This is a genomic window from Cellulomonas aerilata (assembly GCF_007991755.1).
GTDB classification, from domain to species: Bacteria; Actinomycetota; Actinomycetes; order Actinomycetales; family Cellulomonadaceae; genus Pengzhenrongella; species Pengzhenrongella aerilata.
Genome location: NZ_BJYY01000013.1, coordinates 171,114 through 228,212, shown reverse-complemented (window position 1 = coordinate 228,212; position 57,099 = coordinate 171,114). Strand labels below are relative to the sequence as shown.

Annotated in this window: 49 protein-coding genes; 28 read left to right on the top strand and 21 right to left on the bottom strand. The window is 74.3% G+C overall.

Features of this window, described 5'->3' with window-relative positions:
- Positions 1–120 precede the first annotated feature (120 nt).
- The 5 genes from CAE01nite_RS09240 to CAE01nite_RS09220 all read left to right on the top strand — a co-directional run bounded on the left by CAE01nite_RS09240 (position 121) and on the right by CAE01nite_RS09220 (position 6,473).
- The gene (locus CAE01nite_RS09240; protein WP_146903141.1) at positions 121–1,833 is read left to right on the top strand and encodes an AMP-binding protein; all 1,713 of its coding nucleotides are present in this window, start codon (positions 121–123) and stop codon (positions 1,831–1,833) included.
- 145 nt (positions 1,834–1,978) lie between these two features.
- Entirely contained in the window at positions 1,979–3,730 is a 1,752-nt protein-coding gene (locus tag CAE01nite_RS09235; RefSeq protein WP_146903138.1) for a bifunctional metallophosphatase/5'-nucleotidase, read from the top strand.
- A 125-nt stretch (positions 3,731–3,855) separates the two neighbouring features.
- Complete coding sequence (locus CAE01nite_RS09230; RefSeq protein WP_146903135.1) at positions 3,856–4,203, top strand: YciI family protein; 348 nt, start codon at positions 3,856–3,858, stop codon at positions 4,201–4,203.
- Positions 4,204–4,248: 45 nt separating this feature from the next.
- A complete protein-coding gene (locus tag CAE01nite_RS09225) occupies positions 4,249–5,493 on the top strand; it encodes an RNA polymerase sigma factor (protein WP_222595868.1) in 1,245 nt (414 codons plus the stop codon).
- Positions 5,494–5,717: 224 nt separating this feature from the next.
- The gene (locus tag CAE01nite_RS09220) at positions 5,718–6,473 is read left to right on the top strand and encodes a hypothetical protein (protein WP_146903132.1); all 756 of its coding nucleotides are present in this window, start codon (positions 5,718–5,720) and stop codon (positions 6,471–6,473) included.
- Between the two features lie 50 nt (positions 6,474–6,523).
- Here the strand turns inward: CAE01nite_RS09220 and CAE01nite_RS09215 are convergent, their stop codons facing one another.
- From CAE01nite_RS09215 to urtA, 6 genes are all read right to left on the bottom strand, one after another.
- Positions 6,524–7,429 carry a dihydrodipicolinate synthase family protein gene (locus CAE01nite_RS09215; protein ID WP_146903129.1) on the bottom strand — a complete coding sequence of 302 codons (906 nt, stop codon included), beginning with the start codon at positions 7,427–7,429 and terminating at the stop codon, positions 6,524–6,526.
- Between the two features lie 26 nt (positions 7,430–7,455).
- Positions 7,456–8,151: an urea ABC transporter ATP-binding subunit UrtE gene (gene urtE, locus CAE01nite_RS09210; RefSeq protein ID WP_146903126.1), complete on the bottom strand. Its 696-nt coding sequence runs from the start codon at positions 8,149–8,151 to the stop codon at positions 7,456–7,458.
- Entirely contained in the window at positions 8,151–9,110 is a 960-nt protein-coding gene (gene urtD / locus CAE01nite_RS09205) for an urea ABC transporter ATP-binding protein UrtD (RefSeq protein WP_246131114.1), read from the bottom strand. The genes urtE and urtD overlap by 1 nt, the downstream gene beginning before the upstream one ends.
- Positions 9,107–10,516: an urea ABC transporter permease subunit UrtC gene (urtC, locus tag CAE01nite_RS09200; protein ID WP_246131113.1), complete on the bottom strand. Its 1,410-nt coding sequence runs from the start codon at positions 10,514–10,516 to the stop codon at positions 9,107–9,109. The genes urtD and urtC overlap by 4 nt, the downstream gene beginning before the upstream one ends.
- The gene (gene urtB, locus CAE01nite_RS09195; RefSeq protein WP_146903123.1) at positions 10,513–11,397 is read right to left on the bottom strand and encodes an urea ABC transporter permease subunit UrtB; all 885 of its coding nucleotides are present in this window, start codon (positions 11,395–11,397) and stop codon (positions 10,513–10,515) included. Before urtB ends, urtC begins: the two co-directional genes overlap by 4 nt.
- Before the next feature lie 76 nt (positions 11,398–11,473).
- Positions 11,474–12,748: an urea ABC transporter substrate-binding protein gene (gene urtA, locus CAE01nite_RS09190; protein ID WP_246131112.1), complete on the bottom strand. Its 1,275-nt coding sequence runs from the start codon at positions 12,746–12,748 to the stop codon at positions 11,474–11,476.
- A gap of 259 nt (positions 12,749–13,007) precedes the next feature.
- On the opposite strand from urtA, the gene CAE01nite_RS09185 reads away from it, so the two are divergent.
- The 6 genes from CAE01nite_RS09185 (at position 13,008) to CAE01nite_RS09160 (ending at position 18,023) form a co-directional block, all read left to right on the top strand.
- Positions 13,008–13,310: an urease subunit gamma gene (locus tag CAE01nite_RS09185; RefSeq protein WP_146903117.1), complete on the top strand. Its 303-nt coding sequence runs from the start codon at positions 13,008–13,010 to the stop codon at positions 13,308–13,310.
- 11 nt (positions 13,311–13,321) lie between these two features.
- Positions 13,322–13,777: an urease subunit beta gene (ureB, locus tag CAE01nite_RS09180; protein ID WP_146903114.1), complete on the top strand. Its 456-nt coding sequence runs from the start codon at positions 13,322–13,324 to the stop codon at positions 13,775–13,777.
- Positions 13,770–15,473 (top strand): urease subunit alpha, encoded by a 1,704-nt coding sequence (locus CAE01nite_RS09175; protein WP_146903111.1) that lies wholly within the window; start codon positions 13,770–13,772, stop codon positions 15,471–15,473. The genes ureB and CAE01nite_RS09175 overlap by 8 nt, the downstream gene beginning before the upstream one ends.
- A gap of 64 nt (positions 15,474–15,537) precedes the next feature.
- Positions 15,538–16,344 (top strand): urease accessory protein UreF, encoded by an 807-nt coding sequence (locus CAE01nite_RS09170; RefSeq protein ID WP_246131111.1) that lies wholly within the window; start codon positions 15,538–15,540, stop codon positions 16,342–16,344.
- Positions 16,337–17,164, top strand: a complete 828-nt coding sequence (gene ureG / locus CAE01nite_RS09165) for an urease accessory protein UreG (protein WP_146903108.1) — start codon at positions 16,337–16,339, stop codon at positions 17,162–17,164. Before CAE01nite_RS09170 ends, ureG begins: the two co-directional genes overlap by 8 nt.
- Before the next feature lie 16 nt (positions 17,165–17,180).
- A complete protein-coding gene (locus CAE01nite_RS09160; RefSeq protein WP_222595867.1) occupies positions 17,181–18,023 on the top strand; it encodes an urease accessory protein UreD in 843 nt (280 codons plus the stop codon).
- Positions 18,024–18,025: 2 nt separating this feature from the next.
- Here the strand turns inward: CAE01nite_RS09160 and CAE01nite_RS09155 are convergent, their stop codons facing one another.
- Complete coding sequence (locus tag CAE01nite_RS09155; RefSeq protein WP_146903105.1) at positions 18,026–19,120, bottom strand: LacI family DNA-binding transcriptional regulator; 1,095 nt, start codon at positions 19,118–19,120, stop codon at positions 18,026–18,028.
- Between the two features lie 399 nt (positions 19,121–19,519).
- Between CAE01nite_RS09155 and speB (CAE01nite_RS09150) the strand changes: the two genes are divergently transcribed.
- The 12 genes from speB (CAE01nite_RS09150) to argJ all read left to right on the top strand — a co-directional run bounded on the left by speB (CAE01nite_RS09150) (position 19,520) and on the right by argJ (position 35,404).
- Positions 19,520–20,851 carry an agmatinase gene (speB, locus tag CAE01nite_RS09150; protein ID WP_146903102.1) on the top strand — a complete coding sequence of 444 codons (1,332 nt, stop codon included), beginning with the start codon at positions 19,520–19,522 and terminating at the stop codon, positions 20,849–20,851.
- 62 nt (positions 20,852–20,913) lie between these two features.
- Positions 20,914–22,551 carry an ABC transporter substrate-binding protein gene (locus tag CAE01nite_RS09145; RefSeq protein WP_146903100.1) on the top strand — a complete coding sequence of 546 codons (1,638 nt, stop codon included), beginning with the start codon at positions 20,914–20,916 and terminating at the stop codon, positions 22,549–22,551.
- Between the two features lie 100 nt (positions 22,552–22,651).
- Positions 22,652–24,127 carry an MDR family MFS transporter gene (locus tag CAE01nite_RS09140; RefSeq protein ID WP_146903097.1) on the top strand — a complete coding sequence of 492 codons (1,476 nt, stop codon included), beginning with the start codon at positions 22,652–22,654 and terminating at the stop codon, positions 24,125–24,127.
- 5 nt (positions 24,128–24,132) lie between these two features.
- On the top strand, positions 24,133–26,031 hold the full coding sequence (locus tag CAE01nite_RS09135) for a dipeptide ABC transporter ATP-binding protein (RefSeq protein WP_246131110.1): 1,899 nt from the start codon (positions 24,133–24,135) through the stop codon (positions 26,029–26,031).
- A gap of 1 nt (position 26,032) precedes the next feature.
- Entirely contained in the window at positions 26,033–26,992 is a 960-nt protein-coding gene (locus CAE01nite_RS09130; RefSeq protein ID WP_246131109.1) for an ABC transporter permease, read from the top strand.
- A gap of 2 nt (positions 26,993–26,994) precedes the next feature.
- Positions 26,995–27,996, top strand: a complete 1,002-nt coding sequence (locus CAE01nite_RS09125; protein ID WP_146903090.1) for an ABC transporter permease — start codon at positions 26,995–26,997, stop codon at positions 27,994–27,996.
- Positions 27,993–29,003: an agmatinase gene (gene speB / locus CAE01nite_RS09120; protein WP_146903087.1), complete on the top strand. Its 1,011-nt coding sequence runs from the start codon at positions 27,993–27,995 to the stop codon at positions 29,001–29,003. The genes CAE01nite_RS09125 and speB (CAE01nite_RS09120) overlap by 4 nt, the downstream gene beginning before the upstream one ends.
- Positions 29,000–30,634: an ABC transporter substrate-binding protein gene (locus CAE01nite_RS09115; RefSeq protein WP_146903084.1), complete on the top strand. Its 1,635-nt coding sequence runs from the start codon at positions 29,000–29,002 to the stop codon at positions 30,632–30,634. Before speB (CAE01nite_RS09120) ends, CAE01nite_RS09115 begins: the two co-directional genes overlap by 4 nt.
- Positions 30,631–31,665, top strand: coding sequence for an ABC transporter permease (locus CAE01nite_RS09110; protein WP_246131108.1), 1,035 nt, complete (start codon positions 30,631–30,633; stop codon positions 31,663–31,665). Before CAE01nite_RS09115 ends, CAE01nite_RS09110 begins: the two co-directional genes overlap by 4 nt.
- Positions 31,655–32,632 carry an ABC transporter permease gene (locus tag CAE01nite_RS09105; RefSeq protein ID WP_146903081.1) on the top strand — a complete coding sequence of 326 codons (978 nt, stop codon included), beginning with the start codon at positions 31,655–31,657 and terminating at the stop codon, positions 32,630–32,632. Before CAE01nite_RS09110 ends, CAE01nite_RS09105 begins: the two co-directional genes overlap by 11 nt.
- Positions 32,625–34,250, top strand: a complete 1,626-nt coding sequence (locus tag CAE01nite_RS09100) for an ABC transporter ATP-binding protein (RefSeq protein WP_246131107.1) — start codon at positions 32,625–32,627, stop codon at positions 34,248–34,250. Before CAE01nite_RS09105 ends, CAE01nite_RS09100 begins: the two co-directional genes overlap by 8 nt.
- 8 nt (positions 34,251–34,258) lie before the next feature.
- Positions 34,259–35,404, top strand: coding sequence for a bifunctional glutamate N-acetyltransferase/amino-acid acetyltransferase ArgJ (gene argJ, locus CAE01nite_RS09095; protein ID WP_146903076.1), 1,146 nt, complete (start codon positions 34,259–34,261; stop codon positions 35,402–35,404).
- 39 nt (positions 35,405–35,443) lie between these two features.
- On the opposite strand, the gene cydC is transcribed toward argJ, so the two are convergent.
- The 7 genes from cydC to CAE01nite_RS09060 all read right to left on the bottom strand — a co-directional run bounded on the left by cydC (position 35,444) and on the right by CAE01nite_RS09060 (position 44,538).
- A complete protein-coding gene (cydC, locus tag CAE01nite_RS09090) occupies positions 35,444–37,171 on the bottom strand; it encodes a thiol reductant ABC exporter subunit CydC (protein WP_146903073.1) in 1,728 nt (575 codons plus the stop codon).
- Positions 37,168–38,838: a thiol reductant ABC exporter subunit CydD gene (gene cydD, locus CAE01nite_RS09085; protein ID WP_146903070.1), complete on the bottom strand. Its 1,671-nt coding sequence runs from the start codon at positions 38,836–38,838 to the stop codon at positions 37,168–37,170. Before cydD ends, cydC begins: the two co-directional genes overlap by 4 nt.
- A complete protein-coding gene (gene cydB, locus CAE01nite_RS09080) occupies positions 38,838–39,872 on the bottom strand; it encodes a cytochrome d ubiquinol oxidase subunit II (RefSeq protein WP_146903068.1) in 1,035 nt (344 codons plus the stop codon). The genes cydD and cydB overlap by 1 nt, the downstream gene beginning before the upstream one ends.
- Before the next feature lie 3 nt (positions 39,873–39,875).
- Positions 39,876–41,300 (bottom strand): cytochrome ubiquinol oxidase subunit I, encoded by a 1,425-nt coding sequence (locus CAE01nite_RS09075; RefSeq protein WP_146903065.1) that lies wholly within the window; start codon positions 41,298–41,300, stop codon positions 39,876–39,878.
- A gap of 126 nt (positions 41,301–41,426) precedes the next feature.
- Positions 41,427–42,311 (bottom strand): carbohydrate ABC transporter permease, encoded by an 885-nt coding sequence (locus tag CAE01nite_RS09070; RefSeq protein WP_246131106.1) that lies wholly within the window; start codon positions 42,309–42,311, stop codon positions 41,427–41,429.
- Positions 42,308–43,246 carry a carbohydrate ABC transporter permease gene (locus tag CAE01nite_RS09065; RefSeq protein WP_246131105.1) on the bottom strand — a complete coding sequence of 313 codons (939 nt, stop codon included), beginning with the start codon at positions 43,244–43,246 and terminating at the stop codon, positions 42,308–42,310. The genes CAE01nite_RS09070 and CAE01nite_RS09065 overlap by 4 nt, the downstream gene beginning before the upstream one ends.
- Positions 43,243–44,538 (bottom strand): ABC transporter substrate-binding protein, encoded by a 1,296-nt coding sequence (locus tag CAE01nite_RS09060; RefSeq protein WP_146903062.1) that lies wholly within the window; start codon positions 44,536–44,538, stop codon positions 43,243–43,245. The genes CAE01nite_RS09065 and CAE01nite_RS09060 overlap by 4 nt, the downstream gene beginning before the upstream one ends.
- 218 nt (positions 44,539–44,756) lie before the next feature.
- Here CAE01nite_RS09060 and CAE01nite_RS09055 point away from each other — a divergent pair, with 218 nt between their 5' ends.
- A complete protein-coding gene (locus CAE01nite_RS09055; RefSeq protein WP_146903060.1) occupies positions 44,757–45,494 on the top strand; it encodes an SRPBCC family protein in 738 nt (245 codons plus the stop codon).
- A gap of 94 nt (positions 45,495–45,588) precedes the next feature.
- Here CAE01nite_RS09055 and CAE01nite_RS09050 read toward each other — a convergent pair whose 3' ends face one another.
- The 3 genes from CAE01nite_RS09050 to CAE01nite_RS09040 are packed head-to-tail and all read right to left on the bottom strand — an operon-like array spanning position 45,589 to position 48,400.
- The gene (locus tag CAE01nite_RS09050) at positions 45,589–46,692 is read right to left on the bottom strand and encodes a Gfo/Idh/MocA family protein (protein WP_146903057.1); all 1,104 of its coding nucleotides are present in this window, start codon (positions 46,690–46,692) and stop codon (positions 45,589–45,591) included.
- The gene (locus CAE01nite_RS09045) at positions 46,689–47,489 is read right to left on the bottom strand and encodes a sugar phosphate isomerase/epimerase family protein (protein ID WP_146903054.1); all 801 of its coding nucleotides are present in this window, start codon (positions 47,487–47,489) and stop codon (positions 46,689–46,691) included. The genes CAE01nite_RS09050 and CAE01nite_RS09045 overlap by 4 nt, the downstream gene beginning before the upstream one ends.
- A gap of 59 nt (positions 47,490–47,548) precedes the next feature.
- Positions 47,549–48,400, bottom strand: a complete 852-nt coding sequence (locus tag CAE01nite_RS09040) for an NAD(P)H-binding protein (RefSeq protein ID WP_146903051.1) — start codon at positions 48,398–48,400, stop codon at positions 47,549–47,551.
- A gap of 283 nt (positions 48,401–48,683) precedes the next feature.
- Between CAE01nite_RS09040 and CAE01nite_RS09035 the strand changes: the two genes are divergently transcribed.
- Positions 48,684–49,208, top strand: coding sequence for a GNAT family N-acetyltransferase (locus tag CAE01nite_RS09035; protein ID WP_222595866.1), 525 nt, complete (start codon positions 48,684–48,686; stop codon positions 49,206–49,208).
- 238 nt (positions 49,209–49,446) lie between these two features.
- On the opposite strand, the gene CAE01nite_RS09030 is transcribed toward CAE01nite_RS09035, so the two are convergent.
- On the bottom strand, positions 49,447–50,286 hold the full coding sequence (locus tag CAE01nite_RS09030) for a S1 family peptidase (RefSeq protein ID WP_146903048.1): 840 nt from the start codon (positions 50,284–50,286) through the stop codon (positions 49,447–49,449).
- Positions 50,287–50,641: 355 nt separating this feature from the next.
- On the opposite strand from CAE01nite_RS09030, the gene CAE01nite_RS09025 reads away from it, so the two are divergent.
- The 3 genes from CAE01nite_RS09025 to CAE01nite_RS09015 all read left to right on the top strand — a co-directional run bounded on the left by CAE01nite_RS09025 (position 50,642) and on the right by CAE01nite_RS09015 (position 53,900).
- Positions 50,642–51,493, top strand: coding sequence for a neutral zinc metallopeptidase (locus CAE01nite_RS09025; RefSeq protein WP_146903045.1), 852 nt, complete (start codon positions 50,642–50,644; stop codon positions 51,491–51,493).
- A gap of 199 nt (positions 51,494–51,692) precedes the next feature.
- Entirely contained in the window at positions 51,693–53,057 is a 1,365-nt protein-coding gene (locus CAE01nite_RS09020) for a hypothetical protein (protein WP_146903042.1), read from the top strand.
- A gap of 108 nt (positions 53,058–53,165) precedes the next feature.
- Complete coding sequence (locus CAE01nite_RS09015) at positions 53,166–53,900, top strand: helix-turn-helix transcriptional regulator (protein ID WP_146903039.1); 735 nt, start codon at positions 53,166–53,168, stop codon at positions 53,898–53,900.
- 417 nt (positions 53,901–54,317) lie between these two features.
- On the opposite strand, the gene CAE01nite_RS09010 is transcribed toward CAE01nite_RS09015, so the two are convergent.
- From CAE01nite_RS09010 to CAE01nite_RS09000, 3 genes are read right to left on the bottom strand one after another with little or no spacing between them, the layout of a single operon-like run.
- Positions 54,318–54,776 carry a hypothetical protein gene (locus CAE01nite_RS09010; RefSeq protein ID WP_146903037.1) on the bottom strand — a complete coding sequence of 153 codons (459 nt, stop codon included), beginning with the start codon at positions 54,774–54,776 and terminating at the stop codon, positions 54,318–54,320.
- Between the two features lie 23 nt (positions 54,777–54,799).
- On the bottom strand, positions 54,800–55,795 hold the full coding sequence (locus tag CAE01nite_RS09005) for a multicopper oxidase domain-containing protein (RefSeq protein ID WP_146903034.1): 996 nt from the start codon (positions 55,793–55,795) through the stop codon (positions 54,800–54,802).
- Between the two features lie 43 nt (positions 55,796–55,838).
- On the bottom strand, positions 55,839–56,939 hold the full coding sequence (locus tag CAE01nite_RS09000; RefSeq protein ID WP_146903031.1) for a multicopper oxidase domain-containing protein: 1,101 nt from the start codon (positions 56,937–56,939) through the stop codon (positions 55,839–55,841).
- Between the last annotated feature and the right edge of the window lie 160 nt (positions 56,940–57,099).

Below are 57,099 nucleotides of genomic sequence, written 5' to 3'. Positions count from 1 at the left end.
CGGCTCGTGCGCCGGTCGCGAGGGCGCCCGCGAGCCGCCGGCCACCCCCGCCCCGGGGCGCCCGGGGGGACGGCCCCGGCCATAATCCTCGCGGTGACCCCGACCGCATGGAGGCGGCAGATGCAGCACGACGACGCACGGCCCTGGCTCCCGTCCTACGCCCCGGGTGTGCCGGCCGACGTCGAGCCGCCGACCGAGCCCGTCACGGCCTCGCTGGCCCGCGCCGCCGCGCAGCACCCGAGCCGGGTCGCGGTGGACCTGTTCGGCGCGGTGACCACGTACGCCGACCTGGCACGGCGCGTCGAGCGGGCAGCCGCCGCGTTGCACGGGCTGGGCGTCCGCCACGGCGACCGGGTGGCTCTCGTCCTGCCGAACTGCACGAGCCACGTGGTCGCCTTCTACGCCGTCCTGCGCCTGGGCGCCGTCGTGGTCGAGCACAACCCGACCTACACCGCTTCGGAGCTCGAGCACCAGCTCCACGACAGCGGCGCCGTCGTGGCCGTGGTGTGGGAGAAGGCGGTGCCGGCCGTGCTGACCGCGCGCCCGAGGACCGCGCTGCGGACGGTGGTCGCGGTCGACCTGAGCGCGGACCTGCCGCTCGCGAAGCGTCTGGCCATGCGTCTGCCGGTCGCGGCCGCCCGTCGCACGCGGGACGCGATGCGCGGCCCGGTGCCGCCGGACGCGGGCGTGCTGCGCTGGGGCCGGCTGCTCGCCGCCGCCGGCCCGCTCCCGGCGGGTCACCCGTCGCCCGGCGTCGACGACGTCGCCCTGCTGCAGTACACCGGTGGCACCACCGGCACACCCAAGGGAGCCGTGCTGCGCCACCGCCACCTCGCCGTCAACGCGGCCCAGGGACAGGCGTGGACGGGGCACGCGGACGGCACCGAGACCGTCTACGCCGCCCTGCCCTTCTTCCACGCCTTCGGCCTGATGCTGTGCCTGACCTACGCGGTGCGGATCGCGGCGACCGTGGTCGTCTTCCCCCGGTTCGACGTGGACGCGGTGCTCGCGGCCCAGCGTCGCCGGCCCGCGACCTTCGTCCCCGGCGTCCCGCCGATGTTCGAGCGCCTCGCCGCGGCCGCACCCGGGGCCGGGGCGGACCTCACCTCCATCCGCACCGCGATCTCGGGTGCCATGGCGCTGCCCGTCGAGACCGCGCGGGCGTGGGAGGAGGTCACCGGTGGCCTGCTCGTCGAGGGCTACGGCATGACCGAGACCTCGCCCGTCGCGCTGGGCAGCCCGCTCTCGCCCGCCCGCCGCCCGGGCACGCTCGGCCTGCCGTTCCCGTCGACCCGGGTGCGTGTCACCGACCCGGAGGACCCCACGCGCGACGTGGGCCCGGGGGAGCGGGGCGAGCTGCTGGTCAGCGGCCCGCAGGTGTTCGACGGCTACTGGCAGCGCCCCGAGGACACGGCGGCGGTGCTGCTCGAGCACGACGGGCGCACCTGGCTGCGCACCGGGGACGTCGTCGTGGTCGAGGACGGCGGCTTCGTCCGGCTGGTCGACCGCCTCAAGGAGGTCATCATCACCGGCGGCTTCAACGTCTACCCGAGCCAGGTGGAGGACCACCTGCGCCTGATGCCGGAGATCGCCGACGTCGCCGTCGTCGGGGTGCCGGGCGGGGACCTGGGGGAGAAGGTCGTGGCGGCGATCGTGCTCGCCGAGGGGGCGACGCGCGTCGAGCTCGCGGCCGTGCGGGCGTGGAGCGCGCAGCGGCTGGCGCGCTACGCCCTGCCGCGCCAGCTCGTCGTGCTGCCCGAGCTGCCGCGGTCGCAGATCGGCAAGGTGCTCCGGCGCGTCGTCCGGCAGCAGGTCATCGACCGCGGGGAGTGAGCGGGCCCGGCCGGGGTCGGGCTCGGCCCCGACCCGGTCCGACCGGTGAGGTCACGGTTCGCCTGCAGTTCACCCGGACGCGGCCGGACCGGCATAGCGTGGCCGGTGGCGGGACCGACCGCCCCCTGACCACGGGAGACCCGAGATGACCCGTTCCCTTCGCCAGCGGCGCACGCTGGCCCTCGCCGGGACGGCGTCCGTCGCCGCCCTCGTCGTCGGCGCCACCACCGTCGGCGCCGCCGCCGACACGCGGGGTGGACGCGGGCCGGAGCCGGTGCAGGTGCAGCTCCTCGCCCTCAACGACTTCCACGGGGCGCTGGAGCCGCCGAGCGGTTCGGGCGGCCGGGTCCAGACCGGCCCGGCGGTGGGCACCACGCCGGCGCCGACCGTGGACGCGGGCGGCGCGGAGTTCCTCGACACCCAGCTCGCCCTGCTCGCGGAGCAGCAGCGGAAGCGGAACACCATCACGGTCGCGGCCGGTGACCTCATCGGCGCGTCGCCGCTGCTGTCGGCCGCCTTCCACGACGAGCCGACGATCGAGTCCCTCGGCCTGGCCGGGCTGGACTACGCCAGCGTCGGCAACCACGAGTTCGACGAGGGGGCCGCCGAGCTGCTGCGCATCCAGAACGGCGGCTGCCACCCGGTGGACGGGTGCGCCGACGGGACGCCGTTCGAGGGCGCCGGCTTCCAGTACCTGTCCGCCAACGCGTTCGTCACCGAGACCGGCGCACCGCTGCTGGCGCCGTACGCCATCCACCGGGTGCAGGGGGTGCGGATCGGCTTCATCGGCATGACCCTCGAGGGCACCGCGGACATCGTGAGCCAGCAGGGGGTCGCCGGGCTGGAGTTCGCGGACGAGATCGCCACCGCGAACCGGTACGCCGCGGAGCTGCAGAGCCGGCGTGTGGAGGCGATCGTCGTCCTGCTGCACCAGGGTGGGACCCAGACGGGTCCGGACGCCTGGGACGTCGACGGCTGCGCGGGCCTGACCGGACCGATCGTCGACATCGCCGCCGGCATGAGCGACGCGATCGACGTCGTCGTCAGCGGGCACACGCACCAGGCCTACAACTGCCGGGTGGACGGCAAGCTCGTCACCAGCGCCGGGTCCAACGGACGCCTGGTCACCGACATCGACCTCACCATCGACCGTCGCACGCGCGACATCGAGCAGGCCGTGGCGGACAACGTCGTGGTGACCCGCGACGTCGTCCGGGACCCCGACCAGACCGCGTTGATCGACCGCTACGTCGAGCTCCTCGGGCCGATCGCGGACCGGGTGGTCGGCGAGACCGCCACCGAGCTGACCCGGGCGCAGGAGACGCTCTTCCCCGGGGCGTCGGGGGAGTCCGCGCTGGGCGACGTCATCGCCGACGCCCAGTTGGCGGCGACCGACGACGAGGCGGGCGCCGTCGCCGCGCTGATGAACCCCGGCGGCGTCCGGGCGGACCTGGACGCCGGCCCGGTCACCTACGAGGAGGCGTTCACGGTCCAGCCGTTCGCCAACAACCTGGTGACCCTCGACCTCACCGGCGCGCAGCTGCAGTGCGTCCTGGAGCAGCAGTTCCAGGTCGGTCGCACCCTGTACCCGTCCGCGACCCTGACCTATGCCGTCGACCCGGCCGGCACGACCGCGCCCGTGGGGGCGGACCCCTGCACCGGCACCCGGGTCCCGGACGGTGGCGTGGCCATCGGGGGTGTCCCGGTCGACGCCGGGACGACGTACCGGATCACGGTGAACAACTTCCTCGCCGGCGGCGGGGACGGGTTCAGCACGCTGACCGCCGGGACGAACGCGGTCACGGGATCGCTGGACCTGGACGCCTTCGTGGCCTACCTCGAGGCGAGCTCGCCGGTCGCCGTCCCGACCGACGACCGCATCACCGTCCTCGGCTGACGCCGGCGCGGACCCGCGCAGCGCTCGACCGAGGTCGTCGTGCCCTGCTGTCGATCTGCGCCATCCTCGACCGACGTCCAGGTGACGGCGCTCGATCCGAGGCGCCCCAGCCGGAAGGAACGACCATGGCGAAGTACCTGATCCTCATCTACGGCGACGAGCAGGCCTACGCGGCCGGGGGCGAGGAGGCCTTCGACGAGTCGATGCGCGCCCACAGCGCGTTCAGCGAGAAGCACGGCGCCGCCCTGCGCGGCGGCGAGGCGCTGCGCGAGACGTCCACCGCGACGACCATCCGGTCCCGACCCGGTGACGAGCCGCTCGTCACCGACGGACCCTTCGTCGAGACCAAGGAGGCGCTCGGCGGCTACTACGTCGTCGAGGCGCCCGACCTCGACGCCGCCATCGCGATCGCGAAGGACGTGCCGGCTCCCGACGGCGGCGTGGAGGTCCGCCCGATCTGGGAGCTCTCGTGAGCCGGAGGAGCGGTCGGCGGGCTGCCTGACGCGGTCGGTCCGACCGTGGACGTGCCCGCGGCGGACGTCGCCGCCGCCGTCGCCGACGCGCACCGTCGCGAGTGGGCCCTCGTGCTCGCCGCGACGGTGCGCGTCGTGCGCGACCTCGACATGGCCGAGGAGTGCGCGCAGGACGCGTTCGCGCAGGCCCTGGCGGCCTGGCCCGGCACCGGTGTCCCGCGCAACCCCGGGGCGTGGCTGACGACGGTGGCGCGACGACGTGGGGTGGACGCCGTCCGGCGCGAGCAGCTGTGGCGCCGGGCGGTCCCGCTGCTCGTGGACGACGAGCCGGCGCCCGGGCCCGACGAGGTGGTCGCCGCCCGGCAGGACCTGCCGGACGACCGCCTGCGCCTGGTCTTCACGTGCTGCCACCCGGGCCTGGGGAGGGACGCGCAGGTCGCGCTCACGCTCCGTCTCGTCTGCGGACTGACGACGGCGGAGGTCGCCCGGGCCTTCCTCGTCAGCGAGCCCACGATGGCGGCGCGACTGACGCGGGCGAAGAAGAAGATCGCCGCCGCCCGCATCCCGTACCGGGTACCGCCGCCGGAGGAGCGACCAGGACGGGTCGCCGCCGTCCTGGAGGTGGTCCACCTCGTCTTCACCACCGGGCACACGGCCCCTGCCGGTGCCGACCTGGTCCGCCGTGACCTCGTGGAGCGGGCGCTCGACCTCGCCCGGATGCTGCGGGTGCTGCTGCCGGACGACCCGGACGTCGCCGGCCTCCTGGCGCTGGTCCTGCTCACGGACTCGCGCCGCGCCACCCGCACGGACGACGGTCGGCTCCTGCTGCTTGAGGAGCAGGACCGCAGCCGGTGGAACACGACGGCCATCCGGGAGGGCGTCGCGCTCGTCCGGGAGGCCCTCGAGCACCGCCCCCCGGGCCGGTACGCGCTCCAGGCCGCGATCTCGGCCGTGCACGCCGAGTCGCCCACCTGGGAGGACACCGACTGGCAGGAGATCGCGGGCCTGTACGACGCCCTGGTCGCGGTGTGGCCGTCACCCGTCGTGGCCCTCAACCGCGCCGTGGCCGTCGGGCTGGCCCGGGGCCCGCGCGCCGGGCTGGCCGAGATCGACGCGCTGCGTGACGAGCCGACCCTGGCGACCTACCCGTACGCGGCCGCGGCCCGGGCGGACTTCCTGCGCCGCCTCGGCCGGGTCGCCGAGGCCCGCCTGGCCTACGAGGAGGCGCTGCACCTGACGACGAACGAGGTGGAGCGGGCGTTCCTGGAGCGCCGGCTCGCCGAGCTGTGAGGACGGCGGCCGGGCACCGGCGTCCAGGACGGCGCACCGCGCCGTCGCCGTCGTGCCGACCGCCCGTGCGGCGCGAGACCCGCCGGGGCGGTCGCGCGGCGCCGGGCGTCCCGTGGTCGACTGGTCGCCGATCGACGCTCGCCTGGCCCGGGTGGCGCGTGCCCGCGGCGCACGCCCGACGTCCGCACCGCCCGGGCACGGGCCGGACCACGAGGAGACCCCGCTTGTCCAAGGAGACCGTCACCGACGCGCAGATCGCCCGTGCCCTCGGCTTGTACGCCGGGATGGTGGATCGCGTCCTGACCCAGCCCCAGCGGTGGCTCGGGCTTGATGACGACCCCCCGCCCACGGCGCCGTTCCCGGCCAGGGCCCTGGACGCGCTGCGGGACCGCGCCCTGGGTGAGGTGACACCCGCCTCACCCACCTGGAGCGATCAGCCCCTCCAGCGGCGGGTGGACTGGTGGGTGACCCGGATCGGTATCAGTGCCGGGCTGGCCGCAGCCACCCCCCGGTTCGCCGGCGCGCTGGCCGACCGGGTGCCGCTGCAGGCCGCTCTGGGCGCGTCCGCCGCCGGGCTCGCCGTGTGCGCCACCGCCCGGGAGCACGGCCGCACCAGTCCCGACCAGTGGGTGCCGTTGCTGTCCGAGGTCCTGTTCGGGCGCCGGCTCGCCACGGCGGAGCCACCCGTCCCGGCCGCCGCCGAGGCCGAGCACCAGCTCGACGCCGACGACGCGGAGGACCGGACCGACGACCCCCCGGCGGTGGGTCGCGGACGGGGGGCCCAGCGGGCGGCTCGGACGGTGTGGCGACTCGCTCGCACCTTCCTCGGCCTGCAGGACCTCCTGGACGAGCGGCCCCGGGGCAACCTGCTCACCCGTGCGGCGGGCAAGCTGCCCGTCGTGGGCCTCGCCGGGGGGTGGCTCGACGAACGAGCGGCCATCCGCAAGGCCGCCCGGCGCACGGCGAGCCTGCTGCGGTAGCGGCCGCCGCCGCCGCCGGGTCACCCGGGTCGGTGCGTCGCGCTGCGGTCTCACACCGTGAGGCCGGACGCCCCCAGCGCTGCCTCGACCTCGGCGCGCTCGGTCCCCTCCAGCCCGAGGAGCGGACGCGGCAGGCAGGGCCCGTCGACGAGCCCGAGCACCTGGGCGGCCGCGGCCAGCACCCGCAGGCTCCCGTGCCGGCGGAAGAGCGTCCAGATCGGCTCGAGCGAGGAGGAGAGCCCGTCGGCGGTGTCCGCGTCGCCCGCCGTCGCAGCCTGGACGACGGCCCGGGCCGCCCGGGGGAACAGCCCGGCGAACGCGGAGTACCACGCGTCGTACCCGGCCAGGAGGGCTTCGGCGGCAGCCCAGTCGCCGCTGATCCCGACCGAGACGTCCGTCGGCAGCGCCCGCCGTAGGCGGGCCAACCGGTCGGCTGCGGTACCGGCCGGGGGCGGTGGGACCTTCACCCCGGTGACCAGCGGCAGCGCGGCGATGCGCGCGGACAGCTCGTCGCTGAAGGCGAAGGCGGTGGTCGAGGGGTTGTCGTACAGCACGATCGGCACCGACGACTCCGCGGCGACGTCGGCGTAGAGGCCGGCGACCTCCTCGTCCCGCAGCCGGTGGTAGGAGACGGGCGCCAGCAGCAGCGCCGAGGCACCGGCCGCCTGCGCGTCCCGGGCGTGGACCAGGGTGTCCCGGGTGCGCAGCGCGCCGACCCCAGCGATCACCGGCACCGCACCGGCCGCGTCGACCGCGGCCTCGACGGCGGCACGGCGCTCCCCGCGCGAGAGGTACGGGTACACGCCGGTCGACCCGAGCACGCCCACCGAATCCACCCCGCCTGCGGCGAGCCTGGACACGAGCGCGACCAGGGCCCCCTCGTCGACGCCGTCGCGGGTCACCGGGGTGAGCGGGAAGGCGCACAGCCCAGGTCCGCCCGTCGGGAGGTCGCTCATGTCGCCCGTCGCTCCTCTCGGGATGGTCAGAGGGCCATCGCGGCCCGCACGAGGCCCTCACGCTCCACGCCGCCCGTGCCGCTGTCCACCACCCGCCCCGACTCCATCACGGCGTACCGTTCCGCGGCGGCCAGCGCGAAGCCGACGTGCTGCTCCACGAGCAGGACGGAGAGCCCGCCGGCGTCGGTCAGGGTCAGGATCGCCTCCTCGATCTCGGCGACCACCGACGGCTGGATGCCCTCGGTCGGCTCGTCGAGGATGAGCAGCCGGGGACCGGTGATCAGCGCTCGCGCGATCGCGAGCTGCTGGCGCTGCCCGCCGGACAGCAGCCCGGCCCGTCGCCCGAGCAGCCCGCGCAGCGCCGGGAACAGGTCGAGCGCCTCGGCCGTCCGCGTCGCGGCGCCGGACCCGGCGCCGTCGGCAACGACCTGGAGGTTCTCCCGCGCGGTCAGCTGGCCGAACGCCTGCTGCCCCTGCGGGACGTACGCCAGGCCGCGGCGCACCCGTGCGCTCGGCCGCAGGCGGCCCACGTCCTCGCCGTCGAGCAGCACCGCGCCGGTGCGGGGGCGCAGCAGGCCGACGACGGTGCGCAGCAGCGTGGTCTTGCCCGCGCCGTTGTGACCGAGGACCGCGACGACGGAGTCGTCGGGGACCTGCAGGTCGACGTCGTGCACGACCGTCGTGCGGCCGTACCCGGCGCTCAGGTGGGAGAGCTGGAGCATCAGGGCACCTCCGTGCCGTCGGGGGTGCCGGTCCGGGTGCCGATCCGGGTGCCGCTTGGGGGTGGGGTGCCGGTCGAGGTCGGGGCCGGGACGGGCGCTCCGGCCGCGGGACGGCGTCGTCGCCCGCGCGTGCCGCCGCCGGAGCCGAGGTAGACCTCGACCACCCGGGGGTCGGCCTGCACCTGCGCGACGGTGCCCTCGGCCAGGACACGACCCTGGTGCAGCACGGTCACCGAGGACGCGTAGCGGCGCATGAACTCCATGTCGTGCTCGACCACCACGACGGTCCGCTCCACGCCGATGCGCCGCAGCAGCTCGCCGGTCTGCTCGCGCTCGCCGTGGCTCATCCCCGCGACGGGCTCGTCGAGCAGCAGCAGCCGGGCGTCCTGCACGAGCAGCATCCCGATCTCCAGCCACTGCTTCTGGCCGTGGGCCAGGACGCCCGCGGGCCGGTCGCGCAGGTGGGTCAGCCCGATGGTCTCCAGGGCGCGGTCGACCTCCGGCGGGACCGACGTGCGCCGACGCAGCAGGCTGAGCGGGCCGCGGGCGGCGCCGGCCGCGATGTCGAGGTTCTGCAGGACGGTGAGCTCGTCGAACACGCTCGCCGTCTGGAACGTCCGGCCGACGCCGGCCCGGGCGATGCGGTGCGCGGACCGACCCAGCAGCTCGACGTCGCCGAACGTCGCCGAGCCGGTGGCTGCGGTCACGCCGGTGATCGCGTCGACGACGGTCGTCTTGCCCGCGCCGTTGGGGCCGATGAGGAACCGCAGGTCGCCGCTGGTCACGGTGAGGTCGATGCCGTCGACGGCGACGAAGCCGTCGAAGTCCACCCGCAGCCCCCGCACCTGGAGGTAGTCGTGCGCGAAGCGCGGGTCGGGGACCGGACGGGCGCCGACGGCCGTGGCGGCGGCGGCGCCCGGGCCGGTCGCTGCGTCGTCGTGGGTCAGGGGTCCGGTCACGGCAGCCTCCCGGCGGGCTCGACGGAGTGGGTCGGGGGTACGGGTGCGACGTGGTCCGCCGCGTCGGCAGCGGCGGTGAGCCCGCCCGGCCGACCGGCCGCGTCCGCCGTCGCCGGACCGGCGGAGCCGGAGGCGCCGTCGCCGGTCGTCCCGTCGGGGGCGCGACGACGCCGGACGGCGGCCTGGAGCCCGCCGAGCGACGCGAGGCCCCCGGGCAGGAACGCGATGACGAGGATGAACAGCGCTCCCTGCGCGTACGTCCACGCCGACGGGAACGACTCCGACAGCGACGTCTGCGCCCAGGCGACCGCGACGGAGCCGAGCACCGGGCCCAGCAGCGTGGCCCGGCCGCCGATCGCGACCCCGACGAGGAAGCCGATGGAGGGCACGACGCCGACGTCGGCGGGGGAGACGATGCCCACGATCGGCACGAACAGCGCGCCCCCGACGCCGGCGAAGGCGGCCGCGACCGCGTAGGCGACGACCTTCACCCGAGCCGGGTCGTAGCCGAGGAACCGGACGCGGTTCTCCCCGTCCCGGACGGCGACGAGCAGCTCGCCGAACCGGGACACCATGAGCAGGCGGACCACCGCCACCATGACCAGCAGGGTGACCGCGGCGATCAGGTAGAGCATCCGCTTGTTCACCGGGTCCGCGAGGTCGTAGCCGAAGAAGCTGCGGAACCCGTTCAGGCCGTTGGTGCCGCCGGTGACCTTCTGCTGACCGACGAGCAGGATCGCGAACGCCGCGGCCAGGGCCTGCGACAGGATCGCGAAGTACGCCCCGCGCACCCGGCGGGTGAACACCGCGAGGCCGAGCACGACCGCGAGCGCCACCGGCACGACGACGATCGCCAGCAGGGTCACCACGGGGCTGCGCAGCGGCTCCCACCAGCCCGGGACGGTGCCGTCCCCGTACAGCAGCATGAAGTCCGGCACGCCGCCCGGGCCCGCGTCGGTCAGCTTGAGGTGCATGGCCATGAGGTAGGCGCCCAGGCCGAAGTAGACGCCCTGCCCGAGCGTGAGCATCCCGCCGCGACCCCAGGCCAGGCCGATGCCGACGGCGACCATGGCCAGGCACAGGAACTTGGCCAGCAGGTTGAGACGGAAGTCCGGCAGCACGGCCGGCGCCACGACGAGCAGCAGCACCGCGGCCAGCGTGAAGCCGGCAAGCGTGCGTCCGCGCGCCGCGGTGAGCCACGACCGGGGTCCGCGTTGCGGCGACGGCGACGGCGGGGTCGTCGGTGTGGTCCCGGCGACGGCGGTGCCGGTCGAGGTGCCGGCGGAGGTGCCGGCCGGGGTGCCGGTCGAGGTGCCGGCCGGGGTGGCGGGGGCTGCCGCCCCGTCGGCCGGGCGGTCGTCGCGCGGCTCGAACGGCGGCGGCGGGGTCCAGGTCATGCGCGTCATGCCAGGCTCCTGGTCCGGACCTGCACGAGGCCCTGGGGTCGCGCCTGCAGGAAGGCGACGATGACGACGAAGACGAGCACCTTGGCGATGCTCGCGGTGGTGGTGTACTCGATCCCCGCCTGCAGCAGACCCAGGGCGAAGGCGGCGATCACGGCGCCCCGGAGCTGCCCGATGCCGCCCGCGACGACGACGAGGAACGCGTCGACGATGTAGTTGCGGCCGAGGGTCGGGCCGATGGACCCGAGCAGCGTGAGCACGACGCCGGCGACGCCCGCCAGCCCGGAGCCGACGAAGAACGTCAGCCGGTCGGTGGCGCGCGTGGAGATGCCGGAGGTCTCCGCCAGGTCCCGGTTGGTCACCGTGGCGCGGATCCGCCGGCCGAGCGGGGTCAGCTTGAGCACCAGCGCGAGGGCGACGACGGACACGACGGCGACGCCGATGATGAACAGCCGCGCCTTCGGCACCGCCAGCCCGAGGACGTCGACCGCCCCGGACAGCCACGACGGTGCGCGCACGTCCACGTTCGGGGCCCCGAACACGTCGCGGGCCAGCTGCTGCAGGACGAGCGCGACGCCCCACGTGACCAGCAGCGTGTCCAGCGGCCGGGTGTACATCCGGGAGATGAGCGTGACCTCGAGCAGCAGCCCGAGGAGGCCGCCGACGAGGAAGCCGACCGGGAGCGAGACGAGCAGGGACACCCCCGCGTCGGCGATCGCCCCCTGCACGACGTAGGCCGTGTAGGCGCCGGCCATCATGAACTCGCCGTGCGCCATGTTGATGACGCCCATCTGACCGAAGGTCAGGGCGAGGCCGAGCGCGGCGAGCAGCAGCACGGAGCCGACGCTCAGGCCGGCGAAGAGCTGGGAGTACAGCGCGTCCATCGGCGCCTCCGATCGGTGGGCCCGGGTCCGGTCCGGCGCGACGGCGCCGGACCGGACCCGGGGAGCTCGGGCGAGGTCAGGACAGGTCGGCGGCCCAGTCGTACCCCTCGAGGTACGGGTCGGGCTCGATCGCGCCGTCGGACGACCACTCGGTGTGGATGAGGCCGTCGGCGCCGATCTTGCCGATCAGCGCCGTCTTGGCGATGTGGTGGTTGTCCCCGTTGACGGTGACCGTGCCCTCGGGCGCCTCGAACGTGACGCCGTCCGCGGCGGCGTTGACGTCGTCCGGCACGAACGACTCGGCCTTCTCGACCATGCCCTTCCACAGGTACAGCGACGTGTACGCCGCCTCCATCGGGTCGGAGGTCACCCGGTCGTCGCCGTACTTGGCCTTGAACGCCTCGACGAACGTGGTGTTCGCCGGGTTGTCGACCGTCTGGTAGTAGTTCCAGGCCGTGAGCTGGCCCTCGACGTTCTCGACGCCGATCCCGCCGACCTCCTCCTCGGCGATCGACACCGAGACCACCGGGGCGCTGTCCGGGGTCAGCCCGACGTTCTTGTACTCCTTGAAGAACGCCACGTTGGAGTCGCCGTTGAGGGTGTTGAAGACCGCGTCCGCACCGGACGCCTTGAGCTTGGTGACGATCGTCGAGAAGTCGGTGTGGCCCAGCGGCGCGTACTCCTCGCCGACGATCTCGATGCCGTTGGCCTCGGCGTAGGCGTTGATGATCTTGTTCGCGGTCTGCGGGAACACGTAGTCCGACCCGACCAGGAAGACCTTCGTGCGGCCCTGCTCCTTGAGGTAGTCCATGCCGGGGACGATCTGCTGGTTCGTCGTCGCGCCCGTGTAGTAGATGTTCGGCGAGGACTCCAGGCCCTCGTACTGCACGGGGTAGAACAGCAGCGCGTCGTTGCTCTCGAAGACCGGCAGCATCGCCTTGCGGCTGGACGACGTCCAGCCGCCGAACACCGCGGCCACGCAGTCGCTGGAGATGAGCTTCTCGGCCTTCTCGGCGAACACGGTGGGCTCGGAGGCGCCGTCCTCGGCGACGACCTCGAGCTGCTTGCCGAGGACGCCGCCGCCCGCGTTGATCTCCTCCGCCGCCAGGTCCAGCGAGTCGCGCACGGTCTGCTCGGAGATCGCCATCGTCCCGGACAGGGAGTTGAGGAAGCCGATCTTCACGGTGTCGCCCGACGTGTCCACGCACGACTCGGACCCGCCGGCCGGGGTCGCGGCGGCGCCGGCGTCAACGCGGGCGCCGCCGCAGCCGGAGAGGAGCAGCGCCAGGGCGATCGCGCCGGCGGGGAGGGTGAGGGAGCTCGCCCGGGAACGGGCACGGCTGTGGGTCAAGGGACTGCCTCTCGATCGAGGGGGACGGGGCACCGGGTGGGCGCCGTCCTGGGCCCCGGTGGGGACCGGCGGCTTGCGTCGGTGCGTGCTCCTCGACGGTAGGGAGGCTGTGTTTCGCCAGGTCACGGCGTCGATGAACGCCGCGTTACGTCGGCGGGGGGAGGTCCCGTTGCGCCGGCGTCCGGCGGCCGGTCCACGGATACGTGGTGCACATCGCCGCGAAACGGGCCCGACACACGGCCTGGTTAGCGTCCCCGCCATGCACCTGACGTCGGGGGACACCGAGAAGCTGCTGCTCGCGGTCGCGGGCATGGTCGCGCGGGACCGGCACGGCCGGGGGGTTCCGCTCAACTACCCCGAGACGGTCGCGCTGCTGACCACCTGGGTGATCGAGCGGGCGCGCGAGGGCCGCGGCGTCGAGGACCTCATGGTCGCCGGGCGGACGGTCCTCACGCGCGACGACGTGATGGACGGCGTCGCCGAGATGCTGCCGGACGTCCAGGTCGAGGCGACCTTCCCGGACGGGCGCAAGCTCGTCACCATCCACCAGCCGATCCTCTGAGAGGGGCCGTCATGGCCGGCACGTCCAGCAGCGGCCCCGGTGCCGTCCGGGTCGCACCCGGCACGCATCAGCTCAACGCCGACCGTGCGCCGCACGAGCGGCGCACCGTCGTGGTCGTCAACACCGGCGACCGCCCGGTGCAGGTCGGCTCCCACCTGCACCTCGCGGACGCCAACGCCGCGCTGCTGATGGACCGCGACGCCGTCCGCGGCTTCCGGCTGGACGTGCCCGCGGGCACGTCGCACCGCTTCGAGCCGGGCGCGTCGCGCGAGGTCGCGGTCGTGGCGCTGCGCGGTGCGCGGCGGGTCCCCGGTCTGCAGCGGGACAAGCCCGACGGCGGCGCGCTGGGTCTCGTCGTGCCCGACGGCGCCCCGTCCGGCCCGACCGGCCCGACCAGCCCGACCGCCGCGTCCGGCCCGCCCACCCCCGACGGGCCGGTCGTGGACGGAGGTGCGGGCCGTGGTTGAGATCAGCCGGTCGCGGTACGCGGCGCTGTACGGCCCGACGGTCGGCGACCAGGTCCGCCTCGCCGACACCGACCTGTGGATCGAGGTCGAGGAGGACCGGACGTTCGGCGGGGAGGAGGCGGTCTTCGGGGGCGGCAAGTCGATCCGGGAGTCGATGGCCCAGGGCACGACCACGCGCGCCGAGGGTGCGCCGGACACGGTCATCACCAACGCGCTCGTCCTGGACTGGTGGGGTGTGGTCAAGGCGGACGTCGGCATCCGCGACGGCCGCATCGTCGCGCTGGGCCGTGCCGGCAACCCCGACATCGCCGACGGCGTGCACCCCGACCTGCGCATCGGCCCGAGCACCGACGTCATCAGCGGCGAGGGCAAGATCCTCACCGCCGGCGGCGTCGACTCCCACGTGCACCTGATCTCCCCGTCCCAGGTGGTGGAGGCGCTCGCCACCGGGCTCACCACCCTCGTCGGCGGCGGCACGGGGCCCAGCGAGGGGAGCAAGGCGACCACGGTCACCCCGGGGGCGTGGCACCTCGGCGCCATGCACCGCAGCCTCGACGCGCTGCCGGTCAACGTCCTGCTGCTGGCCAAGGGCAACACCGTCAGTGCCGAGGCGCTGCGCGAGCAGGCCATGGCCGGCGCCGGCGGCTACAAGATCCACGAGGACTGGGGGGCGACCCCCGCCGCCATCGACGCCGCCCTGCGCGCCGCCGACGACTGGGGGCTGCAGGTCGCGCTGCACTCGGACTCCCTCAACGAGGCCGGCTACGTGCAGTCCACCCTCGCCGCCATCGGCGGCCGGTCCATCCACGCGTTCCACACCGAGGGCGCCGGGGGAGGCCATGCGCCCGACATCCTCACGGTCGCGAGCCACCCCAACGTCATCCCCGGCTCGACCAACCCGACGCTGCCGCACACGGTCAACACCGTCGCCGAGCACCTCGACATGCTCATGGTCTGCCACCACCTCAACCCGCAGGTGCCCGAGGACCTCGCGTTCGCCGAGTCCCGGATCCGCGGCACGACCATCGCCGCCGAGGACGTGCTGCACGACATGGGGGCGCTGTCCATCACGTCGTCCGACGCGCAGGCGATGGGCCGCATCGGCGAGGTCATCACCCGCACCTGGCAGGTCGCGCACGTGATGAAGGCGCGGCGCGGCGACCTCGGCGGCGGGCTGCCGGCGGACAACCTGCGCGCCCGCCGCTACGTCGCCAAGTACACGATCAACCCCGCGGTCGCGCACGGCATGGACGCCCACCTCGGCTCGGTCGAGCCGGGCAAGCTCGCCGACCTCGTGCTGTGGGAGCCGAAGCTGTTCGGCGTCCGACCGAGCATCGTGCTCAAGGGCGGCGCGATCGTGTGGGGCGCGCTCGGGGACCCGAACGCGTCCATCCCGTCCCCGCAGCCGGTGCTCATGCGGCCGGCGTTCGCGCACGCGATCGCGCCCGAGCTGTCCCTGACCTTCGTCTCGCCCGCGGCGCTGGAGGACGGCCTCGCCGAACGGCTGGGGGTGGCACGCACGCTGGCCCCGCTCGCGCCCACCCGCGACGTCGGCAAGGCGCAGATGGTCCTCAACGACGCTTTGCCACGCATCGACATCGACCCCGAGACCTTCCGGATCGCGATCGACGGCGACGTCGTCGAGCCGGCGCCGGTGGACCGGCTGCCGATGGCCCAGCTCTACCAGATGTTCTGACGTGGCCGGTCTCCTCCCGCCCGGGCCCGCCCCGGGGCGCGTCGCGCCAGACGTGCGTCCGGCGGTGAGCCAGGACGTCCTGCTCGCGCTGCTCGCGGACGCGCGGCTGCCGACCGGCGCGCACACCCAGTCCGCCGGGCTCGAGCCCGCCCTGCGCGCCGGGCTGCACCCCGACGACGTGCCCGCGTACCTCGCCGCGCGGCTGCGCACCGTGGTGCGGGTCGAGTCCGCGACGGCCGTCGTGGCGCGTCATGCCGTGCTCCGCGGCCTCGGCGCGTCCGGCGTCGACACCCCCGCGGCGACCGCCGCGCTGCGGGTCGTCGAAGGAGAGTGGGCCGCACGGACGCCGAGTGCCGCGCTGCGGCGGTCCTCCGAGCAGCTCGGCCGCGGCTACCTCCGGCTGGCCCGCCGGCTGTGGGCAGGTCATCCCGCGCTCGCGGCCCTGGAGGCGGTCCCGCGCGGACCGGTCGGTCATGCGGCCGGCGGTGCCGGACGCACCGCACCGGCCGGACCGGCCGGTGCTGGACGGGCTGGACCGCCGGGCTCGTCCGGCCGCGGCCGGCGCGGCCCCGCCCGACCCCTCGTGCTCGGCGTGACCGCCGCGTGCGCGGGGCTCGACCCGATCGGCGTCGCCCGGCTCGTCGCGCTCGACGACGTGCAGACCGTGGCGTCGGCGTTCCTCAAGCTCGCGCCGGTCGACCCGCTCGTCACCACGGGCTGGGTCCTGGCCGCCGCACCGGCCGTCGACGCGCTCGCGCGCGACGTCGCCCACCTCACCGTAGCCGCGGACCTCCCCGCGGCCGGTGCCCCGCTGACCGAGGAGTGGGCCGAGGCCCACGTACACGCGACCGAGAGGCTGTTCAGTGCCTGACACCCCCGCCACCATCCCGAGCACCGCACCCGTCCTGCCCGCGCGCGCCCCCGGCGACACCCGCGCCCTGCGCCTGGGCGTCGCCGGCCCGGTCGGCACCGGCAAGAGCTCGGTGATCGCGACCCTGTGCCGCGAGCTCGCCGGCGAGATGGAGCTCGGCGTGGTCACCAACGACATCTACACCGACGAGGACGCGCGCTTCCTGCGCTCGGCCGGTGTCCTCGACCCCGAGCGCATCCGCGCGGTGGAGACCGGTGCCTGCCCGCACACCGCGATCCGCGACGACGTCACGGCGAACCTGCTGGCCGTGGAGGACCTCGAGCAGGACTTCGCCCCGCTCGACGTCGTCCTGGTGGAGTCCGGCGGTGACAACCTCACCGCGACGTTCTCGCCCGCGCTCGTCGACGCGCAGATCTTCGTGCTCGACGTCGCGGGCGGCGGGGACGTCGCACGCAAGGGCGGGCCCGGCATCGCCCGCGCCGACCTGCTGCTCGTGAACAAGACGGACCTCGCTCCGCACGTCGGCGTCGACGTGGGGCGCATGGTCGCCGACGCGTCCGCCGCGCGGGGCGGGCGGCCGGTGCTGGCGCTGTCCCGGCACGACCGCGCGTCCGTCGACGCGCTCGGCGCGTGGCTGCGCGGGCTGCTGCTCGAGCACCGCGCGGGCCGGCACGTCGCCCAGGACCCGGGCCCGATGGCGCCGCACTTCCACGCCGGCGAGGAGGGGGGTCACGTCCACGCGCACGACGGCGGGGCGGGCCACCACCACGACGACGACCACGCGCCCGGCCACGCGCCGGCCGTCACGTCGCCGGCCTGACGCGACCCGTCGGCCCGTGTCCCTCTCGCTCTCCACCGGCGACCTCGCCGCCCCGGTGCTCCGGCCGCCCCGACCGGCCGCCCGGGCGGAGCCCCCCTCGCCGGTCGCCCGGCCGGAGCCCCCCGCGCCGGTCGCGACCACGGTGCGCGTCGAGCGCCGTGCCGGTCGCGCCGTGGTGGACCTGCGCCGCGGCGCCCTCGCGCCGTACCTGCTCGACGACGACGGCCGCACCGTGCGGGTCGCGCTCGTGGCGGCCGGTGCGCTCCTCCTGGGCGGCGACGACGTGCGCGTGCGGGTGCACGTCGGGGCGGGCGCGGCCCTCGAGCTCGTCGAGACGTCCGGCACCGTCGCCTACGACGGGCGCGGGCGCGGCGCGCGGTGGCGGGTCGACGTCGTCGTCGAGGACGGCGGGGTGCTGGTGTGGGACGCGCAGCCGTTCGTGGTGGCGTCCGGCGCGGACGTGGACCGCGGGACGACGGTGCGGCTCGGTGCCGGCGCCGTCGCGTGCCTGCGCGAGACGCTCGTGCTCGGGCGGTCCGGTGAGGCCGGCGGCCGGCTGCGCACCGCGCTGCGGGTGGACGGCCCCGGTGGTCCGGTGCTGGTCGAGGACCTGCACCTGGACGGCGCCCGCCCCGAGCCGGGCGTGCTCGGTGGTCACCGCGTGCTGGACCAGGTCGTCCTGGCCGGACGCCGTCCGGACCCGGGACCGGTGCCGGCCGGCCGGGGTGCTCCGACCGTCCTGGCGCTGGAGGAGCCCGGCGCCGTCGCGCGGCGGCTCGGCGACGAGGTGCACCGCGTGGCGCTGACCGACGTCGCCGCCGCGTGGTGCGTGCAGGCCGGACGGCAGCACGCCGGCTGACGTCAGGCGCGCACGGCGTCGCGGCGCAGGTCGGCGGACCTGCGCGGCTCGGTGGACCCGGGCAGCTCGGTGGACGCTCCGCCCGCGGTGGACGCCCGCAGCTCGGTGGACGCGCGCAGGCTGAGCGTCGCCGGGATGAGGGTCAGCGGCGGCAGCTCCGCGTCGTCCTCGACCACGGACAGCAGGGCGCGCGCGCACGCCGCGCCCAGGGCGCGGGGGCCCAGGTCGATCGCGGTGACCGGGGGGTCGGTGAGCCCGAGCATCTGCGCGTCCGCGCACGAGACCACCAGGACGTCCCGTCCGGGCTCCGACGAGCGGGCGCGCAGGGCGGCGATCGCCCCGAGCGCCACGGCCTCCGACGGGACCAGCAGGAGGTCGACGCCGGGCTCGGCGTCCAGGAGCTCGCCGACGAGGTCCTCGTGCGAGGTCGTGAACCCGGACGCGAACGCGATGGTCCGGTGCGCGGTGACGAGCCCGCGCTCGGCCGACCAGTCGTCCACCGTCTCGCGCAGGACGACGCCCCAGCCGCTGTGCGCGTCCGGGCCCACCAGGGCGGGGCGTCGCACGCCGAGCCCGTGCACGTGGTCGAGCACGTCCCGCAGCGCCTGCTCGTGGTGCACGCCGACCACCGGCGAGGTGGGCATGCCGGGCGGGTACCGCTCACCGGCGACCACCGGGATGCCGGACGTGAGGAGCTCCAGCGCGCGCACGTCGTCCGCGATCGGGTCGGCGATGATCACCCCGTCGACCCGGGGGAGCGTCGCTCGTGGTGTCGTCGGGTCGCTGGCGAGCAGCGTGAGGTCGTGGTCGCGTGCCGACGTGACGTCCATGGCGCCCGCGACGAACTCGCGGAAGTACTGCGAGGAGAAGCTGTCGGCGGCGTGCTGGTGGTGCAGCGCGATGGCGCCGGTCCGCCCCGTGCGCAGGCTCTGGGCCAGGGCGTTCGGCCGGTAGCCGAGCCGGACGGCGGTGTCCCGGACGGCGAGCCGGGTCGACTCGGTCATCCGGCCACGGCCGGACAGCGCCTCGGAGGCGGTGCTCCGCGATACGCCGGCCTCGCGCGCCACGTCGCCGAGCGTCACGGGTCGGGGGCGCATTTCGGCAGCGTAACCCGTCGCGGTCCGCGGCGTGCGAAGTGCGCCGCACGGGCTCGCCGCCGGCCCTGCACATGGCGCCCGCAGGTGCAGGGAAATGTCGGGCGCGGCGGCTCGCCGGTGCGCCGGGCGACGACGAAGGAAATGTCGGCGCCGTCGTCGGTCGGCCCGGCGAGGAAGTAGGTCCCGCGTCGCTGCCGGTGGTCGTTGTTTCCGGGAGGGGTCGGCGCGGGGTCGGCGGGCGACGGGGTCGACGCGTGACGGGTGCTGTCGTGTCACCGCGGTGTAAACAGTGCGTAACCCGCGTTGACGGATCGATTCGGCAGTCCGTACGTTCGCCGTGCTGGGACGCCGGGCGGGTCACCGCCGGTGGCGTCGTCGAATCACGGATCGGTCAGGTGAATGAGCGAGCACACGCACGCGGAGAATGGCCACCACCATGGTGCGAACGGCCACGACCACCACCACGGGAAGGACTGGGGAGAAGGTTTCTGGCAGCAGCCCGCGCGCCTCGGGAAATCCCTGGAGGGGCACGGCGCGGTGGACGACTTCAACACCGACCGCAAGCCCGGTCCCATTCACGTCAACCGCATGCGCGAGGGCGGTTTCTCGGGGATCCAGACCTTCGCCAAGCTGCCGATCTGCCTGACCCCGGAGGACCTGGTGGCCGGCGAGATCGACGTCGCGATCTGCGGTGTGCCGTGGGACTCCACGGCCACCGGGCGCAGCGGCACCAACCACGGCCCGCTCGCCATCCGGCAGTGCGACTACAAGGGCGGCTACGGCCGGCCGCACTTCTCGCTCGACACCCACGTCGACGCGCTCGAGGTCCTCAAGGTCTGCGACTACGGCGACTCGCCGATCCACGTCGGCAACACCCCGGCCAGCTTCGAGGAGATCCGCAAGTTCGTCGGGACGATCGTCACCTCCGGAGCCATCCCGATCATCCTCGGCGGCGACCACGGCATCACCTGGCCGTGCGCCACCGCGGTGGCGGACCACTACGGGTACGGCAAGGTCGGCATCGTCCACTTCGACGCCCACGCGGACACCGGCGACGACATGCCCGGCAGCCTCGGCGGCCACGGCACGCCCATGCGCAAGCTCATCGAGAGCGGCGCCATCCCGGGCAAGAACTTCGTCCAGGTGGGGCTGCGGGGCTACTGGCCCGAGAAGGAGACCCTGGACTGGATGGCCGAGCGCAAGATGCGCACGCACTTCATGGCCGAGATCACCCGGTACGGCTTCGCCAAGGTGCTCGAGCGTGCCGTCGACGAGGCCCTCGACCAGGCCGACTACCTGTACATCTCGCTCGACATCGACGTGGCGGACCCCGCGTACGCGCCCGGCACAGGCACCCCCGAGCCCGGAGGCCTCACCTCCACCGACGTCCTGACGGCGGTGCGCCGCCTGTCGGCCGAGGTCGGCATCGTCGGGATGGACATCGTCGAGGTGAGCCCCCCGTACGACGACAAGGGCGAGATCACCGCGCTGCTGGCCAACCGCGCCGTGCGCGAGGCGCTCACCGGCATCGCGATGCGCCGCACCGGTCTGACCGAGCCGGACTACCTGCACCCGTTCGCGCTCGGCGAGAACGGGTCGGGCCCCCAGCGTCACCTGCCGCGGGAGTCCATCGAGGTCGCGTCCCCGGCCGCCGCGCCGGTCGAGCACCACGCCCCGGCGGTCGCCGGTGCCGTGACCGCCCCCGGCGTCGGACCGGACGCGCCGGCCTGAGCCGTCCCCGCCGCCTCACCCGCGACGACCCACCCGCCCCTGCCGCCCCCACAGGAGACCTCATGACCCCCACCCCCGGCCGGCGCGGCCGCCCCCGTGCCACGCGTGCCACCCGGCTCCTCGTCCCGGCCGTCGCCACGACCTTCCTGCTCGCCGCCTGCAGCGGCGGCGCGGGGGGCGGCGGCGGCGAGACCGCCGCGCCGTCGTCCGCCCCGACCGACGGCGTGCTGCACCTGGGCCTGCTCAACGACATCGGCCAGCCGCCGGACCCGGACATCTACTACTCCGGCAACGGGCTCGCGCTGACGACGAACCTCTACGAGGGCCTGGTGCGGTACGAGCCGGGCAACCACGAGGAGGCCGCCATCGTGCCGAGCCTCGCCACCGAGTGGCAGGCGAACGAGGACAGCACGGTCTGGACGTTCACGCTGCGCGACGGCGTCACGTTCCACGACGGGACGCCGTTCACCTCCGCCGCCGTCCAGGCCTCCTTCCAGCGCCGCCTCGACGTCGGTGGGGGACCGGCGTACATGGCGGAGGGCATCGCCTCGTTCGAGACGCCGGACGACCGCACCGTGGTGATCACCCTGGAGGAGCCCAACTCGGCCTTCCTCGACTCGCTCGCGTCGCCGTACGGGCCTCGCATGATCAGCCCGACCGTGCTGACCGAGGAGGCCGGGGACGACTTCGCGCAGACCTACCTCTCGACGGCGTCGGCCGGCACCGGTCCGTACCGGCTCACCGAGGCCCGCGTGGACGAGGTCTACGAGATGGAGGCGTTCGAGGACTACTGGGGTGAGGAGCCCACGTTCACGACCGTCGAGTTCCCGGTCTACACCGACACCTCCGCGATGCAGCTCGCGCTCGACAACGGCGACCTCGCGGGCATCATCGGCGCGGTCCCGTCGGCCGCGCAGGCCGGGTACGTCGAGGAGGGCGTGCTGGACACCTACAGCCTGCCCACGTTCCAGGTCGGCGTGCTGTACATGAACCCGCACCGGGACTTCCTGGCCACGAGCGAGGCCCGCACCGCGCTCTTCGAGGCGGTCGACTGGGCGTCGGTGGTCGAGCAGGTCCTGGGGGAGAAGTCCGAGCTGGCGACCGGCGCCTACTCCCGCGGGGCGCTGCCGGACGGCCAGGACACCAAGGAGATCCGGCACGACCCCGCACCGCTCGCCGAGTACGTCGGCACGCTCCCGGAGGGCACCGAGGTCGAGATCGGCCACGCCGCCGGCAGCGCCGACGACGCCCAGATCGCCAACCTCGTCGCCGCGCAGCTCCAGGGCCTCGGGCTGGCCGCGACCGTCACCGAGTTCCAGACGTCGGAGGTGTTCGGCTCCTTCGCCGGCGACCCGGCGAACGCGGCGCCGGACGTCTACGTCGCCTCGGGCACCTGGCCGGACGCCAACAACCCGTACCTGTACGGGCACGTGTTCTGGGACGAGGGCGGTGGCCTGAACTTCCTGCAGTGCACCGACGACGACGCCACCGCGGCGCTCGCCGAGGGGCTGCGGACCGGTGACCCGGCAGCCTACGTCGCCGCCGGCGAGGCCATCACCGAGGCGATGTGCACCCCGACGTTCGCCTACACCAACGACTTCGTCGTCACCCAGCCCTGGCTGGGGAACGTGGAGGAGTCGCACACCATGGCCGAGCCGTACGCCCTGGACTTCAACACGCTGACGATCGTCGACGAGTAGCGCCCGCCGACCCCGGCGCTCGTCCCGCTCCTCCCGCTCGTGCCGGGGGCGGCACCACCGCCCCCGGCACGGACCCGACCGACCCGCTGAGGAGACCGCTGTGCCCACACCGCCCCCCGCGGCCGTCCGGACCCGGGTCGGGGACCTCCCGGCCGCGTTCTGGTGGCTGTGGCTCGCGGTCCTCGTGACCTGGATCGGCCGCTTCGTCGTCCCGTTCCTCACGCTCTACCTCACCTCCGACGCCGGCCTGTCCAGCGCTCAGGCCGGCACCGTCGTGGCTGCGTACGGCGTCGGGATCGTCGTCTCCACCCTCGTCGGCGGCGTGCTGACCGACCGGGTGGGGCGCAAGGCCACCCTGGCGGGCAGCGAGCTGCTCTCCGCCGTCGCGCTGCTGCTCGTGCCGTCCTTCGCCAGCCCGGTCGGCATCGCGGTCCTGCTGCTGGTCTACGGGCTGGTCAGCGGCGCGGCGCAGCCGGCGATCGCGACGATGGTCGCCGACATGGTCCCGCCCGCGCACCGCCGGGCGGCCTTCTCCTACAACACCTGGGCCATCAACCTCGGGTACGCGATCGGACCCATGCTCGCCGGCCTGCTGGCCGACCAGGCGTTCGAGCTGCTGTTCTACGCCCAGGCCGGCGTGCTGGTGGTCTCCGGGCTCGTGGTGCTGGCCAAGGTGCCCGAGACCCGGCACGTCGGCGGGCGCCGTCCGCAGGGCCGGCGAGCGCGGGTCCGCGCCGCGTCGCCCGCCGACGTGCTCGACGCACCGCCCGCCGCCGCCGTGCCCGCTGACCGGCCCGCTGACCTGCCGGCACCACGGGTCTGGCGGGACCGGGTCTTCCTGACCTTCGTCCTGGCGATGTTCCTGTACTCCGTCGTCTACGTGCAGTCGACGACGACCCTGCCGCTGGTCATGACCGAGCAGGGGATGACCAGCCGCGAGTACGGCTACCTGCTGACCCTCAACGGGCTCCTGCTGTGCCTGCTCCAGATCCCCGCCGTCCGCCTCCTCGGCCGCTGGCGCCACGAGGTGGTGCTGGCGACCGCGGTGGCGGTCACCGCGGTCGGCATGCTCGTGCAGTCCGCCGCGACCACCCTCGCCGTGCTCGGGCTCGCGGTGGCGGTGTGGACGCTGGGCGAGCTCGGGACGCACCCCGTGGCGCAGGCGACGTCGGCGGACCTCGCCCCGGCCCGCAGCCGCGGCCGGTACCAGGGGACCTACGCCTTGAGCTTCAGCGCCGCCACGGTGGTCGCACCGATCGTCGGCGGGCTCGTCCTGGACGCCTTCGGCTCCCGGGTCCTGTGGTGGGGCTGCGCCGGGCTCTGCCTGCTCGTCTGCGTCCTGCTCACCCTGACCGCGCGCTCCCGCGAGCGCCGCGCCGTCCAGGTCCTCGCCGAGAACGAGGGCCACGACGCCCCCACGACGACCGCACCCGGCGGCCCCGACCGCCCGGCGGACCGGACCCACCCGGCCGACCGTGCCCACCCGGCCGACCCGACCTACCCGGCCGACCGGCCGCTCCCCGAGACCACCCCCGCACCCGCCACCGGCGCGGTGCAGGACCTGCGAGTGAGGTGATGACGATGCTCGACCTCGAACCGGCCCGACCCGTCGACCGTGGCCCGACCGACCGCCCGGTGGCCCGGCTGCACGACCTGCGGGTGAGCCTGAGCCGCAACAGCCGCCGCACCGAGGTGGTCCGCGGCGTCGACCTGGAGATCGGCCGCGGCGAGATCGTCGGCGTGGTCGGCCAGTCCGGCTCCGGCAAGAGCGTCATGAGCCTGGCGCTCATGGGTCTGCTGCCCGCCTCCGCGCTGCCGCAGGTCAGCGGCGCGGTGGAGGTGGACGGCGTCGACATGGCGACCGCACCGGAGGCCGCCCGGCGCCGGGTGCGGCGCCTGGACCTCGGGGTCGTCTTCCAGGACCCGATGACCTCCCTCAACCCCACCATGCGGATCGGGCGGCAGGTCGCCGAGGCCGCGGGATCCCCCGCGGAGGCGATCCGGCTGCTGCGCGCGGTCGGCATCCCGCAGCCCGAGCAGCGGTACGGCGCCTACCCGCACGAGCTCTCCGGCGGACTGCGCCAGCGCGTCATGATCGCCATCGCGATCGCGGGCGACCCGGCGCTGATCATCGCCGACGAGCCGACGACGGCCCTCGACGTCACCGTCCAGGCGCAGGTGCTCCGGGTGCTGGCTGGACTGCGGGACGAGCTGGGCTGCAGCATCCTCATGATCACCCACGACCTCGGCGTGGCCGCGCAGATCGCGGACCGGATCGCCGTCATGTACGCCGGTGAGGTCGTCGAGGAGGGCCCGGCCCTCGGGGTGCTCGAGGCGCCGCAGCACCCCTACACCCGCGGGCTGCTGCGGGCGCGGCTGAGCCTGGAGACCGAGCGCGGTCGACCCCTGCACACCGGGCTCACCGACGCGGGAGCCCTGGACCCCGACGCCGGGACCGACGCCAGGGCCCCGTCCGGGACGGAACCCGCCACGGCTGTCGAGGAGGCGGTCGTGGAGCGGACGACGGTCTCCGCGCCGGCCCGGAGCGAGGCGATCCTGCGGCTCACCGAGGTCCGGTGCGAGTTCGCCGTCCGCGACGCCCGCGGACGGCGCGCCACCCTGGCCGCGCTGCGCGGGGTCACCCTCGACGTGCAGGAGGGCGAGTCGCTGGCCCTGGTCGGCGAGAGCGGGTCCGGCAAGTCCACGCTGCTGCGGGCGGTCGCCGGACTGGAGACCCGGTACACCGGGACGATCGACGGCCCCCCGCGGTCCGACGTGCAGATGGTGTTCCAGGACGCCGGGGCGTCGCTGACCCCGTGGCTGTCCACCGAGGCCCTGCTGCTGGAGCGGCTGCGCGGGCGGGACCTGTCCCGGGTGGAGCGGCGCGAGCGCGTCCGGGAGGCGCTGGACCGGGTGGGCCTGCCGGAGACGACGCTGGCGGCCAAGCCGTCGGAGCTGTCCGGCGGGCAGCGCCAGCGGGTCGCCCTGGCCCGGGCCACGATCGTGCCGCCGCGGATCCTGCTGTGCGACGAGCCGACCAGCGCCCTGGACGTCTCGCTCGCCGCCAACGTCCTCAACCTCATCCACGACCTGCGCCGGCAGATGGGCATGACGGTCCTGTTCGTCACCCACGACCTCGCGGTGGCGCGCATCGTCAGCGACCGGCTCGCGGTGATGTACCTCGGCCGGCTGGTGGAGACCGGGCCGGTGGAGAAGGTGATCGCGGAGCCCGCGCACCCGTACACGCGGGCGCTGGTCGCCGCGGTGCCCGGGGCCCGGCGCGAGCTCCCGGTCATCGTCGGGGAGCCGGCCAGCCCGATGGCCCCACCGACCGGGTGCGCGTTCCACCCGCGCTGCCCGGTCATGCAGGACGAGTGCCCGTCCACGCTCGAGGGCATCCAGCTCGTCGAGATCGGTCCGCGTGCGGACGTCGAGGCGCGGCAGCACCGCGTCGCCTGCGTGCTGCGAGGGGAGTTCTGAGATGTCATCCGTCGCCGGAGAACAGCTCGCCGGGGTGCCGGTCGCGCCCGGAGCCGACCCCACCCCGACCACGTCCGTGCCCGGGGTGCCCGGCGCATCCGGGGTCCCCCTCGCGCGCCGCCGCGGCTTCCCGGCCGGCGTGCCGGGCGCCCGCCTGCTGACCGGGCGCTTGCCCAGCCTCGTGATGATCGCCGTCCTGGTCCTGCTCACCGCGCTGGCGCTGCTCGCGCCGGTGCTCGTGCCCTACGACCCCGTGCAGCCCGTCGGCGTGCCGTACGCGCCGGTCGGGGACCCGCAGCACCTGCTCGGGACCGACATGATCGGCCGCGACCTGCTGTCCCGCACGCTGCTGGGCATGCGCACCAGCTGGCTGCTCGCCCTGGTGGTCGTCGCCGTCGGGCTGGTCGTGGGCGGGGTGGTCGGGGTCGCCGCCGGGGCCTTCGGCGGTGTCGTCGACTCGGTCCTCATGCGGGTGACCGACATGTTCCTCGCGCTGCCGTCCATGCTCGTCGCCGTGGCCGTCGCCGCGGCCCTCGGGCCGGGCCTGACGAACACGTTCCTCGCGATCTCGGTGGTGTGGTGGCCGTACTACGCCCGCATCGTCCGCGGCGAGGTGCGCAGCCTCGCCGTCCGGCCGCACGTGGAGGCGGCCCGCATGGCCGGCGCCGGACAGCTGCGGGTGATGACCCGGCACCTCGTGCCCGGCGTCGTGCCGACCGCGGTGATCACCGCGAGCCTGGACATCGGCGCGGTCGTGCTGACGCTCGCCAGCCTGTCCTTCCTCGGCCTGGGCCAGCCGGCCCCGGCCCCCGAGCTCGGCGCGGACACCTCCCGCGGGATGTCCGAGCTCCTCGCCCACTGGTGGATCCCCGTGGTGCCCGGCCTGGCGGTCATGCTGCTGAGCCTGGTCGCCAACCTCGGGGGAGACGCCGTCCGCAACCTCATGGCCCGGAGGGGATGACCATGGCCCGACTCCGCTTCATCGCCGGCCGCCTCGCGGCGCTCGCCGTCCTGCTCCTGGTGCTGTCGCTGGTGCTCTTCGTGCTCCAGGAGGTGTCCGACGCCGACCCGGTCGCCTCGACCCTCGGGGCGAACGCCTCGCAGGAGGCCCGGGAGGCCGCCCGCGAGCGGATGGGGCTCAACGACCCCGCACCGGAGCGCTACCTGGACTACGTCGGCGGCCTGGTCACGGGGGACCTCGGCACGTCGTTCCGCACCCGGCACCCGGTCGCCGACGACATCGGCACCTACCTGCCGGCGACGCTCGAGCTCGTCCTGGGGGCCCTCTTGGTCGCCCTGGTCCTGGCGGTCGCGTTCGCCGTGTCCAGCGTGCTGCGGTGGAGGGGCGCGGGCCTCGTGCGCGGTCTGCTCTTCCTCGGCTCGACGACGCCCACGTTCCTGCTCGGGATCCTCGGGCTGATGCTGTTCTACCGGGACCTGGGCTGGCTGCCCGCGAGCGGGCGGCTGAGCGACCGCGGCGCCGTCGACGGGCCCACCGGGCTGGTGGTGCTCGACGCGCTGCTGGCCGGCCAGCCCGCCGTCGCCGTCGACGCGCTGCAGCACCTGCTGCTGCCGGCGCTCGCGCTGGCCGTCGGGCCGGCCCTGTCCATCGGGCGGGTGCTGCGCTCGGGCCTGGTCACCACGCTCGACGCCGACTTCGTCCGGACCGCCCGCGCCAAGGGGCTCACCGAGCGGCGCGTGCTCGCCCGCCACGTGATGCGCAACTCGGTGAACGGGGCGCTGTCCATGACCGGGCTGCAGCTGGGCTTCATGTTCGCGGGGGCGCTGGTCATCGAGAGCGTGTTCAGCTGGCCGGGGCTGGGGTCCTACCTCGGGGCGAGCATCCCGGTCTCGGACTTCCCGGCGATCGCCGGGGTGACCTTCGTGCTCGGCGCGATCTACATCGCGTCCAACACCGTCGCCGACGTGCTGCAGGGCGCCGCGGACCCGCGGATCGCGCTGTGACGGCGGAGCCGACCGGGACCTGGGCCGGTCCGGCGACCGGGCCGCCGACCGGCCCGCCGACGGGCACCGCCCTGCCGGACGGGACTCGCGTGCCGCGGTTCGCCGGCCCCGCCACGTTCACCCGCGTCCCGACGATCGACGCCGTGCAGACCTACGACCTCGCCGTCCTCGGCCTGCCGTTCGACGGCGGGACGTCGTACCGCCCGGGAGCGCGGTTCGGGCCGATGGCGGTGCGGCAGGCGTCGCGTCACCTGCGACCGGGCTTCCACGTCGAGCTCGACCGGGTGCCCTACGCTCACGCGTCCGTGGTGGACGCCGGTGACGTGCCCTGCACGCCGTTCGGCATCGAGGAGGCGATCGCGCAGATGGAGGGGCTCGCCCGCGACGTGGTCGGCACGGACGGGTCCCGCCGGCTGGTCGGGATCGGTGGCGACCACACGGTCGCGCTGCCGATGCTCCGGGCGGCGCACGCCGCGCACGGACCGGTGGCCCTGGTGCACTTCGACGCCCACCTGGACACCTGGGACGCCTACTTCGGCAGCCGGGTCACCCACGGCACGGTCTTCCGCCGGGCGTTCGAGGAGGGGCTGCTCGCCCCGGACCGCTCCGTGCACCTGGGCATCCGCGGGCCGCTGTACGACCGCGGTGACCTCGCCGCGGACACCGCGGCGGGCTTCCGCGCGGTCCGCACGCACGAGATCGACCTCGTCGGCCCGGTCGCGGCGCTCGAGCTGGTCCGCGAGCGGGTCGGCGACGCGCCGGTGTACGTGTCGGTCGACATCGACGTGCTCGACCCGGCGTTCGCACCCGGCACCGGCACGCCGGAGATGGGCGGGCTGACCTCCCGCGAGCTGCTGCGGCTGCTGCGCGGCCTGGGCGACCTGCACCTCGTCGGCGGCGACGTCGTCGAGGTGGCGCCCGCGTACGACCACGCCGAGATCACCGCGCTCGCGGGCGCCACGGTGGCGTTCGAGCTGCTGGCCCTCATGGCCGGGGCGGGCCGATGACCCCGTCGCCGGCCCCCGGGCGGGTCCGTCCCGCGGGTGCGGCGCGGGCCGTCGTGACCGGTGCCGTCGTCGCGCTCGTCGTCACCGGGTGCGCCGGTGCCTCGCCCGACGACCCGGGTACGGGCGGCGCGGCCGGCACCCTCGCCCTCGCGGAGACCGGGGAGTACGACACCCTGCACCCGCTGGAGCACCCGCTCGGGATCACCTCCAAGCTCTACGACGGCCTCGTCGCCGTCGGGCCGGACGGCGTCCTGGAGCCCGGCCTCGCGACCGCGATGCCCGTGCCGGACGCGGACCTGACCTCCTGGACGGTCACCCTGCGGGACGGCGTCACCTTCAGCGACGGCTCGACCTTCGACGCGGCCGACGTCGTCGCGGCCTACGAGGCCGTGCGTGACCCGGCGGTGGGGTCGTGGATGGCGGCGGACTACAGCATGATCCGGAGCGTCACGGCGGTCGACGCCGCGACGGTCCGGTTCGACCTCGCCTACCCCTACGCCGGCCTGCCCGCGCGCCTGACCCTCGGCATCCCCGCGCAGGAGGCGCTCGGCGGCAGCGTGCTCGACTCCCCGCTGGCCACCGAGCCGGACGGGACCGGGCCGTACGTCCTGGCGGAGTGGCGTCGGGGCGAGTCCATGACGCTCACGGCGCGGGACGACTGGTGGGGCGGGACCCCCGAGGTCCGCACCATCCACCTCGCGTTCGTCCCCGACGAGAACACCCGCGCCCAGCGCGTGCGGGCGGGGGAGTTCGACGGCGCCCAGCTGTCCCCGCTCGTGGCGGCCGGGCTCGACGGCGTCGACGGCCTGGAGCTCGTGACCAACCCGTCCGGCGACTTCCGCGCCATCTCCCTGCCGGTCACCCTGCCGTTCTTCGCCGACCCGGCCGTGCGGGTCGCCCTCAACCTGGCCACGAATCGCGGGGCGATGATCGACGGCCTCCTGGCCGGGCACGGCGTCGCCGTCTCGGGACCGTTCACCCCCGCGCAGGGTGCGAGCCACGACCCGTCCGCCGTCTTCGCGTACGACCCCGGGGCGGCCGCCGCGATGCTGGACGACGCCGGCTGGACGGTCGGGGACGACGGGGTCCGGGAGAAGGACGGCGTGCGGTTCGCGTTCACCGTCATGTACTTCGCCGAGGACACGCTGCGCCGCGACCTGGCGCAGGCCTTCGCGTCGGACCTGTCCGGGCTCGGCATCGAGGTCGCCCTCGAGGGCGTGGACCGGCCGTACGCGGTGACCGCGATGGACCGCAAGGCGTTCGTGCTCGGTGGCGGCGACATGCCCTACGACCCCGACACGCAGGTGTACCGCCAGCTGCACTCGGACTTCGCGGTCTTCGACGAGGCCGACGCCTACTCCAACCCGTCGGGCTACGCCGACCCGGAGGTGGACCGGCTGCTCGACGGGGCCCGCCGCGAGGCGGACCCCGCCACCCGGGTCGCGCTGTACCGGGAGCTGCAGGGCAGGCTCGTGGAGAACCCGCCCATGGTCACCGTCTTCGCGCTCGAGCACACCTACGTCGCGCGCGGACTGACGGCCTGGGACGGTGTCGAGCACGTGACCGAGCCGCACGAGCACGGCGTCGCCTGGGGCCCGTGGTTCGACGTCCAGCGGTGGACGCGGCGGTGAGCGCCCTCCTGGACGTCCGGACGGGAGCCGGTCCCGGGCGGCGCGCGCCGTCCACCCGCCGGGCCGCGGTCCTGCGGCTCTGCGCACGCCGCCTGGCGTGGGCCGTGCCCCTCGTCGCCGCGATCAGCCTCGCCGTGTTCGCCCTCGCCGCCGCCTCGCCGACCGACGCCGCGTCGGCGTTCCTCGGTGCGCGCGACGAGTTCGTCGGCGCGTCGTCCCGCGCGGACGTCGAGGGCCTCGTCGGCGGCACCCATTGGCTGCAGGCCTGGGGCCAGTGGGTGACCGGCCTGGCGACCGGTGACCTCGGCGTGTCCACGACCGGCCGGGTGCCGGTCGCCGACGTCGTGACCGGCCGCCTGCCGTGGACCCTGCTGCTCATGGTCGTCGGCCTGGTGCTCGGGGTGGTCGTGAGCGTCCCGCTCGCCCTGCTCGCCGCGCTGCGGGGGGACGGCGTCGTGGCCCGGACGCTGACCGCCGGCCTGTGGGCGCTGTCGGCCGTGCCCGCCTTCCTGTCGGCCATGGTCCTGATGGCCCTGCTCGCCCTGACCCTCGGCTGGCTGCCGGCCGGCGGGCTCACCGACCCCGGGGCCCCGGTCACCGTTACCCAGGTGACCCGCCACCTCGTCCTGCCGGCGGTCGCCGTCGCCCTGGCCCAGGTGCCCTGGCTGACGCTGCACCTGCACCGCGCGCTGTCCGCGCAGCTGCGCACGACCTCGGCGGACGCCGCCCGGCTCCGGGGCGTCCCGGAGTGGCGGGTGCTGCTGCGGCACGTCCTGCCGACCGCCGCCGTCCCGACGCTCGCGATCGCCGGTGCGCGCCTGCCCGAGGTGGTGGCCGGGTCGGTGCTGGTGGAGGAGATCTTCTCCTGGCCGGGCCTGGGCCGGGCGCTGGTCGAGGCGGCGCTCGGGCAGGACTTCGCCCTGCTGGCTATCGCGGCCGTGCTGCTCACGCTCGTGGCGGTCGTCGGCGGGCTGCTCGCCGACGTCTGCCTGGTGGCGATCGACCCGAGGACGGACCCCGATGCGCTCTGAGACCACCACCCGGACGACGGACCGGACCCCGGCCCCGACCCCGGCACCCCGGCGCCCGACCCGCGCCTCGCGCCGCCGGCTGCGGGCCGGGCAGGCGGGCCGGCAGGCGGGCCGGCCGGCGGGCCGGTGGGCGGCCGTCGCCGGGACGCTGCTGCTGGTCGGGTACGCGGTCCTGGTCCCGCTCCTCGTCCCGGTGGACCTGGACCACGTCGACTACGGCATCGGCGCCACCGCGCCGTCGTGGTCGCACCCGTTCGGGACGGACCTGGCCGGGCGGGACCTGTTCGTGCGGTCCGCCGTCGGGCTGCGGATCTCGCTCCTCGCCGCGCTCGCGGGCGCGCTCGGCGCCGTCGTCGTCGGGACGCTCACAGGGGCGGCCTGCGCGCTGCTCGGCGGCCGCGCCGACCGCTGGGGCATGCGCGTGGTCGACGGCGTCAACGCCGTCCCGCACCTGCTCCTCGGCATCGTCGTCGCGTCGGTGCTGCGCGGTTCGTTCGTCACGATCGTGCTGGTCGTGGCGGTCACCCACTGGACCCAGACGGCGCGACTGGTGCGGGCCGAGCTGCTGGCCCTCGGCGCCCAGGACTTCTACCGCGCCGCGATCGCCCTCGGCTTCACCCGCCGGCAGCTGCTGCGCCACCACGCCGCACCACGCCTAGCCGGGCAGCTGGCCGTCGCGTTCGGCCTGCTGGTCCCGCACGCCGTGTGGCACGAGTCCACCCTGACGTTCCTCGGGCTGGGGCTGCCCCCGCACCGTCCGTCGCTCGGCGTGCTGCTCGACCTCGGCCAGCAGGCGCTGCTGTCCGGCGCGTGGTGGACCCTCGCCGCCCCGGCCGGCCTGCTCGTCGCGATCACCGTCTGCCTGGCCGGCTGCCTCGTCGGCGCAGGTGCCGGCGGGGGTACCGGAGGAGACGGCGGCCACCATGGCGGTGGACGTGCGGGTCGGACGGGGGAGCACCGTGCCTGAGTCGCTGCACGCCCACGAGTCCGCGTCGATCGAGGTGCGCGGCCTGACCGTCGCGCACGGGGGCACGACCGTCCTGCAGGACGTCGACCTGGACCTGGTCCCCGGCGAGGTCCACGTCCTGCTCGGGCGGTCCGGAGCCGGCAAGTCGACGGTCGTGGCGGCGCTGACCGGCATGCTGCCGCGCGGCTCCCGGGTCGCCGGGTGGGCCACCCTGCGGACGGGGGACCGCACGGTGGAGCTCCTGACCGCCGCGCCGCGCGTCCAGCGACGGTCGCTCCGTGGCCGCCTGGTCGGGACCGCCCCGCAGGGTGCGGGCGGCGTGTTCACCCCGACGTCGACGATCGCGGCGCAGCTGCGCGAGGCCCAGCGGGTCGGGGGACGCAGCCGGTCCCGGTTCGGGGCGGCGCACCCCCACCGCCCGTCCGGCGCCGCCGAGCAGCTCGCCGAGCTGGCCCACGCCGCGGGCGTCGACCCCACCTGGCTGGCGCGCCACCCGCACCAGCTGTCCGGCGGGCAGCTGGCGCGCCTGGGCCTGGTGGCGGCGATGGTCAACCACCCGCCGGTGCTGCTGGTCGACGAGCCCACCGCCGGGCTGGACGCCGAGGCGGCGCGGACGGTCGGCCTGCTGCTGGCCGCCTACGCGCGGGCCGGCCACACCGTGCTGGTCATCACGCACGACGTCGGGCTCGCGCGGCAGGTCGCGCACACCGTCACCCGGGTCGCCGCGGGGAGGGTCGTGGCCCAGGGGGCACCGCGCGACGTCCTGCCGGACGCCGCTCCCGTGCGCCGCGCGCGCCGGCCCGTCGACCCCGCCGCCCCCGGGCTGGCTGCCCACGGCGTCGTCGTCACCCGCGGCGCGCAGCCGGTGCTGGCGGCGACCGACCTCGCGGTCCGGTCCGGCGAGGTCGTCGGGCTGACCGGACCCTCCGGGGTCGGCAAGTCCACCGTCGCCGCCGTGCTGGCCCTGCTCGAGGCCCCACCCGCGGGGCACGTGGCGCTCGCGGGGGAGCGGGTCCGGGGCGCCGGGCTGGCGCTGCCCCCGGCGCAGCGTCGCCGGGTGGCGTGGGTGTCCCAGCACCCGCACACCGCGGTCGACCCGCGCCTGACCCTGCGCCGCGCGATCGAGCTGCCCGCGCGCCTCGCCGGTACGGAGGTCGACGCCACGGACCTCGCCGCGCAGGTGGGGCTCGACCCGTCACTGCTGGACCGCCGACCGCACGAGGTGTCCGGTGGCGAGCTCCAGCGGGCGGTCCTGGCACGGTCGTGGGCCCTCGCGCCGGAGTACCTCGTGCTCGACGAGGTGACGTCGATGCTCGACCCGGCGACCGCCGACGACGTCCTGCGCCTGGTCGCCCGCGCCGCCGCCGCGGGCACCGGCGTGCTGCTCGTCGGCCACGACGTCGAGTCCCTGGAGGCGGTGTGCGACCGCGTCCTGGAGCTGCACCCCGCCGACGGCGGGTCCGTGCTGCGACCACGGGACGCCTCGGACGCGGGGGCCGCCCACCCGGTGCCCGCCGGCCCGCACCCTGCCGGCCCGCACCCCGCCGGCCCGCACGCTGCCGACCCGCACCCTGCCGGCCCGCACCCTGCCGGACCCCACCCCGCACCGACGCGCTGAGGAGAGACATGACCACCACCGTCGCCGGGTTCGTCGGCGTCACCGGCAGTGCCGGGGTCAAGGCCGGGGTCGCCGACCTGAGCCTCGTGCACGCCACCGGGGCGGCGACGTCCGCCGCCGTCTTCACCCGGTCGCGCTTCGCCGGCCCGAGCGTGCGCGTCAGCCGTGAGGCCGACACGTCGGGGCTGCGCGCCGTCGTCGTGGTGTCCGGGAACGCCAACGTCGCCACCGGCGAGCAGGGCCTGGCCGACGCCCGCGAGCTGCAGGCGTGGGCCGCCGGGCGCGCGGGGTGCTCACCGCAGCAGGTGCTGGTCGCCTCCACCGGCGTCATCGGGGTGCGGTACCCGCTGGAGACGATGCGCGAGCGGCTCGCGGAGGTGCCGGCCGTCGGCCCCGTGGACCTGGGGTCCGTCGCCCGGGCGATCATGACGACCGACACGCGGCCCAAGGTGGCGTCCCGGCGGGTGGGCGCGGCGACCGTCGTCGGGATCGCGAAGGGCGTGGGCATGATCGAGCCCGACATGGCGACCATGCTCTCGTTCGTCTACACCGACGCCGAGGTGGGGGCCACGGAGCTCGACGCGATGTTCCGCCGGGTCGTGGACCGGACGTACAACGCGGTCAGCGTGGACACCGACACCTCGACGTCGGACACCGCGGCGGTCCTCGCCTCGGGCGCCGCCGGACCCGTCGACCCCGCCGCGCTGGAGGCCGCGCTCCTCGAGGTCGGCACCGAGCTGGTGCGGATGATCGCGTCCGACGGCGAGGGAGCGTCCACGCTCATCGAGGTGCGGGTGACCGGAGCGCGCGACGACGCGCAGGCCAAGCTCGTGGGCAAGTCGGTCGTCAGCTCGCCGCTGGTCAAGACCGCGGTGCACGGCGCCGACCCGAACTGGGGCCGCGTCGCCATGGCCGTCGGCAAGTGCGAGAGCGAGACCGACATCCACCAGGAGGACGTCCGGATCGCGTTCGGCGGCCTGGAGACCTACCCCACCCTGCCCACGCCGGAGCGCCGGGCGGAGCTCGAGGCGTACCTGGCGAACGACACGGTGGTGATCGAGGTGGACCTCGGCATCGCCGACGGTGCCTTCACCGTCTACGGGTGCGACCTCACCGAGGGCTACATCCGCATCAACGCGGACTACACGACCTGACGACCCGGTGCGGCGTCGGGTACGACGTCACGCGCGACCTCAGGTGCCGTGCGCGTCCGGCACGTGCACCTCGGGTGCGCGGGCGCCGGCTGCAGGCGCCGGGTCGACGTCGACGAGCGGTCGGACGACGTCCACGCGTCGCCAGGTGGCGTCGAGGAGCTCGGTGTCGTGGCTCACCACCAGGACGCTGCGGGGGTCGGCGGCCAGGACGCGCATGACGTGAGCGGCCAGCGGCCGGTCCAGGTGCGCGGTGGGCTCGTCCACGAGCAGCACCGGGGCGTCGCTCAGGAGTGCGCGCGCCAGGCCGAGCCGCGCCCGCTCCCCGGCCGACAGCCGGTCGCCGGACTCGCCGATCCAGCCGTCCGGACCCACGGCGCCCAGGACGTCGCCGAGGCCGAGGTGGACCAGCACCGTGGTCAGGTCGTGATCGGTGACGTCGTCGCCGGCCAGCCGGAGGTTGCCGGCCAGCGTCCCCCCGAGGACCTGCGGCGACTGCGGCGCCCAGGCGAATTGGCGCCGGACGTCGTCGAGCGCCAGCCGGCGCACGTCCACGCCGCCGAGCGTGACCCGGCCGGCGTCCGGGTCCCGGCTGCGCATCGCCAGGGACAGCACGGTGCTCTTCCCGGCGCCGCTGACGCCGCACAGCGCCACCTTGTCGCCCGGCGCCACGGTCAGGTCCAGGTCCAGCAGGGCGGGGCGCCGGGCACCGGGATAGGTGAACGTGACGTGCTCGAGACGCAGCTCCGTGCCGGGCGGGAGGTCCTGCGGGTCGTGCGGGTCGGTGACCGCCGGCCGGAGGTCCTGCAGCGCCTGGACGCGGTGCGCGGCGGCGCGCACGGCCTCGGCGGTGGTCCAGGCGGCGCCCAGCCCGGCGACCGCCTCGAACGACCCCAGGACGGCGAGCGCCGCCGCCGCCAGCAGCGCCGGGTGGGTGCGCCCGTCGGCCACGTCCGAGCCGACGAGCCAGAGCGCCGCCACCACGCCGACGCCCGGGACCAGCTCGCGCAGCAGGACGGCGGTCCTCGTGGTGCGGGCCTGGGCGTGCTCCGCCTCGCCCTGGGCGGCGATGTGCCCGCGCAGGGTCGCGGTGGCCGTGCGCCCGCCGTCGCCCGAGAGGTGGTCGGCCATGCCCCGCACGAGGTCCAGCAGGTCGGACCCGAAGGCCTCCTCCGCGCGAGCGGCGGCCGTGACGGTGTGCCGGCTGCGGTGACGGGTCCACAGGGGCACGGCGACACCGAGCACGGTGAGCAGGACCGCGTGGACGGCCGCGAGCCCGGGGGACACCAGGGCCACCGCGGCCACGGCCAGGCCGCCGGCCAGCAGCGCCACGACCGCCGGTGCGAGCAGGCGCACGACGGCGCCCTGCAGCTCGTCCACGTCGGCCCGGATGCGCCCCAGCAGCTCGCCGCTGCGCGCGCCGGACAGGGCGGCCGGCGCGAGCGGGACGAGGGCCCTGAGCAGGCGGTCCCGCACCGAGCCCACGAGTCGCAGCGTCACGTCGTGCGAGACGAGACGCTCGGCGTACCGCAGCGCCGCGCGGGAGATCCCGAACAGGCGGACGCTGGTGATGAGCGGCAGGAGCACGAACAGGTCCTCGGGGTGCTGGGACGCCCGGGTGATGAGCGCCCCGGACACCGCCAGCAGCGCCGTCCCGCTGAGCACGGTGCCGGCCCCCAGGGCGACGCCGAGGGCCGCGCGCCGGCGGTCCACGAGCCGCAGGATGGCCCGGGTCGGGCCCGTCCGTCCGTCGCGTGCCCCGGACGTCACGGCGTCACCACCACGGACGCGGCCGGCTCCTCCACGACCCGGCCGTCGACGAGCCGGACCTGCCGGGACGGGTCGCCGTGCTCCGGTCGGTGGGTGATGGTCAGCAGCGTGCGTCCGACGGCGAGCCGGTCCACGGCGGCGCGCACGGCCCGCTCGGTCTGCGCGTCCAGCTGCGACGTCGGCTCGTCCAGGACGACCAGTGCCGCGTCCTTGACGAACGCCCGGGCGAGCGCGACGCGCAGCCGCTCGCCGCCGGACAGCAGCGCGCCGTCCTCCCCGAGCGGGGTGTCCCAGCCCCGCGGCAGCTCGGACACGAACGCCGTCGCACCGGCACGCCGCAGGGCCTCGGCGACGTCCGCGTCGCTCGCGTCCGGGCGTCCCAGCCGGACGTTCTCCGCCACGGTGCCCGGGGAGAGCCAGGGCCGCTCGGGCACGTAGGCGACCCGCGCCCGCCAGGCGTCCGGCTCCAGCAGGGACAGCGGGACGCCGTCGACGAGGACCTCCCCGGCGTCCGGCGCGGCGAGGCCGAGGACCACCCGGGCGACACTCGTCTTGCCGGCCCCGCTCGGGCCGACCAGAGTGGTCCGCGAGCCGGGTGCCAGGCGCAGGTCGACACCGGCGAGCACGCTGCGTCCGCCGTACCGCAGCACGACGCCGCGCAGGTCGACGTCGGGGACGGCCGTCGCGGGGACGGCCGTCCCGGCGACCCGGGCGGTGGTGTCCAGCAGCCCGAGCACGCGCTCGGCCGCGGGCACCCCCTCCAGCCGCGCGTGGTGCTCGGCGCCGAGCGTGCGCAGGGGCGCGAAGAATTCGGGGGTGAGCAGCAGGACCAGCAGGGCGCGCGAGAAGTCCAGGTGCCCCTCGAACAGGCGGACCCCGACCGTCACCGCCACGAGCGCCGTCGCCAGCGTGGCGCCGAACTCCAGCACGAAGCCCGACAGGAACGCCGTCCGCAGCACGCGCATGGTCGTTACCCGGTACGCCTCGCTGACCTGCCCCAGCCAGCCGACGGCGCCGGGCGCCCGCCGGTAGGCGACGAGGGTCGGCAGGACGCGCACCGTGTCGACCAGGAGGGCGCCCAGCCGGCCGAGCGTCTCCCAGCGCGCGTCCGCCGCCTCGGCGGTGCGCGTCCCGATCAGCCACATCAGCACCACGATCAGCGGGCCGGTGAGCACGACGACGACGCCGCTGAGGGGGTCGAGCACGAGCAGCACCACGGCCAGCAGCGGGCTGACCACGGCGGCCGACGCCGCGGCCGGCACCCAGCGGGCCACGAGCGGGTCCAGCATCCCGACGCCGTGCGTCGCCGTGGTGACGAGCTCGCCCGCCCGCGACCGCGCCGAGACGTCGGGGCCGAGCCGCAGCAGACCGTCCACGAGGTCCCGGCGCAGCCGCGCCCGCAGGGCCGAGGACGCCCGGGCACCCCGCACGTCCCGCAGGGCCGCGAGGTGCCCGCGCGCCCACCACGCCGCGAGGGCTCCCACGACGGGCACGACGACGTCCCGGGGCTCGGCCCCGTCGGACACCACGGCGACCACCACGGCGGCCACGCACGCCCACTGCACCACCAGCAGCGCGGCGACCGCGGCGGCGAGGAGGGCGCACCCGCGCATCAGGCCCCGGACGGCGGGGTCCCGGAGCAGTCGCCCGGTGGCGGCGCCGGCCATCAGTAGCCGTGCGTCAGGGCACCCTCGTCGGGGCGCACCCGCTCCCGGAAGACGTAGTAGTTCCACACCTGGTAGCCGATGATCAGCGGCAGGAAGATGCCGCCGACCCACGTCATGAGCACCAGGGTGTAGTGCTGGCTGGCCGACCCCTGGAGCGTCAGGCTGAGGGCCGGGTCGAGCGTGGACGGCAGCACGACGTCGCGGGTGAACAGGGCGATGAAGACCGTGACGGTCGAGAAGACGATGGTCAGGCCGCTCATGACGAAGGCGAGCGCGTCCCGCCGGCGGGAGAGCGCGAACCAGATCGAGGTCAGCGTGAGGAAGGCGGCCGCGGGGAACACCCACGGCAGGATCCCGAAGCTCTCGAAGAGCCCCTCGGTGACGTAGCCCATGATGACGAAGGCGAGGATGGCCACCGTCGCCAGGGCGCCCCACCGGAGTGCGGCGCGACGCGCGCGGTCGTACAGCGGGGTGTCGACGTGCAGGCGCAGCAGCAGGAAGTTCGCGCCGTGCAGGGTGAACGCCAGCAGCGAGGCGATGCCACCGACCACGGAGAACGGCGTGAAGAGCTCACCGATGCCGCCCTCGACCCGGGCGTCGGCGTTGAGCGGCAGACCCTCGATCAGCTTGGCCATGACCAGACCCCACAGGAACGACGGGATGGCGCTGCCGCCGAACGACATCCAGTCCCACAGGTCGCGCCAGCGCTGCTGGTCGACCTGGTTGCGGTACTCGAACGCGACCCCGCGCAGGAGCAGGCACAGCAGGATGACGACGAACACCGGGTACATGCCGCTGAACACCGCGCCGTACCAGACCGGGAACGTGGAGAACATCAGACCGGCGGCGGCGATCACCCACACCTCGTTGCCGTCCCAGAACGGCCCGATGGTGCCGGTCAGCGCACGCTCCTCGGCCTCGTTGCGCGCCAGGAGGGGACGCAGGATGTCGACGCCGAAGTCGAAGCCCTCGAGGAAGAAGTAGAGGGTGAACGTCAGCGCGATGAGCCAGAACCACAGCACGACCAGGTCCATCGCTCATGCCTTCCGGTCGTAGTCCTGGAAGCCCTCGCCGGCGTAGTTCGGCGCGGGGGCGGCGAGGATCTGCTTGTCGGGCTTGTGGTCGATGCCGGCCCGGGCCGTGACCGTCAGGAGGAAGACGTCCAGGCTGATCAGGGCGAGGTAGACGACCCACAGCCCGATCAGCCCGGCCAGGACCTCCCCGACGGTGTTGGCGCTGACCCCCTCCTGCACCGTGAGCAGGCCGTAGACCATGAACGGCTGGCGTCCCATCTCCGTGACGATCCAGCCCGCGAAGTTCGCGATCCACGGCAGGGGGATGAGCAGCACCAGGGCGCGCAGGTACCAGCGGGTGCGGTCCAGCCGCTCACGCCGCCGCCACCACAGGAACAGGCCCGCGAACGACGCGAGCAGCAGCAGGGACCCGATCGCCACCATGAGCCGGAACGACCAGTAGATCGGCGTCACCGGCGGGACGTAGTCGCCCTCGCCGTAGAGCTCCTGGTACTCCTCGTTGAGCGGGACGAGCCCTTCGTAGCGGCCCTCCAGGCTGTTGTAGGCCAGGATCGATCCCACGTACGGGATCTCGACCGAGAAGGGGTTCCGCTGCCCGTCCTCGTCGATGACCGCGACCAGGGACCACGGCGCGGGGGAGTCCGAGGTCTCCCACTGCGCCTCCATGGCGGCGAACTTCATCGGCTGGTCCACCCGCGCCACCTGCGCCTCGCGGTGGCCGCTGGTGGCGGAGAAGACGGTCCCCACCGCGGCCACGACGAGCGCGATGCGCAGCGACCGGGAGAAGACGTCGACCCCGCGACCCCGCAGCAGGTGGTAGGCCGAGATCCCCAGGACGAAGAAGCCGGCGATCGTCCAGGCGCTGCCCTGGACGTGCGCGAAGTACAGCAGCGCCTTGTAGTTGAAGACCACGGCGGAGAAGTCCGTCAGGACGGCGCGCCCGTCGACCACCTCGTACCCGACCGGGTGGTGCATCCAGGCGTTGGCCAGCACGATCCAGAAGGCGCTGATCTGGGTGCCGATCGCGACGAGCCAGATGCTGCCCAGCCGCATCCACGGCCGCAGCCGGTCCTTGCCGAACCACCACAGCGCGATGAACGTGCTCTCCAGGAAGAACGCCATGAGCACCTCGAGCGCCAGTGGCACGCCGAAGATGTTGCCGACGAAGCGCGAGTACTCGCTCCAGTTCATCCCGAACTGGAACTCCTGGACGATGCCGGTGACGACCCCCACCGCGAAGTTGATGAGGAACAGGTGGCCGAAGAAGTTGGTCATCCGGTCGTAGACGTCCCCCCGGTCCTTCTTGAAGAAGGCGAAGGTCTCCATGATCGCGATGACGAACGACAGGCCGACGGTCAGCGAGACGAAGAAGAAGTGGAAGATGCTGGTCGAGGCGAACTGGAACCGCGAGAGGTCGACGACGTCCATCGCAAGAGCCCGTCTGTCAGGACCGCGCGGCCGGCGAGGTCAGGACCGGTGTCGGGGTGACGGCCCCGGGCCTGCCAGCGTGGCATCGGTCAGCACTTGGCGCGAACGACGGTCGCCGTGCGCAGGTCACTTCAGGCCGGTGGTGGCGATCCCCTCGACGAGGTAGCGCTGGAAGACCGCGAAGACGAGCACCATCGGCAGGGTGGACAGCAGGGCCATCGACATCAGCGCCGAGTAGTCCGTCGTGTACTGGCCCTGGAGGAAGGCCAGCCCGACCGGGACCGTGTACAGCGCGGGGTCGCGCAGCACGATCAGCGGCCACCCCAGCTCGTTCCAGCGGTACATGAAGGTGAAGATCACCAGGACGGCGATCAGCGGCTTGGACAGCGGCAGGACGACGCTGCGGAAGATCCGGAACGCCGACGCGCCGTCCAGCCGGGCGGCGTCGAGCAGGTCGTCGGGGATGGAGAGCATGAACTGCCGCGCCAGGAAGACGCCGAAGGCCTCGGCGGCTCGCGGGATGATCACCGCCCAGTAGGTGTTGAGCCAGCCGAGCTCGGCGACGATGCGGAACTGCGGGATCATCACCACCTGCACGGGGATCATCAGCGTCGCGAGCAGGACCAGGAAGACGACGTTGCGGCCACGGAACTCCATCTTGGCCAGCACGAAGCCGGCCAGCAGGTTGACCACCACGGTGATCAGGACCGCCACGACCGCGATCGCGGCCGAGTTCACGTACCAGCTGCCGAACGGCAGCGCCGTCAGCGGCCGGCTGAAGTTCGACAGGTCGATCGTCGACGGCCACAGCCGCAGCTCGCTGCCCTGCAGGTCCCCGCGCGGGGCGAGAGCGGTGGCGACGAGCCAGTAGAGGGGGAAGAGCAGGAACAGCGCGACCACGGCCAGGAGCGCGGCTCGTCCCCAGCCGGGACGCGACCGGCCCGGGCGTGCCGGCGGTGCGGCCCGCCGGGCGGTCGTCCCGGCTGTCCGCTGAGCGGCCCCGGTGCTCACGTGTCCGCCTCGGTGTCGCGCTGCGAGCGCCACCACAGCACCGTGAACGCCAGGACGACGACGAACATCACCACGCCGATCGCCGAGGCGTAGCCCTGCTGCCGGGCGCCGAAGCCCTGCCGGTAGGCGTAGGTGACCAGCAGCTCGGTGGACACCCCCGGGCCGCCGCCGGTGAGGACGAAGACGACGTCGAACACCTGGAAGCTCTGGATGACCATGAGCACGGTCAGGAAGAACGTCGTCTGCCGCAGGCCGGGGACGGTCACGTACCGGACGATCTGCCAGCCCGTCGCCCCGTCGACCCGGGCGGCCTCGTACCGCTCGCGCGGGATGCCTTGGAGCCCGGCCAGGTAGATGACCATGCAGAAGCCGAGCGACTGCCAGACGACCATGGCGATGATCGAGGCCATCGCCGGTGCGCCCGACGACTGCCAGGGGACGCCGTCGCCGCCGAGCGCGCGCAGCACCTTGTTCACCACGCCGACGTTCTCGTTGAAGATCCAGCGGCCGAGCAGCGCGACGACCACGCCGGACAGGACGTACGGCAGGTAGAACAGGGAGCGGAACAGCGTCCGGCCCCGGATGGGCCGGTCGAGCAGGAGAGCCAGTCCCAGACCGCCGACCAGGGTCAGCGGCACGGTCACCGCGGCGAAGACGACCGTGTTGACCGCGGAGCGCCAGAAGACGTCGTCGGCGGCCATCCGCTCGTAGTTGCCCAGGCCGATCCACCGGCCGACGCCGAAGCCGCTGGTCTCCTGGAAGCCGAGGGCGACGGTGAGCACCAGCGGCAGGAGCAGGAAGAGCCCGAACAGCACGAGGTTGGGCGCGAGCAGGGCGTACGCCGTCGCGGCCCCGCGTCGGCGCAGCCCTCGCCGCCGGCCGGCCGGACGCAGCCGCTGCGTCGTCCGGTCGCGTGCCGCCGTGGCGGTGCTCACGGAGCGAGCGCGCGCTCGATGTCGGCCGACAGGTCTGCGAGCACCGCCTCGGCGTCGACCCTGCCCACGAACGCGCGCTCCAGCTGCTCGACGAGCGCGGCGTTGATCTCGTTGAACGAGGGCACCGTCGTCTGCTCGACGATGTCCTCGGTGATCGCCTCGGACTGGGCGACGAACAGCTCCATCAGGTCGGGCCGGACCTGGTACTCCAGGTCCCCGCCGGCGAGGTCGGTGCGCGTCGGCAGCACCGTCGTCGCCTCGCAGAAGCGCGCCATCTGCTCCTGGGAGGCCAGGTACTGCAGGAAGAGAGCGGCCTGCTCGGCGCGGGGGGAGTCCGCGGTCGCGACCACGGCGTTGCCGCCGAGCTCGGCCGTCACGTCGCGGTTGCGGGGCAGGAACGTCGCGCCGAAGTCGAAGCCGGCGTCGGCGATGGCCGGCAGGAGGAAGTCGCCCGCGAAGACCGACGCCGTGGTCCCCGCGATGAAGAGCTCGTCGACGTAGTCGCCCTTGGTCGAGGTGGTCGGGGGGACCAGGCCGCGCTCGAAGAACGACTGCGTGAACCGCAGCGCCTCGCGCCCCTCGGGGCTGTCCACCGCAGGCGCCGACAGGTCGTCGGTGAGCAGCCGGCCGCCTGCCTGCCCGAGGAAGTTGAGCCACCGGTAGGCACCGAACTGCTGCCAGTTGACCCCGGTGGCGTACTGCTGGGCCGCGGTGACCCCCGCGAGCCGCACGAGCGCCTCGTCGAGCTGCTCCCAGCTCCACGCCTCGTCGTAGGACGTCGGCAGGGTGAGCCCGGCCTGCTGCGCCGCGTCGGCGCGGACCAGGATCATCGAGGTGTCGGTGTGGTGCGGGACGCCGAACGGCGCGCCGTCGCGGGTGACGGCGCTCCACAGCCCGGGACGGAACTGGTCGGCGTAGCCGCCGGGCAGGTGGTCGCTCAGGTCGAGCAGGGCGTCCTGGCTGCTGTAGACCCCGAGGTCGGTGTAGGTGACCCGGAAGACGTCCGGTGCCTGACCGGCCTGCAGGCCGGCGTCCACCGTGGTGAGCAGCTGGTCGAAGGGCACCTGCTGGAGCTTGACGCGGATGCCCTCCGCGGCCTCGAAGTCGCGGGCGATCGCCCGGAAGGCCACCAGCTCCGCGTCACCGGCCCAGAGCGTGAAGGTGATCTCGTCGTCCGAGGCCGCCCCGCCGCCGTCGTCCCGCCCGCCGCTGAAGCCCGCGCAGCCGCCGAGGGCGGCTGAACCCGCCGCGGCCCCGAGGAGCGCGAGGAACCTCCGCCTGTCCAGCGCCATGAGTCCCCATCTCGTCGTCGAGTGGATCTGTCGTAGTCCTCGCCGCGGGCGCACGCAACACCTCTGGCACACCTGTGCCAGGTTCCGGCGCACCGGCTTGCGCCCGGTCGCAGGGTCTGCTTGCTCCCCCTAGCGTCGACCTCGACCGCAGGGCCGTGCCGTTCGGGGCGGCTCGCACCAGGACCGGCCGCCGCGCCGGCCGAAGAGGGGAGACACCCATGACGACGCAGGTCGAGAAGTCCGTCATCGTCAACGTGCCGGTGACCGTGGCCTACAACCAGTGGACCCAGTTCGAGGAGTTCCCGCAGTTCATGGGCGGGGTCACGAGCGTCACCCAGCTGTCCGACGACCGGCTCGAGTGGGTGGCCGAGATCGCCGGCGTCCGTCGCCAGTGGGAGGCCAAGGTCCTGGAGCAGGTCCCGGACCAGAAGGTGTCGTGGGCGGCGACGTCGGGCGCGACCAACGCCGGCTCGGTCTCCTTCGAGCCGGCCGGCGAGGGGCAGACGCACGTCCACCTGCACCTGGAGTACGAGCCGGAGGGCGTCGTCGAGGCGATCGGCGACCGGCTGAACATCGTGGAGAAGCAGGCCGAGGGCGACCTCGAGCGCTTCAAGGCCTTCATCGAGTCCGAGGACTACGCGACCGGAGCGTGGCGCGGCAGCATCAACCCGGGCGCCGGCACCGCACCCGGCGTGGAGCACGCAGCGGCGTCGGAGGGTGACTCGGGCAAGGCCGGCGTGTCCAAGGCGGCGGTCGCCGCGGGGATCGGCGTGGCCGCCGCGGCAGCAGCCGCCGTCGCCGCCACGGTGGGCGGCTCCGACGACTCGAAGGAGTCGGACGAGGTCACGGTCACCGCTCCGGTGAGCGAGACGGGCACCACTCCGGTGAGCGGGACGGGCACCGCTCCGGTGAGCGGGACGGGCGCCGTGCCCGGCGACGAGGCGAACCTCATCTGATCGGCGGGACCAGCACGCAGGAGGGGCGGCCGATCGGCCGCCCCTCCTGTCGTCCGGCCCGGCGCGTCGAGCGGTCCGGGACGTCCGCGCGAGGTCAGCGCAGGGTCGCGACCGACGGGTCCCAGTCGGCGGGGAGCGGCGGTACCGGGGTGACCTGGGAGTCGACGACCACGGCCTCACCGGACCCGGCGGCCTCCCGGATGCCGAGCATGACGTCGAGCACGTGGGAGGCGAGCTCGCCGGACGCCCGCTCCAGGGTCCCCGCCTCGATCGCCCGCGCGAGCTCGACGACGCCGGTCCCGCGTCCCCAGGTGGAGCCCTCGCCCGGGACGGTGACGGGCTCGTCGGAGCCGTACCGCCAGAGCGTGGAGTCCCCGGTGAAGTAGTTCGGGTCCGGCAGGGAGATGGTGCCCTCGGTGCCGTTGATCTCGACGAAGCCGGACCGGGGCCTCGCGTGCTGGAACGACAGGGTGGTCTGCGAGGACTGCCCGCCGCGGAACTCGACGAGGGCTGCGTGGTGGGTCGGCACCTCGACCGGGAAGGTCTCGCCCGCCCGCGGTCCGGCACCGACCGTGCGGACGTCGCGCGCCGTCGAGGCCACGGCCTGGACCCGCGACGCGGACCCGAACGCGTGCACGAGGGTGGTCAGGTAGTAGGGACCCATGTCGAACAGCGGTCCGGCACCCCTGGCGTACAGGAAGTCGGGGTTCGGGTGCCACTGGTCCGGTCCCGGGACGTGGAACATGGTGACCGCGGTGAGCGGCTCGCCGATGTCCCCCCGGGCGATCGCGCGCAGGCCGGTCTGGATCCCCGCACCGAGCACGGTGTCCGGGGCGCACGCGACACGCAGACCGGCCGCCGTCGCGGCGTCGAGCAGCGCGGAGGCGGAGGCGCGGTCGGTGGCGACGGGCTTCTCGCTCCAGACGTGCTTGCCGGCCGCGATGATCTGCTGGCCGACCTCGGCGTGCACGGCCGGGATCGTCAGGTTCACGACGATCTGGATGTCGTCCCGGACCAGCAGGTCGTCGACGGGGCCGGACGCGGCGATGCCGTACCTCTCCGCCTGCGCCGTCGCCCGGTCGACCAGGACGTCGGCGACGTAGCGGACCTCGACGTCGGCGAACTGCGTCAGGTTGTCCAGGTACTGGGTGCAGATGTTGCCGGCGCCGATGACGCCGATCCCCACCGGGCCGGTCACCGGTCGTTCTCCGTCAGCCAGGCGAGGGACTGGGCGATCCCGTCGAACACGTCCCCCTGGTAGGAGTCGAACTCGACCACGCGGAGGGCTCGGGGCGCGGCGGCGAGGATCGCCGGGACGTCGACGTCCCCCTGGCCGGCGGGCGTCTGCTCCTCGTACGCCGCCCGCAGGGCGTCCGGGACGACCAGGGCGCTCCGGGCCGACGGCAGCGCGGTGGCGATGTCGCCGGTGACCTTGCCGTCCTTCACGTGGATGGCGACGACACGGTCGCCGAGGGAGCGGAGCACGGCGGGCACGTCGGCGCCGCCGACGGTCGCCCAGAAGGTGTCGACCTCGAGCACGACGTCGGGCGCGAGCTGCTCGACGAAGAGGTCGTAGATCGGGCGCCCGTCGACCTCGTTCGTGAACTCCCACTGGTGGTTGTGGTAGCCGAATCGCAGGCCGTGGCTCCGCGCCTGCTCGGCCAGGGCGTTGACGCGCTCCGCGATCCTGGTCGCGTCGTCGGCGGTACGCCACCGGTCGGTCGGGATGAACGGGTCGATGACGACGTCCATGCCCAGGCGCGCTGCGGCGTCGAACACGACGGACGGGTCCTCGCGGTCGATGACGGCGGCGTGACCGCTCGGGGCCGTCACCCCGGCGTCGGCGAACGCCTTCGCGTACGCGTCGGCGTTCGTGTCGAAGGCGTAGGGCTCGACGTGCTCGTACCCGATCTCGCGGACCCGGGCGACCGTGCCCGGGAGGTCGTCCGCGACGGCGTCGCGCAGGCTGTAGAGCTGGACCGACGGTGTGTGCATGCCGAAGTCTCCTAGGTCGTGCGGGGTGTCGGGGAGCGAGTATCGACGTTGTCGTCGCGCTACGCCGCCCGGGATCCCGCCAGGTGCTCGGCGAGGGTCAGGGCGGGCGTGCCGGTGAGGCGGTGGACGGTGTCGTCGACGGCGGCGAGCTCGCCGGCGGCGATGGCGGTGTAGGTGGAGACCCAGGCGTCGACCTGCCAGCCAGGGGCGCCGTAGTGGGCGCGGGAGGCGTACGCCTCCTCGATCGTCTCCGGGTGGTACCGGGTGGGCGTGCCGGTGACCCCGGTGATGACGCGCGCCGCCTGCGCCAGCGAGAGGGCCTCGCGCCCGGTGAGGTCGTACGTCGCTCCGGTGTGCGGGGCGGGGTCCTGCAGGACCGCCGCCGCGACGCGGGCGACGTCCGCACGCGCGACGGCGCCGACGACGCCGTCGCCGGCGGGGCCGCGGATGACGCCGTCGGCGCCGGCGAGGCTGGGCAGGAAGTCGAGGTAGAGGCTGTCGCGCAGGAAGGTGAACCCCATCCCGGTGGCGCGGATGCGCTCCTCGGTGGCCCAGTGGTCCCGTCCGAGCGTGAAGGTGGCGTCGGGTCCCGCGCCCAGGAACGACGTGTAGACGATGTGCCGGACCCCGGCGTCGGCGGCTGCCCGGACGAAGGTGTGGTGCTGCGCGACCCGGTCGGCGCTCTCCGACCCGGACACCATGAGCAGGACCGCTGCGCCGGTCAGCGCCTCCCGGGCCGCGGCTGCGTCAGCGTAGGCGGCCCGGCGCACGTCCGAGCCGGGCAGGCGGGGCGCGCGGGCGGGGTCACGGACGACCAGCCGCAGCGGGGTCCCGCGCTCGGCGAGGTGCCGGGCGACCTGCCCACCGACCGCCCCGGTCGCTCCGGTGACGGCCACGAGGTCCTGCGTCATGGTGAGGTGCTCCTTCGGGTCCGTGGTGAGCCGTGCGTGGGGTCGACCGGCCGCGTCCGATCCTCCAGCCGCCTGTCGATCCGCGACGACCGGGGCGACCGTGGCCGCACGACCGACCGGCACCATCGGGTCCGGCTCCGCGGTGGCGGGCCCCTGCTGAGGCGGCCGCGTCCTGGCTATGGTGCGCGAAGGGTCCGCATCCGGTCGTGGGACGAGCACCTCGACCCGGCGCACGCCGGCCGCCGACGGGCGCGGCCCTCTGCGGACCGGACTGGAGGCATCCATGGACGACGACAGCGACCTGGCGGTCGTCCCGGCGTCGAAGGCGCAGCTGCAGGCTCTCCTGCAGGAAGACGGCAGCTTCGAGCGGGATTTCGGCATGAGGGTGGTGGCCGGCCTCGTCGAGTTCGACGGCATGCTCGAGCACGCCGTGGCGACCCTGGACGGCGGTGTAGAGCCACGCTGGTCGACGCACCTGTTCGTCCATCGACGCGACCGCGCGGTCGTGGGGATCGGCGGCTTCACCGGCCCACCCGAGGACGGTGCCGTCGAGATCGGGTACTCGGTCGCGCCGGAGTACCGCGGTGCCGGCGTGGCGACGGCGGCGGCTCGTCGGCTCGTGGCGGCGGCCGAGCAGTCCGGCGACGTGCGCCTGGTGGTCGCTCACACCCTGGCGGCGCCGGGACCGTCGACGGCCGTGCTCCGACGTCTGGGCTTCGTCCACGTCGGCGAGGCGGTCGACCCCGACGAGGGTCAGGTGTGGCGGTGGGAGCTCGCGCTCGACCCGTCCGGACCTGCCGCGCGGTGAGGCTCGGCTGCCCCTAGGGCTGCCGTGGTCGGCGACGGGGTTCGCCTTGCGCGACCAGCGCGCGCGGAAGGGTGCGGCACACCGGTCGTCGGAGCAGGTCGGCGCCCGGTGCGCAGGCGCTCGGGCGAGGCGCCTGCGTCCGGACGCAGCGACGGTCCCCACCTGTCGCGATGGGAACCGTCGCTCTGCGGCGCGCCGCCGCCACACCGGCAGCGGCGACCTCATGTCATCGGGAGTCTCACCAGTTCTCGCCGGGCACCAGCCCGAACTCCTGCTCGAGCCAGTTCAGGTCGTCTGCCGTGTCGACGCGGTAGCCACCGCCGGTGCCGGCGCAGCGGGCGTTGATCCCGAACGACGTCACCGCGGCGACGACGTTGGTCCCCTCGACGAAGATGGGGCCGCCGGAGTCGCCGTTGCACGTCCCCCCTCCGGCGGCGTTGTTGGTGAACAGCACCGAGTTGCCCACCTTCTTCTCACCGAAGGCCGCGTCCTGGTTGATGATCTTCAGCGTCGCCTGCAGGCGGACGCGCTCCGCGGACGTGCGACCGCTCGGCTCGGGCATGTTGCGCTGGAGCCCGTAGCCGACGGCGGTGAACAGCTGCGGGTTCTGCCCACGAGCCACGAAGAAGTCGTCGAAGTACCCCTCGTGCGGCAGCGCGCCGTACTCGTCCAGCAGGACCGGCTCGTCGAGGACGACGAGGCCGAGGTCGTGCTCGTAGAACGCCACGTCGTCGTACTGCGGATGCGTGTACGGGGTGCCGGTGATCGACGTCGCGCCGCCGGTCGGGTAGCCGACCGCCGCCGCGTCGCGCAGGTCCTCCTCGAACCAGACGACGGCGCCGTCGGCCCCGAAGGTGCAGTGACCGGCGGTGAGGAAGTGCGTGGGTGAGACCAGCGTGCCGGAGCACCGCCACGCGGGTTCTCCGTCGACGGTCGCGATCATCAACCCCACGTAGGGGTGCTCACCGGCGTCCGGCTCGCCGTAACGGATCGCGGCGGCCGGTGAGGCGGCTGTCACGGTGATGGCGAGAGCGGCCAGCCCGGCCGCGAGGGTTCCGAGTACTCCGTGTCTGCGCATGCGTTCTCCAGCGATGTCGGGGGGTAGGTCCGGACTCGCGCACGCTAGCCCGGCCGGACGCCGTCCACCGCCGTTTCGGTGACTGGTGTCGGGACGGCGACCGAAGGGACCGCGACCCCCATGGCGCGTCAATGCGGCGTGACGACGACCAGCTCTCTGGACGCCTCGGGGACGTCGAGGACGGCCCCGTGTCCCGCTCGAGCGCTGCCCGCGCGGGGAGCCGTCCGGGCTGTGGCATCTCGCCTCCTGTGTCACCCTCGACGGTGCAGCAGCACGTCCTGGGCTCACTCGCGGCGAGCGATCAGCTCCCTCGGGTGGGCCCTTCCCGCTCGCGCACCCGTCCTTGGAGGTCTCCGTGTCGCCCCTGCCCCGTCTGCGGCCGTTCGTGATGGTCGTCGCCGCCGCCCTCGCGCTCACGGGCTGCGGCTTCGACACCAGCATCGGGGACGGCAGCAACCGTGCCCGGGCCCAGGAGATCGTCGACGACATCCAGTCCGCGATCGAGGAGGCGGAGTCCCAGAACGCCGAGGAGACCGGTGACTTCGGCGAGGACCCGCCGGCGCAGACGCAGGCCATCCGGACCGACACCAACACCGCCTTCGTGTACGAGGAGTACCAGGCGACCCTCGAGGGCGTCATCGCGTCGCTGGACGAGTTCTGGGCCCGTGAGCTGCCCGCCACCTTCGACGCGACCTACACCCGTCCCACCCGGTTCGTGTACTACCGACCCGAGCAGGAGCCCGGTCCCCGTTGTGGCAGCGAGGAGGCTCCGGCGAAGAACGCCTTCTACTGCTCGGCCGGGGACTTCATCGCCTGGGACGAGTCGGGCCTGATGATCCCCTACTACGTCTCGTCGGGAGACTTCGCTGCTGCGTTCGTCCTCGCCCACGAGTACGGCCACGCCATGCAGTTCCGCCTCCCGCAGCAGGAGCAGCTCGGGGTCCTGCGCGAGCTGCAGGCGGACTGCTTCGCCGGGGCGTGGGCGAGGGACGTCCAGGAGCAGGGGCTCCTGGAGGCCGGTGACCTCGACGAGGCGACCTTGGCGGTCTTCGCGGCCCGTGACGTCCCCGGCACCCCGTTCACCGACCCCCGGGCCCACGGCACCGGCTTCGAGCGCACCCGCGCCTTCGCCGACGGCTACGAGGGTGGCCCCGGCACCTGCTACCCCGCGCCGGCGGAGGACTGGGTCGTCGGGGTCCAGCAGTAGCCCGAGGCAGAGCCCGGTACCGCCGGGCGGCAGCGTGCGGGGCACCGTCCACGCGGTGTCCGAACGGCCACCTGTGCCGGGTGCGCCGGCGGATGGAGCATCGAGCCTGACGGCTCTGCCCGGCGCCGTCGATCATGTTCCCGGCGTGCGGCTGCGCACCGCGCCACCGCCTCGGGACCCGGCGTCCTCGGAGATGACGATGTGGCATTCACGACGTGCCCCCGCGGCGGTCGCCGTCGCGCTGGCGATGGCCGGGACGGGGACTGCGCTCGCGCCGACCGCGGTCGGCGCGGTGGACGGCGGCGCCGTCGGACGGTGTGAGGTGCACACCCTGGCGCTTCCGGACGGTGTCCCGGAGGGACTCGTCGTCGACGTCGAGCTGGTGCGCGGACGGGGTGTCGTCTACTACGGGTCGACCATCGTCGTCGGTGCGGACGGTGAGGACGTCCAGCAGCCCGTCGTGTGGTTCGGGCTGCAGGGAGAGCCTGTGCCGGTCGGCCCCGAGGGCAGTCCCACCGGCGTCGCGTTCGAGCTCACCCCCAGCGGCCTCATCAACGGGCAGAGCATCAACCCGGACACCGGGCGGTGGCAGGGCTGGGTGCAGAAGCTGCTCACCGGCCGGGTCACCTGGGTGGATCCCGGACCAGGGGACGTCGAGCCGGCCGAGGTGTACTTCCGTCGTATCAACGACAGGGGTGCGGCGGCGGGCACGGCGTGGACGGAGGACGGCGGACTCGCGCTGCGGTGGACGTGGTTCGGCCGCGAGCCGGTCGAGCTGCCGGGCGGGGACGAGGGGATCGCCGAGGGCTGGGACATCAACAACCATCGGGACGTCGTCGGCGTCGTGGCGGTACGGCCGCCGGGCGAGGAGGACCTGCTGGTTCCGCGACCGACGCTCTGGGACGCACGGAACCGGCCGACGCCGATGGCGACCGTGGGTCTGGACGGCTACGCGGTGCTGCTCAACGATCGCCGCCAGGCGGCCGGGGCCGTCGGTGTCGGTCCCGACTTCTCGGACGCGCACGCCGAGGCCGCCTTCTGGGAGACACCGGACAGCGTCGTCGGGCTGGGCGTGGTTCCCGGCGGCGTCAGCAGCGCGGCCTACGGCCTCGGGGAGGACGGTTGGGTCGTCGGCGTCACGGGCGCACCTGCTCCGGACGCGCCCGCGAACCCTGACGACGTCGCGGGCTACGGATTCCTGTGGCCCGGCGGTGACCCTACGAGCATGCGCATCCTGCCCAGCCCGTATGCCCTCGAGCACGGGCTGACCGACTGGCGCCAGTGGTTCGGGGGAGCGGCGCACGGTGTGAACGAACGGCTGCGGCAGGTGGGCACCGCGTCGCACGGGGGGTATCTCCCCGACGGCAGGCTCATGCTCGTGCCGACCGTCTACGTCAACGCTGACCGGTGCGGGACGGCTGTGCCGACCAGCCACACGCCGGCCGTCGCGGACGAGTCGACGTCAGAGTCGTTCGCGGTGGATGCCCGGTCGGCTGCGGGGACCTCCCCCGCGCACGCGTGGTCGTCCCACGTGGGCCGGCTGGTCCGGGATCTCGACCGTTGATCGATGGCGGACGGCGCTTGGACTCGCCCCGTCCGCACGGGCCGGCAGCGCGACAGCCCGCAGCGCGATACGTCGGACAGGGCGTGACCCGCTGTCGGACCATGAGTCATGGACAGCGTGCGGGCGACGCAGTGCGCGGAGATCGCGCACTGCGTCGCAGCCGGGGTGCCGGTCCTCGACCAGCTGCTGATCCTCCTCGACCGCTCGGTGGGGGCCGACGTCCTGTCCGTGAGCGCGCTGCGCCTGGGTGAGCTCCCGCAGTCGGAGGTCGCCTTGCGCGGGGCGTCGCCGATGACGGAGGAGGAGATGCGCCTGTGGCCGCAGCTGCTGCACACGCACCCGTACGCCGACCACCTGCAACGCGGACCCCAGGCGGCGTCCAGGAGCACGGACGTCGTCCCGCTCCGCGACCTGCAGCGGCTCGACGTGTACCACCTGCTGCTCCGGCCGCGCCGCAGCACCTACCAGGCAGGCCTCCTGCTGGAGCGCACACCGACGTCGATGCTCCTCGTCTCGCTCTGGCGACCGACGCGCGACTTCTCCGACCGGGAGATGGAGTCGCTGGACGAGCTGCGACGTCCTGTGGCGGCGGCCATGGCGTACCGAACGGCGCTCGACTCGCTGGTCGCCTCGGGCGCACCGGCGGACGCGACCGTTCTCACCACACGTCAACGGCAGGTGGCCGCACTGGTCGCGCGCGGTCTCACCAACGATCAGGTGGCGCGGCAGCTGGGGATCTCCCCGCGAACCGTCCGCAAGCACCTCGAGGGCGCCTGGGCCCGGACCGGCACGAGCAGCCGGGCGTCCCTCGCCGCGTGGTGGGCTGGCGCCGGGATGACGTGACGGTCATGAAGACGTCCGCTGCCCGTGCCGCGCGGCCTGCCATGCCGGACCAGACCTACCTGGCGTTCACCCACTGCCCCCGGCCGTCGAGGACGTGAAGGCTCCGACCGGAGATCGCGCCACGGGTATGCCCTGGACGCTGTGCGAGCGGCCGTGCGTTGGCGAGCGCCACCAGGCGCTGGCGGGACCTCCCGCCGCTGCGGGAGCCCGCCAGCGCCTCGACCGAGGTGGGACGAGCGTGCACGTCAGTGCATTGGCGCGGGAGTGCGGCGTCGACCCCGAGCAGACATCGTCCCCGCACCGCGGGCATCAGGTTCGACCGCCGCCGAGATGCCGGCAGCCGCCCTGCGGAAGCGGCGTGCTCGGAACCCCGAGTGGCCGGTCGGTGCGCCGGCGACGACGAGGCCGGCGACGGCGTCAGGTGGTGGCCGGCTGAAGCGGGCCGGAGCGCACGGGGGCGGTGGGCGCCGTCCCCTGGTTCTCCACGACCTCGAACTCGACGACGTAGTTGCCGGGGTTGGCGAAGACGTCGCGGTAGCGGTCGTCACGGGGGATCTCGCAGCCCTCGCCCGCACCGTCGACCCACTGGTCGGCGGTGCCGAGGTCGACCACCTCGGTCCCGGTGCGGGTGAGGATCCGGCTGCTGAAGCTGTCGCCGTCCTGCGGCGCCGGGTGGTCCCAGATGAAGCAGATGGAGGGTTCGACGTTGCGGTCCTCCAGCTCCAGCCAGGCCTGGCCACCGGTGGTCCACTGGGCGCGCAGGTGGGTGCCGTCGGGTTGGAGGCCGACCGCGTAGACCGCGGTGGCGGAGGTCAGAACAGCGAGCCCGACGGCGGCGGCGACCGCCGGTGTCGAGCGCGTGCGGAACGAGCGCATGGCGGGTCCTTCGGGAAGAGGGGTCAGGTGACGATGACGTGGGCGGTGGCGGTGCCGGCCACTGCGCCGGTGAGCCAGTGCCGGAACTCGTAGGTCACGGTGTGGGTGCCTGCGGTGCTGGGCGTCAGGATGAGGTCGTACCGCTCCGCCGTGGTCGTCCTGAGCACGTTGTCCGGGAGCGGGGTCGGGGCCGGCAGCGGCTCCCCGTCCGACATGTGCACGACCGGTCTGAGGGCCGCAGGGAAGCGCACGACGTTGGGGAAGTAGGCACCGGTCAGGTGGCGCAGCAGGATGGGCTGACCGACCCGCGCCCGGACGGTGGTCTTGGCGCTGCGCAGGGACCGTGGTGCGTCGACGCCGTTGATCGTGAAGTAGCGAGGCCGGAACCGGTTGAGGCGGGTGCCGTCGGCGATCGCGTTCTTCTCCCCGCTGGCGTGGTTGTAGTTGCGCCAGAACGGGTCCACGTCGTACGTCGCCCACAGCGCCTCGACCTCGTACCGCGGTCCGCCGACGTACAACGTCCCCGGACCGGTCGGCGGGTCGATGACCAGATACCCGAACATCCCCATCTGCACGTGCAGCGGTGCGTTGCGGTGGCAGTGGTAGAAGAACGTGCCGGCACGGGAGGCGCGCCACTGGTAGGTGTAGTCGCTGCTGACGTTGAACGACGTGTCGGGGACCCCGTCGTTGAAGGTGGACGGCTCGATGCCGTGGTGGTGGATGGTGTGCACATTGATCGCGGCCTCGATGGTCGTGTGCACGATCTGCCCCTGCCGCAGGCGCAAGGGCGTGGAAGGGAACGGCTTGTCGTCGTTCGGGTCCTTGAACGCCCAGTACGCCACGTCATTCCCGTCGGCGAAGGTGAGCTTGTCGTTGAAGACCTTGCGGACGAATGACACGTCCGGTCGTGCGCGCCCGGGTGTCTCCGGGCTCGCCTCCGGGTAGTTGTGCCCGAAATGGACCGCCTGGGTCAGGTCCGCGGGACGGTTCTGGTCGATCGGGACGAGTGTTCCAGCCATGGTGTGCCCCTGCTCGTACGAGTGATCGGTGGACGGGTGAGGGTCATTCGAGGATGAGCTCGGAGACCATGCCGGACGGGTAGTGGCCGCCACTGGCGGTCTCGGCCATCTCGATGTGGTCGTGGACGACGTACTTCTGCGCCCTGTTGGTGACCGGGTAGGAGTCCGGCGGTGCCTCCAAGGGCACGAGGACGCTCACCGAGCGGCCCGGGGGGACGGTGACGGTGTCCTTGAAGGCACCGACGATCCACGGGGTGTCGGGGTGCGACAGCACCCAGAAGTGGTTGCCGTGCAGGTGGATGGACCGTGGGGCGCGGCCGGTGTTGATCATCCGGACCAGGGTGGAGTCGCCCGGCTGGCCCAGCCCGCCCGCGCGGCCGCTGATGTTGGTGTGGTGGTCCTCGGCCGAGAGCATGCCGCTGAGGCCGTTGATCAGGAAGTACTCCGGCTCGGGGTCGCTGGGCAGGCTGATCCGCCCCCCGGCGAGGTCCCGGGCCGTGGTCGGGTTGAGCTCGCCGAACAGCCAGGTGCGCTCCTGCGCCACGGAGGCCGGGATCGCCGGGGGCGTACCCACACCGAACATCGGCTGGCGGCGGGCCCGTGCGCGGACGCCGGGGAACTGGGCGTCGATCGACGTGCGCGCCGCGTCGCGCGGCAGGACGACCATCGCGCCGGTGGCGCCCAGGGCGCGGCCGGTGTCGGCGCTGCCGCTCACCGTGCCGACGTAGAAGTGCGTTCCCGGCGTGCTCGGGGCCGTGAACGTCACCCGGCGGCCGGTGCCGGCCGCGATCGGCGCCGCGTCCACACCCGAGAATCCCGGTGACGCGGCGATGGCGAACCCGACCGGCAGGCTGGAGCTGTTGACGATGTCCAGGTTGACCGTGTCACCGGTCTGGACCTCCAGCTGCCCGCCGGGCAGCTCCAGCCGCGCCGCGGTGCTGCCGAAACCCACGAACGGGACCACCAGCCCGTCGATCATCGTCCGCTCGCCATGGGCCACGAACAATGCGGCGTTGACCACGGTGGCGGAAGCCCGGGTGGCCGAGCCGAGCACGGCCGAGCCGCCCGCACCCGCGACCACGAGGGTGCACAGGCCGTATTTCAGCAGCGTCCGGCGCGAAAGGTCTGTCTGTACTGCTTCCATGGATTCTCCCGAGGCTGCGTTCCTCTGGTCCGAGAACGCCGACGCGCGCGTCTGTGCGCCGTCGACAGGAAGTCGGGTCCCGGCGAAGGACGCCGGTCGACAGTGATGTGAGCTATGCGCGTGCGTCCAGGGCGTCGAGCCCGACGTCGTCACCCTTCCG

Bases quoted from the DNA above. Each gene is read 5' to 3' on its own strand.
- CAE01nite_RS09240 (WP_146903141.1), top strand. From the start codon at position 121: ATGCAGCACGACGACGCACGGCCCTGGCTCCCGTCCTACGCCCCGGGT.
- CAE01nite_RS09235 (WP_146903138.1), top strand. From the start codon at position 1,979: ATGACCCGTTCCCTTCGCCAGCGGCGCACGCTGGCCCTCGCCGGGACG.
- CAE01nite_RS09230 (WP_146903135.1), top strand. From the start codon at position 3,856: ATGGCGAAGTACCTGATCCTCATCTACGGCGACGAGCAGGCCTACGCG.
- CAE01nite_RS09215 (WP_146903129.1), bottom strand. From the start codon at position 7,429: ATGAGCGACCTCCCGACGGGCGGACCTGGGCTGTGCGCCTTCCCGCTC.
- urtE (WP_146903126.1), bottom strand. From the start codon at position 8,151: ATGCTCCAGCTCTCCCACCTGAGCGCCGGGTACGGCCGCACGACGGTC.
- urtC (WP_246131113.1), bottom strand. From the start codon at position 10,516: ATGACGCGCATGACCTGGACCCCGCCGCCGCCGTTCGAGCCGCGCGAC.
- urtB (WP_146903123.1), bottom strand. From the start codon at position 11,397: ATGGACGCGCTGTACTCCCAGCTCTTCGCCGGCCTGAGCGTCGGCTCC.
- CAE01nite_RS09185 (WP_146903117.1), top strand. From the start codon at position 13,008: ATGCACCTGACGTCGGGGGACACCGAGAAGCTGCTGCTCGCGGTCGCG.
- ureB (WP_146903114.1), top strand. From the start codon at position 13,322: ATGGCCGGCACGTCCAGCAGCGGCCCCGGTGCCGTCCGGGTCGCACCC.
- CAE01nite_RS09155 (WP_146903105.1), bottom strand. From the start codon at position 19,120: ATGCGCCCCCGACCCGTGACGCTCGGCGACGTGGCGCGCGAGGCCGGC.
- speB (WP_146903102.1), top strand. From the start codon at position 19,520: ATGAGCGAGCACACGCACGCGGAGAATGGCCACCACCATGGTGCGAAC.
- CAE01nite_RS09145 (WP_146903100.1), top strand. From the start codon at position 20,914: ATGACCCCCACCCCCGGCCGGCGCGGCCGCCCCCGTGCCACGCGTGCC.
- CAE01nite_RS09135 (WP_246131110.1), top strand. From the start codon at position 24,133: ATGCTCGACCTCGAACCGGCCCGACCCGTCGACCGTGGCCCGACCGAC.
- CAE01nite_RS09130 (WP_246131109.1), top strand. From the start codon at position 26,033: ATGTCATCCGTCGCCGGAGAACAGCTCGCCGGGGTGCCGGTCGCGCCC.
- CAE01nite_RS09125 (WP_146903090.1), top strand. From the start codon at position 26,995: ATGGCCCGACTCCGCTTCATCGCCGGCCGCCTCGCGGCGCTCGCCGTC.
- CAE01nite_RS09115 (WP_146903084.1), top strand. From the start codon at position 29,000: ATGACCCCGTCGCCGGCCCCCGGGCGGGTCCGTCCCGCGGGTGCGGCG.
- CAE01nite_RS09105 (WP_146903081.1), top strand. From the start codon at position 31,655: ATGCGCTCTGAGACCACCACCCGGACGACGGACCGGACCCCGGCCCCG.
- argJ (WP_146903076.1), top strand. From the start codon at position 34,259: ATGACCACCACCGTCGCCGGGTTCGTCGGCGTCACCGGCAGTGCCGGG.
- cydD (WP_146903070.1), bottom strand. From the start codon at position 38,838: ATGGCCGGCGCCGCCACCGGGCGACTGCTCCGGGACCCCGCCGTCCGG.
- cydB (WP_146903068.1), bottom strand. From the start codon at position 39,872: ATGGACCTGGTCGTGCTGTGGTTCTGGCTCATCGCGCTGACGTTCACC.
- CAE01nite_RS09075 (WP_146903065.1), bottom strand. From the start codon at position 41,300: ATGGACGTCGTCGACCTCTCGCGGTTCCAGTTCGCCTCGACCAGCATC.
- CAE01nite_RS09060 (WP_146903062.1), bottom strand. From the start codon at position 44,538: ATGGCGCTGGACAGGCGGAGGTTCCTCGCGCTCCTCGGGGCCGCGGCG.
- CAE01nite_RS09055 (WP_146903060.1), top strand. From the start codon at position 44,757: ATGACGACGCAGGTCGAGAAGTCCGTCATCGTCAACGTGCCGGTGACC.
- CAE01nite_RS09045 (WP_146903054.1), bottom strand. From the start codon at position 47,489: ATGCACACACCGTCGGTCCAGCTCTACAGCCTGCGCGACGCCGTCGCG.
- CAE01nite_RS09040 (WP_146903051.1), bottom strand. From the start codon at position 48,400: ATGACGCAGGACCTCGTGGCCGTCACCGGAGCGACCGGGGCGGTCGGT.
- CAE01nite_RS09035 (WP_222595866.1), top strand. From the start codon at position 48,684: ATGGACGACGACAGCGACCTGGCGGTCGTCCCGGCGTCGAAGGCGCAG.
- CAE01nite_RS09030 (WP_146903048.1), bottom strand. From the start codon at position 50,286: ATGCGCAGACACGGAGTACTCGGAACCCTCGCGGCCGGGCTGGCCGCT.
- CAE01nite_RS09020 (WP_146903042.1), top strand. From the start codon at position 51,693: ATGTGGCATTCACGACGTGCCCCCGCGGCGGTCGCCGTCGCGCTGGCG.
- CAE01nite_RS09015 (WP_146903039.1), top strand. From the start codon at position 53,166: ATGGACAGCGTGCGGGCGACGCAGTGCGCGGAGATCGCGCACTGCGTC.
- CAE01nite_RS09010 (WP_146903037.1), bottom strand. From the start codon at position 54,776: ATGCGCTCGTTCCGCACGCGCTCGACACCGGCGGTCGCCGCCGCCGTC.
- CAE01nite_RS09005 (WP_146903034.1), bottom strand. From the start codon at position 55,795: ATGGCTGGAACACTCGTCCCGATCGACCAGAACCGTCCCGCGGACCTG.
- CAE01nite_RS09000 (WP_146903031.1), bottom strand. From the start codon at position 56,939: ATGGAAGCAGTACAGACAGACCTTTCGCGCCGGACGCTGCTGAAATAC.